Here is a 57671-nt window from a genome sequence, read left to right as displayed (position 1 = left end):
CCAATTGCCCGCCGATCCGGCCGGGTTCGTCGGGCGGGACGAGGAACTGGCCCGGCTCGAAGCCACGATCACCGCGCCGGGCGCGGCGGCGTCGACGGTGGTGATCTCGGCGATCGACGGCATGGGCGGCGTCGGCAAGTCGGCGCTGGCCGTGCGCGCCGCGCATCGGTTGCGCGGGCGTTATCCCGACGGGCAGTTGTTCATCGACCTGCACGGGCATACCGCCGGGCAGGCACCCCGGGACGCGGCGGAGGTGCTGGAGTGGTTCCTGCGTTCGCTCGGTGTCCCGCCACAGTCGATCCCCCGCGAGCTCGACGAGCGCGCCGCGTGCTACCGGGATCGGCTCGCGGACACCCGGACGCTGATCGTGCTGGACAACGCGGTCGGTACCGCGCAGATCCGACCGCTGCTGCCCGGGACGCCCGGCTGCCTGGTCATCGTCACCAGTCGCAAGCGCCTCACCGGCCTCGACGACGCGCACACGGTGGCCCTGGACACGCTCACCCCGGCCGAGGCGACGGAGCTGCTCCATCGGGTGGCGGGCCCCGATCGTATCCCGCGGGGGCATCCGGCGATCGCCGAACTGGTCGAGTTGTGTGGCCGGTTGCCGCTGGCGATCCGGATCGTCGCGGCGCGGCTGCGGCATCGGCGAGCCCTGCGGGTCGAGGATCTCGTCGAGCAACTGCGTGACGAATCCGGCCGGTTGGGCCGGCTCGGCGACGAGGCCCGGGATCTGACCGCCGTCTTCGACGCCTCGTACACCGCACTGCCCGAGGCCGAGCGGCGCCTGTTCCGCCGGCTGGGCCGGGTGCCCGGCCCGGACTTCGACGGGTACGCCGCCGCCAATCTGCTCGACGCCGACGTCCCCACCGCCGAACGCCTCCTGGATTCGCTGCTCGACCACAATCTGCTCATCCAACTCACGCCCGGCCGCTACCGGTTCCACGACCTGATCGGCCTGCACGCCCGCAGTCGCGGCGCCGACGGTCCGCGCGGGGATTGCGAACCCACCGAGGAGGCGGAACGCGCCGCCGCCCGGGGGCGGTTGCTGGACTACTACCTGCATACGGCGCGGCAGGCCGATGGCCGGCTGACGCCGCATCAGCGGCCCGGCCCGCCGCGGACCGGGCCGGTGCCGGTGGCCGTTCCGGATCTGCCCGACCGGGCCGCGGCACTGACCTGGGTGCGGGCCGAGCGGGACAACCTGATGGCCGTGGCGGCCGACCCCCGGTGCGTGATCGCCCTCGCCGCGTCCCTGGCCGCCTTCCTCCTCCAGGAGGGCCCGTGGCCGCAGGCCGCCGCGTTGCAGCGGAGCGCGGCCGACGCCGCGCACGAGTCGGGCGACCGGTACGGCGAGGCGACCGCGCTGGAGAACCTGGGCCGGGTCTGGTACGTCCAGGGGGAGTTCGCCGCCGCGGCCGAGCCGTACGAGCGCGCGCTGGCGGGCTATCGGGACGTCGGCGACCGGCACGGCGAGGCGAGTGCGCTGGAGGAGTTGGGCCGAGTCCGGTACATGCTGGGCGAGTTCGCCGCCGCGGCCGAATTGCACGAGCGGGCGTTGGCCGGTTTTCGGGAACTGGGCGATCGGTACGGCGAGGCGGGCTCGCTGTGGAGCCTGGGCCGGGTACGCCACGCGACGGGGGACTATCCGGCCGCCGCCGACGCGCTGGAACAGGCCCTGGCGCGCTATCTCGACGTCGGGGCGCGGCAGGGCGAGGCCAGTGCGCTGTGGGAGCTCAGCCGGGTGCGACACGCGAGTGGGGACTACCCCGGGGCGGGAAGCCTCCAGGAGCGGGCCCTGGTGATCATGCGCGAGCTGGGCAACCGTCAGGGTGAGGCCAACGCGCTGTGGAGCCTGGGCCGGATCCGGCTCACGACCGGGGATGTACCGGCCGCGGCCGCCGCGTTGGAACGTGCCTTGGCGATCTATCTCGACCTGGGCAAGCGCGACGGCGAGGCGTACGCGCTCAAGGACCTGGGCCGGGTGCGCGCCGCGACCGGGGACGTGTCGGCCGCGATCGAGCTGCTGGAGCGGGCGCTGATCCTGTTCCGGGACCTCGGTCAGCGCTACGGCGAGATCAACACCCTGCACGATCTGGGCCGAGTGCGGCACGCGGCCGGGGACGTCCCGGCCGCCGCCGCCCTGTTCGAGCGGGCCCGGGCCTTCTTCCGGGACGCCGGCGACCACCAGGGCGAGGCCGAAGTCCTCACCAGCATGGGCGCGTTGACCCTCGACACCGCCGGCCCACGCGCGGCCCTCCCCCTGTACCGCGAGGCCCGCGACCTGGCCCGCCGGGTACACAGCCCGTTGGACGAGGCCAGAGCCCTCGAAGGCGCCGCCCGCTGCACGGTACACACCCCCGAACACGAAGCGGCCCTGGCCCACCTCCGCCAGGCGGTGGCCCTGTACGACACCCTGGGCGCCGCCGAGGCCAAAACCACCGCGGCCTACCTGGCCACCTTCGAGTAGACCCGACCCGGCAGACCGGGAGTGTGACTCCCGGGATAGCCGCGTCCTGGTTGCGGCGCCGGCGAAGCGACACCGTGGCACCCATGAACAACAACGACGCACCCCACCCGTTCGTCGGCATGTGGGTCACCGCGGACGGTTTCATCCGCCAGGAACTGCTCGCCACGGGCCGCTACGACGAGGCCCGCGGCAACACGCGGAGTGCATACACCGGGTCCTACACCGTGGTCGGCAACCACATCGACTACCGCGACGACACCGGCTTCACGGCCACCGGCGACATCCACGAACGGCGTCCTGCACCACGAACACCTGATCCTCCACCGCGAGGACCCCACCACCCATCACCCCGACCGGCCGGCTGCCTGACAGTCCGTGGGTCGAGCGTCGTCGGTGCGGATCGTGGTTGAGTCGTCTACGGGTCGACGCCTACCGTGTGGGGCTGTGAGCAGTGCATTGCAGGAGATCGCAGCCGTCAACGAGCGCATCGTTGCCACCGGGGAATACTCGACGCCCTATGGGACCGTCTCGGTGGCGCCCGCGCTTCGAGCCGCGATCAGCCGTACCGTCGGCCATCCTCCGGAGCTGCCGGTCGAGCCGGTCGGTGTCGGTGCCGAGTATCGGACGGTGTTCGAGGTGACCGGGGAGAGCAGTCTTCAGGCCGCCAGGCGTCTCTCCCTGGCGGACACGGGATCGGTTGCGGTGCTGAACTTCGCGTCCGCCCGCAACCCGGGAGGTGGCTACCTGCGCGGTGCTCGGGCTCAGGAGGAGGATCTCTGCCGCAGTAGTCTGCTGCATCCCTGCCTGCTCCGCGTGCCCGACTTCTACGCCGCCCACCGCTCCCGGGCCGACCTCCTGTACACCGATCATGTCATCTGGTCGCCGGGCGTCCCGGTACACCGCGACCAGCAGGGCCTACTCCTCCGGGAACCGTACCCGGTGTCGTTCCTTACCTGCGCCGCCCCCAATGCCGGTGAGACGCTGCGGCGCGAGCCGGGCGCGCATCGGCGTATTCGGGAGGCGCTGCGTCGCCGGGCGGGACGCGTGCTGGCGGTGGCCCGTCATCATGGCGCGCGGCATCTGGTGCTGGGGGCCTGGGGATGTGGCGTTTTCCGGAACGAACCGCGTGACGTCGCTCGGGCGTTTCACGATCATCTGGCCGCGCCCGGCGGAGCGTTCTCCGCTGCGTTCGAGACGGTGGTCTTCGCGGTTTGGGAGCGTTCGGCCGAGTCGGGCAACCGGGCGGCGTTCGGTGATGTGTTCGGTCGCGTCAAGGGCCGCTCATCGGGTGTGGCCCGCGTCTCGGGCGGTCAGGGCGGCTTGGACGCGGTTGGTGACGTTCAAGGTGGTGAGGATTCGGCTTACGTGGGCCTTCACCGTGCTTTCGCGCATTCCGAGGGTGGTGGCGATTTCGGCATTGGTGTCGCCCTGGGCGAGTAGGGCCAGCACGTCTTGCTCTCGTGGGGTGAGGGCGTCGATGCGGGAGCGGGCCGGGCCCGCTCGGGCGCCGGTGGTTCGGTGGTAGCGGTCGATCAGGCGGCGGGCGGCGGTGGGGTGGAGCATCGCGGAGCCGGCCGCGACCAGGTGGACGGCGCGCAGGATCTCGGCCGGATCGGTGTCCTTCAGGAGGAAGCCGTCGGCGCCGGCCGCCAGCGCGTCGTAGACGTATTCGTCGAGGTCGAAGGTGGTCAGCGTGATGACTCTCGGTGGGTGCGGCAGCGCGCGTAGCAGGGATGTGGCGGTGATGCCGTCCATGTGCGGCATCCGGACGTCGACCAGCGCGACGTCGACGCGGTGCGCGCCGGCCTGTTCGACGGCTTGTCGGCCGTCGGCGGCCTGGGCGACGACCTCGATGTCGGGGTCCCCGTCGAGGAGGTCGTGCAGGCCCAGGCGGACGAGCGCGTCGTCGTCGACGATCATGGCGCGGATCACGTGCGGGAGCCGATCTGTTCGACGGTGGGATCGGGATGGGGGATCCGGGCCGCCAGACGCCACGCACCGGCGCCCCCGGGGCCGGCGTTCAGTTGCCCGCCGAGTGCCTCGACCCGCTCCCGCAGGCCGACCAGTCCGAACCCGGACGGCACCGCCGGCTCGGCGCCCCGGACGCCCGGCGGGTTGGTGACCTCGATCAGCGTGGCCGGCGGCCGATAGTCGACCCGGACCCGAACCGGCGCCTCGGGAGCGTGTTTTCGCGCGTTGGTCAGCGCCTCCCGAACCACCCGGACGACGGCGAGCCGATGGGCCGCGGGTGCCTGTTCCGGTGCACCGTCGACGGCGGCGTCGATCCGTTGTCCGGCGGCCCGCGCCTGCTCGATCAGCTCCGCCACGTCGCGCACGGCGGGCCCGAGACCGGCGCCGCCGGGGTGCACATCGGTGTCGCGCAACGCGCCCAGCACATCACGCAGATCGGTCAACGCGTCGGTGGCGGCCGTACGCAACAACCCGAGGCGATCGACCACGGCGGCGGGCACCGTGTCCTTCCTGGTGGCCAGGACGCCCGCGTGCAGCGCGATCAGGCTGAGCCGATGGGCGAGTACGTCGTGCATCTCCGCCGCGATCGCCGACCGCTCGGCGGTGCGCGCGGCCTGCTCGCGCAATTGCCGCTCGACGCCCAGCTGTCGCACCTGCGCGTGCAACGCCTGGACCAGGCGGTGTCGGTTGCCCATCCACAACCCCGCCACCACGGCCAGCAGCAGGAACAGGCCGGAGCCGTACTCCTGCGGCCTGGACAGGGAAACCGTCGGGTGCGCGAGCGCGTTGCCGGCCGATGCGGCGAGCGCGCAGGTCACCGCCGCCGGGGTGTGCCCGTGCGCGGCGAGGTCGAACAGGGCGATCAGGAGCAGCGGCAACATCGGCCAGCCCCACACGCCGGCCGCCACCGTCGTCAGCGCGGGTGCCGGCAGCCAGTGCCCCCGACGCGGCAGCAGGGCCAGGCCGCACACCACCGCGACCGCGGTGCGCGGCTCGAGGTATCGGCCGCCGTCGGTCGCCGCGCCGTTCTGGACGGCCGCCTGGGTGCACAACACCACCAGGACGCCACGGCCGTACCCGGTCCACCGCCGACTCCATTCCCGGTTCACCGGCACATCGTAGGCATCCGGTGTGCGGCCGCTCGTCCGACGTTCCGCCACGGCGACCCCCGACTTTGGTAGGGGGCGACGGCCGTACAACGGCGGATTCCCGGCGCCGGAGTCGTTCCTAGCGTCGACGTCATGACCGACCGGAGCACATCACCCGACATCGACCGAGTCCTCGCCCGGCGCAGCGCCGACGGCTGGACGTTCCTCCGCGAAGCGGCCCGCGACCTGCGCACGGTGGGGGCCGTCGCGCCCAGTGGCCGGGCGCTGGCCCGGCTGCTCACCGATCCGGTGGACGAGCGGGGTGCGCAGCCGCTGCGGGTCCTGGAGGCGGGCGCCGGTACCGGCTCGGTCACCCGGGTCCTCCTGCCGCGTCTGTCGCCCGGCAGCCGGCTGGACCTCGTCGAGGCCAATCCGCGCTTTGCCGCCCGGTTGTGCGGGTTCACGCACGTCCACGGCGGCCGGGTGCGGGTACACCACACGTTCGTCGAGGAGTTCGACACCGATCACCGCTATGACGTGATCGTCTCGGGGCTGCCGTTCACCAACTTCACGCCCGACCGGGTCGAACGGATTCTGGACCGCTATCTGGACCTGCTGGCGCCGGGCGGCGTGCTCACCTACTTCGCCTATCCCGGCACCCGCCACGCCCGCGCCCTGATCGCCTCCCGTACCGAGGCCCGCCGCCACCGCGCCGTCGAGGACGTACTGGCGAACCACCGGCGCCGGCACGCCACAAGTTGCCGAATCGTGTGGCCGAACCTGCCGCCGGCGAAGGTCTGGCGCCTGCACGGCCGCCCCGCCGCCGCCACACCCGCGCCGCCCCCGCCGAACGCCGTTGCCGGCGCGACCCGGTGACCGTTGCAAACCCGCTCCCCCGCGGCGACATAGTTTTCCCCCTGGCCGGGCGTCGAGAGGTCGGAACACCAGCCACGAAGGGGTGAAGATCCTGAATAGGGACGAAGAGGCGGAGTTTTGCGCGTTCGCGCTGACTCGACGTGCCGCGTTGGTGCGCACCGCCATCCTGCTGACCGGGGACGTGGGCGACGCGGAGGATCTGGCGCAGACCGTGTTGGCCAAGGTGTACGTGTCCTGGCATCGCGTGGTCCGAGCCGACAATCCGGACGCCTACCAGCGTCGCATGTTGGTGAATACGTTCGTGTCGCGTCATCGGCGGCGTCGCGTCAAGGAGTTTCTCGCCCACCGCACGCCCGAACCGCCGGTCCCCGACCAGACCGAGCGGGTGGTGACCCGCAGTGTGCTGATCGCCGCATTGACCCGGCTGCCGCCGGGGCGGCGCACGGCGGTGGTCCTGCGCTACTGGGCGGACCTGAGCGAATCGGAGACCGCGGCGGCGATGGGTTGCACGGTGGGCACCGTGCGCAGCCAGGCGTATCGCGGCCTGGCGCAACTGCGCGCCGATCCGGACGCGGCCGGGTTGATGTCGCCGGAGTTGTGGCAGCACGAGGGGACGAGTCGATGACGGAGGAGCACGTGCGACTCAGGGAAGCACTCACGGCCGAACTCGACAGGATCGAGGTACACGAGCCGGCCTGGGAGGCGGTCGTGGAGAGCGGCCGGCGCACCCGCCGGCGGCGTCGGGTCACGGTCGGCGCGCTGGTGGGCCTGTGTCTGATCGCCGGGCCGGCGGTCCGGTGGGCCTGGGCACCGGACGCGGACCGGAGCACGACGATGGTCTCCGCGGGCGTCGCGCCGCCGGGGGCGCCCGGCGACCTGGCCGGCCAGGGCACCATCGACGACCACCTGTGGTCGATCCGGGTCACCCGGCAGCCGAACGGCGAGGAATGCGCACGCGGCGAACTCGACGGCCGACCCGGCGGATTCGCCTGCGGCAGCGCACCCCAGGTCCTGGTCGGCGACCCGGTGCAGGGCATCGGCCACCTCAACTACGGCAGTGGCCCGATCGGCAACCCCTACGGCTCCGTCTTCGGCGTCGCCTCCGATCAGGTCACCGTCGTCGTGCTGCGACTGGCCGACGGCACCGAGTTCAGGGCCACCCCCGTCGAGGTCGGCGCCGCGCACCGTTACTTCGCCTTCGTCTACAAGGGTGATCCTCGGTTCACCCTGATCGCGTACGACGCCCAGGGCCGCCAACTCGCCCGCGGCGCCCGCAAGTAGCGCACCCGACCGCGGCCGACGCGGCCACGCCGACCGGGATTCGCTCACCCGGACCCGGGGCCACCCCCGCCTGGGATGCACCGGTGGGCGCCGGTGGTGTGGCCGCGCTCGGCCGGCCTCGCGGCCCGTCCCGTCCTCGGCCAACCCGGCTCGTACGCACGGGAGTTGCACCTGGGCTCGCTGCGGAATCGAGCCTCGCGCATGTTACCCCGATCCGATCATCGGGGTCGGGCCGCGCACACGTCCGATGCGTGAACAACCTCACAACATCTTTTCGGCGCACCCTCGTTCGGGACCGTCCGGCGGCCGGGTGGACGGCCGCGTGGCGCGGTCCGCACCGCCCGCGACACGCCCGGGCTTCGACCACCGCAATGGTCGCTATGCTCCGATTGACCCATACATTCGAGCCATTTCCCGCCCGGGGACAGCCGGCTTTTCCAATACTCGGCACCGAGGCCCGGCGCATCGAATTCAGTTGCCATCGCTCGATATACCGGACATATAGCTCGATCCCGGGAATGGTCGCGCGCGCGAAGTCGATCGCCGGCAAGAAGTGTCGTCGAGCCCCGAAACGGGGAAGTCGACGCCACTACACTCGCTACGCCCCATCGACGACAGAGCAGCGGAGCGTGACATGTGCAGCGGGCGGGTCGCGCTGTTCGCGATGCGCGGGGCACCGACCGAGTGCGTGCCTCGCGTACCCGGCCGACCCCGAAGTCGACTCGCTGCGCTCGCCGTTGCCCGCCTGATAGCGCGACGAGGACCGTGGGAATGAATTTTGTACAGGACCCCGCACTTTGGTACGGGGTGGCCGGCACCTGTGCCGCGGCCGTCTACGTGGCCCGCAGCCGAATAACCGTCAAGGACCTGAGGGAAAGGAATCGTCTGCTGGCCGAGGATGTGCGCATGCGCGACGACGAGCTGGACAATGTCGTCCGGGTGTTGCTGCCGGCCCTGGTCGAGACCGGGGAACGGCTCAAGGGGTCGCTCCTGCGGCACGAGGAACTGCGCGCGACGCCGTACGCGCAGAACATCGAGACGGTCGTGGGGATGTTCACCACCGCCGTCGAGGACGCCCGCGACCGTGCCGACCACTCCGCCAAGAACGCGCTCAAGGCCGCCATGCGCACGCTCCAGGCGCTGGCCGGCGAGCAGCAGTTGGCGATCTCCGAGATGCAGAACGACTACGTCGACGCGCAACTGCTCCAGGATCTCCTGGCGATCGACCACATGAACTCGCAATTCGGCCGTCGGGCCCAGGTGATCGCCGCGCTGTGCGGCGGTTGGACCGGTCGCCAGCGCGCTGCGGCGCCGCTGTACGACGTGATGCGCGGCGCGAAGGGCCGTATCCGTGACTACCTGCGGGTGGAGATCCGGATGCAGTCCAACGTCGCGGTGATCGGCCGCGCGGTCGAGCCGGTCGCGTTGGCGGTGGCCGAACTCCTGGACAACGCGGCGAGTTACTCCCCGCCGCACACCACCGTCGAGATCAACTTCCAGACCGTGCCCAACGGGGTGTGCGTCATGGTCGACGACGCGGGCGTGGGCATGCACGAGGAGGCCCGACAGAGCGCGGCCCGCTTCCTGAACGCCAAGGAGCCCGTGGGCATCACCCGCCTGGGACACCCGCCCCAGTTCGGCTTCCCGGTGATCGGCATGCTCGCCGCCCAGTACGGCTTCACCGTCTCGGTGGACACCCGATCGCCCTACGGCGGGATGCGCGCGGTGGTGATGTTGCCCTCCGAACTGCTCACCACCGCGGTCGACGCGGAGCCCGCCCCGGCCCCCGTGCGCCGCCGCGTCACCCGCGCCGCGACCGCGGAGGCTCGACCGGCCGCACCCCGGACGGCCGCGCCGGCCGCCGCTCCCGCCGGCGCCGCACGGGCAACCGCGCGAGCCGAGGCGGGCGCCGAGGCGCACACCGACGCGCGCATCGATGCGGAAGCCGCCGCAGGAGCCGCCGGCCCGGACGGCGAACTGCCGCAGCGCCGCCGCCGCGCCCCGTTGCCGCTCGACCGGACACCGCAACCGGTGCCGACGCACGCCCCCGACCGATCGGACGCGGAAACGGCGGGGTTGATGGGCGCGTTCCTGCGCGGAACCCGCTCCGGCCGCGTTCCCGATACAGACGACAAAGGGCAAGAAAACCGATGAACAACGAGCTGGCCTGGATACTCAACGACGCCCTCAAGGTCCCGGAGGCCCGGCACGCCGTCCTGTTGTCCGCGGACGGAATATTGCGCGCGCATTCCGACGGGATATCCCGGGACGAGGCGGATCGGCAGGCGGCGGCGCTGTCCGGACTCCAATCCATCAGCCGGAGCACGGCGGAGTTCATCGGCGATTCCGAGACGCCGTGGCGGCAGACGCTGGTCGAGTTCGGTGACGGATTCATTTTCCTGGTGGCCGCCGGGCCCGGCGCCTACCTGGCCGTATCGGCCACGCAGAACGTGGACATGGAGATCATCACGTTCCGCATGCAACAGCTGGTGCGCCAACTCGGAAAGGAAATGACCAGCCCGCCCCGACGGAATGCGGACCATTCGGTATGACCAACGATCCCACGCCGGAATCCGACGCCCCGGACTTGGTCCGCCCCTACGTCATCACCCGGGGCCGCGGCCACCCGACCCGCGAGGGTCTGGACCTGGTCAGCCTGGTGATCGCGTTGCCCGGCGACGCGTCCCCGCACATCCTCGACCCGGAAAGCACGCGCCTGCTCGCCCTGTGCCGGGGTGGGATCCTCTCGGTCGCCGAGGTCGCCGGACACCTGCAACTGCCCATCGGGGTGGTCAAGGTGCTGCTGTCCGACCTGATGGACACCGGCCTGGTGGCGACCCGCCGGCCCATCCCCGCCGCCGAACTGCCCAAGACCCAACTGCTACAGGAGGTGCTGGATGGACTCGCGCGTCTCTAGCGGCGCCGTCGCCGACCTCTACCTGGCCGACTCCGTCAAGGTCGCGGCGAAGATCCTGGTGGTCGGGCACTTCGCCGTCGGCAAGACCACGTTCGTCGGCACCATGTCCGAGATTCGTCCCCTGAGCACCGAGGAGACGATGACCCAGGCCGGCGCGCCCTACGACGACCTGACCGGCGCGAGCCGCAAGACCACCACCACGGTCGCCCTGGACTTCGGCCGACTCACCCTCAGCGATCGGCTCGTGCTCTACCTCTTCGGCACCCCCGGGCAACAACGCTTCGCCCAGGTGTGGAAGGACATGACCCTCGGCGCGCTCGGCGCGCTGGTCCTGATCGACCCGCAACGTTTCGACCAATCCTTCGACGTCATCGGCCTGTTGGAGGAGTACGACGTGCCCTACGCCGTCGCCATCAACCGGTTCGACGGCGCCGTCGAACTTCCCCTGGAGAAGCTGCGCGCCGCGCTCGACCTGCTGCCCGAGACGCCGCTGGTCACCTGCGACGCCCGCGACCGCGCCTCCTCGACCGAGGCCCTGATGGCCCTCGTCCGCTACCTCCAGCTCCGGGCACACAAGGAACTCGCGTGAACACTGGCCCACATGCCCGTCCGGCTCCCTCCGGCGAGCACCTCACCCCACCGCCGGGCTGCCCCGCCCACCACGGCGGCGGCGCCGTCCCCCTGCACGACAAGGCGTTCTCCGTCGATCCGCGCTCGGTGTACGAGCGACTGCGCCGACAGGGCGTGGCGGCGCCGGTGGAACTGGCGCCCGGGGTGGACGCGATGCTGGTCACCGACCACGCCGCCGCGCTGCGCGTACTGCACTCCCCGGAGTTGTTCGCCAAGGACCCCCGACGCTGGCTCGCGCTGGCGGACGGCACGATCCCGGCGGACAGTCCGGTCGTCCCGATGATGATGTATCGGCCGAACTGCCTGTTCACCGACGGCGCCGAACACCTGCGACTGCGCCAGGCGGTCACCGACAGCCTGGACCGGATCGACACGTACCAGCTGCGCCGCTTCGTCGAACGCAGCTCGGACTACCTGGTCGACCAATGGGCGGGCGCCGGCCGCGTGGATCTGCTGAACTCCTACGCGAAGACCCTGCCGCTGCTGGTGTTCAGCGAACTCTTCGGCAGTCCGCCCGAGTTGGGAGACCGCCTGGTCGCCGGCATCGCCGGCATCTTCGACGCCGTCGGCGACGCGGAGGCGGCCAACGAGCTGCTCACCGGCGCCCTCGTCGAACTCGTCGCGCTCAAACGCGAGCAGCCGGGATCCGACGTCACCTCGTGGCTGATGGCGCACCCCAGCCGGCTCACCGACGAGGAGATGATCCACCAACTCGTCATGCTGATGAGCGCCGGCACCGAACCGCAACGCAACCTGATCGCCAACGGGTTGCGGCTGATCCTGTCCGACGAGCGGTTCTCGGTCAGCCTGTTCGGCGGCGGTGCCTCCGTCGAGGACGCGCTCGACGAGGTGTTGTGGACCGAGCCCCCGATGGCCAACTACGCCGTGCACTACCCGGTGCGCGACGTCGACCTGTCGGGCGTCACGCTGCGTCGGGGCACCCCGGTGGTGATCAGCTTCGCCGCCGGCAACAGCGACCCCGCGCTGTTCGCCAACGGCCGCAGACCGGGCAACCGTTCCCATCTGGCCTGGAGTGCGGGCCCGCACGCGTGCCCGGCCAAGGATTCCGCCTGGCTGATCGCCACCGCCGCGATCGAGAAGCTGCTCAACCGCCTCCCCGACCTCGAACTCGCGGTACCGGTCGAGGAGTTGGTCTGGCGACCCGGTCCGTTCAACCGCGCGCTCAGCGCGCTGCCCGCCCGCTTCACGCCGGTCCCGCCACGCGGCGCACCCCGTGCCGCCAAGGCGGCACCGGTACGCCCCGCACCCGCCGCCACACGCCCCAATCCCGACCCGCGCAAGAGCGGCGGCGTGTGGAGCTCGTTTCTGAATTGGTGGCGAGGCGAGATGTGATGCGCTGACCCCCCGAGCAGGAACGAGCGGCACCGGTCATCGCGAGCCGGGGTCGGAGCGGTCGCAGGCCGCTCCGACCCCGGATGTTCGAGACCCCGCCCGACAACCGCAGAAGCCGTCGAGATCGGCCGCCCGCACCCGGGGACGGTCGATCGATCCACGCTGTGCCGAGCCTTTGCCTGACTACCCGTGCCTGACCACCTGACACCTTGTCGAGTTCGAAGGAGCCGTCGTGCAGTCCTCAGCGTCCACCACCGTCATCGACAGTCGAACCGTCGTCGCCCTGTTGTCCCGCCTGCGCTCGATGGCCGGACAGGCGGATCCACTGCCGCTGTACGCCAGTCTAAGGGAGCTGGGCGACGTGGTGCCCGCGCCCTGGGGTGGCTACCTGGTGACCGGCCACCGATCGTGCGACGAGGTACTGCGCAGCCCCGACTGGCTCGCCCTGGATCAGGCCTGGCGGGCCCAACGGGCGGAAGGTTCCCGCTGGTCGACACCGTCCTCGCGTGAGCTCGAACAGACCCTGGTGACGCTCAACCCGCCGCAACACACCCGGATCCGCAGGTCTGTCAACAACATCTTCGACCGCGGCACCCTCGACACGCTGCGCCCGACCGTCGAACGGGTGGCGAACGAACTGCTGGACACCCTGGTCGAGCACGCGGGCGACGCGGACGCGGACTTCGCCGAACTCGTCGGCGAGCAACTGCCGGTGGTCACCGTCGGGCACTGGCTCGGACTGCCGCCCGAGGACTTCGACCTGCTCCGCGCGTTGACCCACGCGCAGGCGTACGCCCAGGAGTTGCTCCCCACCAAACGCCAACTCCGGGCCGCGGACCACGCGATCCGGGGGTTGCGCGAGTACTTCACCGCCCTGGTCGCGCGCCGCCGCGCGGAACCCGGCGACGATGTGATCTCCGGTTGGTTGCGCGCCTGGGACACGTTGGAGCCGGACCGAGCGGTCGCCGACGAACACGTCTACGCGCTCGCCATGTTCGTGGTCATCGCGTCCCTGGAGACCACCTCGGCGCTGCTGACCACGATGGTCTGGACCTTCGACCGGCATCCGGAGCAGCGGTCGTGGCTGCGCGAGCACCCGGCCGCCGTGCCGGACGCCGTCGAGGAGGTCCTCCGCTACGACCCGCCGCTCCACCTCACCACCCGCTACGCGAGTAGGGATCTGGTCCTGGCCGGTGTCCCCGTGCCCCGGGGCGAGGTCGTGCACACCCTGCTGTGCGCGGCCAACCACGACCCGAGCGAGACCCCCGACGCGCACACCTTCGACGTCACGCGTCGGGCCCGGCACATCTCCTTCGGCAGCGGCATCCACTACTGCGTCGGGGCGAGCCTGGCCCGCCTGGAGGCCGGCGTCCTGTTGGAGACGATGCTGCGTCGGCTGCCCGCACTTCGGGTGGTGGCGCCGCCGACCTGGGAACCCAGACTGGCGTTTCGCCGGATCACCCGGCTGCCGGTGAGCGTGCGCTGAGCAGTCGCCGGCGGGGGCCGGTCGCGTCCGGGAGCCGGCCGACGCGACCGGCCCCCGCCGGGGTCAGCGGGCGGACCCGGCGCCCAGGAAAGCGGAGAGGAAGTGGCCGTCGAGGATGGACAGATCGCCGAACCGGTCGCCTCGGCTGTAGGCGTTCATCAGCGTCTTCGACGCGTGCAGTGCCGCGACGGGCCTGCGCACGACGGGCTTGATCCAACCGCGCACGACGTCGTCGAGTTCACTGGCCGGCGCCACCCGATGCAGGATCGACAGCCGGTGTGCGGTCGACGCGTCGAACGCGTCGCCGGTCAACACGAGTTCGCGGATCCGGGCGGCGCCCACCTCGCCGATCAGTCGGGCCATCGCGCCGCCCCACGCGGTCGGCAGTCCCAGGGCCAGTTCGGGCATCCGAAACCGTGACTCGATATCGCCCACCCGCAGGTCGCAGAAGATCGCCAGGGCCAGCCCCGCGCCGATCACCTGGCCATGGACCCGAGCGATGGTGACCGGATCGGCGGCGGCCAGCCCCTCGCACACCAGCCGCGCCTTGTCGCCGAGCCGACGTACGGCCGGCCCGCCGGGATCCTCGGCCGCCAGGCGCAACAGTTCACCACGATCGCCGCCCACACAAAAGGAATCGCCCTCGCCGGACAGGACGAGTACGCGCACGTCGGTGCGGCAGCGCAGGTGGGCGAGCACCGCCAGGAGGTCGTCCAACATGCGCTCGTCGAGCGTGTTGCCCACCTCCGGTCGGGCCAACCGCACCTGCAACACCGCCCCTTCGAGGCTGGTGCGCACCGTCTTCAGATCCAGCGAGTCCACGTACGTGACCCCTTCCCGGTTACCGGTCGCGCGGGAAATCGCCGCCGCACCAGTGCGGAAGCCCCGTCGATCACCAGATCGTCGCATCGATGATCACGACTTGAGGAGCCGAATCCACGCCATTCGCGGGCTTTGGCAGGGCATTCACGCCACGCGGCGTCTCCGTGGAAGCACCGTCCGTGGCGAAAGCCGGTGCCACAGTCGGTGGCGAGCCGGCTCCGCCCACCCGTCGGGTCGCGGAGGCAGGTCGCGCCACCCGATCGGGCGCCATGGCGACAACTACTCAGAGTGTCTCGAATCTGACAGAGTGTCGTCGATCGAAAACGCCCAAGGGCGTTGTGTTTGGTGATATTTGTGACAAGAGATTCTGGGATATTCATGAACAAGAACGCCGCCGTGTTCTCCGAGGGGCGATTCCTGATCGACGCGGAAGCCATGGCCAAGACCATCGGCGCGCCGTACGACGAGGAGACCACGCGTCGTGTCGTGGAGGTGTTCGGCGCGCACTTCCACACCGGGGCGGTGCTGTGGAAGATCACCGATCGGCCCGGCGACCATCTCGGCTACCGGTTCTTCGCCCGCGAGCGCACCGACACCGTGCAGACCGCGCTCGCCGCCGGGTTCGTCCGGCCGGGCCCGGCGACCGCGCTCGTGGCCGAGTGGGATCGCACCTTCGGCACCGACGCCATCCAGTCCTGCGACTTCGACGGCTTCAACGGCATGGCGAAGACCTGGGTGTATCTGGGCGGGATGCGCCCGGCCGAGCAGGCCCTGGACAACCCGGCGGTACCGCCCGGGCTGCGCGCCCGCCTGCCGAGGCTGCGGCAAGTGGGCCTGGATCACGTCCGGTTCACCGCCGTCGACTACCGCCACGACAGTCTCAACGTCTACTTCCGGGCCCGTGGCCCGCTGACCCCCGCCCGGGCCGCGCAGGTGCTCGGCGCCGTCGACATCGCCGCGCCCGACGACACGTCGGTGGCCCGGATGCGTTCCGTCGTCCCGGAGGACTTCTGCCTGGCCGTCACCTTCACGATGGACACCGGCCGCCCGGTACGAGCGTGCTTCTACGCCCTCGGCATCCCGCAGGACCGGGTCCCCCCGCTGCCCGGGCGCATCGCGACGCTCTTCGAGGACACGCCCCACTACGACCGGGAGGTCATTCGCGGGCTCGGCTGGTCGTTCGGTCCCGGCGAGGGCACCTATCTCAAGGCCGAACACTCCTATTGCGGCGACATGGCCGCTCGGCTGCGCGACTGGGACTGCTACCTCACCGGCAGCGCGGGCCGAGACCCGATCCTGGCCGCCGCGGATCCGTTGCCGGCCGGCGCGGACGGCGCGGCCCCGATGGTCCGGGTGATCAACCCCGAGACGGCGTACGAGGGCAAGCAGCGGATGGGCCTGGTGGCCGGGATCTGTCGGCAGACCGTCGGCTCCCAGGCCCTGTGTATGCATCTGATCGCGATGAAGCCGCGTTCGCGCGGTGCGGTGCACATCCACGACGGCCACGAGTCGTCCCTCTATGTCACGGCCGGTCGCACCCGTACCTACTTCGGGCCCGACCTGGAGCACCACATCGACAGCGGGGTGGGGGAACTCCTGTACATTCCGGCCGGGTTGCCACACATGGCCGCCAATCTGACGGACGAGCCGGCGGCCGGTGTGATCGCCCGGACCGATCCGGACGAGCAGGAGAGCGTGCGTCTGTTGCCGCACCTGGAGGACAAGGCGGCCGCGCTGTTCGCCGGCCACCTGGCCGAGCAACCGGCGACCGCCGAAGTCGAGTAGCGGGCGGGGGTGGGCGGAAGGAGCGTCGTCGCGCCGACGACGCTTCGGGCGCCCGCGCGGCACCCGGCCGGTCCCGCGCCGGCGGCGTCGACAGGGGAGATCGACGCCGCCGCGCGCCGCGTTCGGGACGCGGCGAGCACGCGAGAGGGTCGACACCACGGCCCGCGGGCACGGCCGGCGCGCTCACCGCCACCGACGCACGACAACCCCCACGCGCGCGCCTGCGTCGGCCCGAGCCGTCGGGATGCGACGCTCGGCACATGTCGATGCACACGTTTCCGGTGGATGCGTCCCATTCCTGGGGAGTGGCAAGTGGTGTTCGCGCTCGGGCGACGGCCGGTTAACCGGAACATGGCATGGCGGTTCCTTGGCCGCGATTGGCTGCTCGTGCCTGGTGATCACGACCCGGCCGGGCCAGTTCGCGAGGCCGAGCCGCCGTCCCCCGTCGGTGTGTCCTCGCCTGCGTCGAGGAGTTGAAGTCCCCGTGTCACCACCCCCCGTGGGCGTTCGCGCATCCGGTCGCCGTCCCGCGACCGCCGCGCTCGTCCTGACCACGCTGCTCGTGGCCGGCCTGACCTCGGTCGCGCCCGCGGCCCGGGCCGCCGAGGCCCCGCCGACCGCCGCGACGGCGCCGGCCGACGCTCTCGTGCTCGACCGTCCCGGCGAATCCGTCGTCACCCGGCGCGAGGTCACCCCGATCGCGCCCGGGCTGAGCATGACCGCCTTCGACCGCATGGGCAGGGCCGGTTGGATCCGTGGGAAGGTCCTGGTCGCGGACCTGAACACCAAGGGTCTGAGCGTCGACTACCTGTCCTCCGGCAAGGTGACGACCCGTCAGACCATCTCCGAACAGGCCCGGGGCGCCGGTGCGGTGGCCGCGATCAACGGCGACTACTTCGACATGAACGCCTCCGAGGCCCCGCTCGGCGTCGGCGTCTCCCGCACCCAGGGCCTGATCCACGCCCCGGTCCAGGGTTGGAACCAGGCGGTGACCGTCGGCACCGACGGACTCGCCCGGATGGCCCAGGTGTTCCTCGAAGGCAACGCCACGCTGCCCGGCGGGCGTGAGGTGGCGCTGTCCGGGGTCAACACCTTCGGCCTGCCCGAGGGCGGCGTCGGCGTATTCACCTCGGCGTGGGGCAACGCGTCGCTGGCCCACGTGGCGGGCGGCTCGGGCAACGTCGTCGAGGTGGAGCTCCGCGACGGCCACGTGGTCGCCGTGCGCGACAGGCTCGGCAGCGGGCCGATCGCGGCCGGCACCACGTTGCTGATCGGCCGCGACGGCGGTGCCGACGGGCTGCGCGGGCTCAAGGCGGGCGACCCGGTCGGCGTCGGCTACCGGCCGCGCGCGTCGTTCGGGGAGGTCGCGGTCGCGGTCGGCGGCCGTCAGGTGCTGGTCCGCGACGGGGTCGCCGCCGGGCCCGGCGAGGGCGACGCCAACGACCCGGCCGGCCGTACCGCGGTGGGCTTCTCGGCCGACGGCCGGAAGATGTACCTGGTCACCATCGACGGTCGGCAGGCCGACAGTCCCGGGATCAATCTGGCCGATCTGGCCGTGCTGATGCGGGACATGGGCGTGTACAACGCGCTCAACCTGGACGGCGGCGGGTCCACCGACATGGTCGCGCGGCTGCCCGGACAGGCGCAGGTCGGGGTGGTGAGCAGCCCGTCGGACAACGGCGGCGAGCGTGCGGTGGCGAACGGGCTCGGTCTGTTCACCACTCCGGGGTCGGGGCAGACGCGTGGGTTCCGGCTGCGGCCGGCCGCGACGGTCGACACCGGCACCCGGGTGTTCCCCGGTCTGCGTCGGACCGTGCGGGCCCTGCCCTACGACGAGGCGTTCGGGGCGGTCAAGGGCGCGGTGCCCAGGCCGAACTGGTCGACGGAGACCGGGGCGAAGCTGGCGGTGTCCGGCAACGGCACCGACGCGATCGTCACCGGGCGCGCGTCCGGCCCGGCATCGGTGACGATCAAGGCCAAGGGCGCCGAGGACGCGAAGTTGCCGCTCACGGTGCTCGGCGAGCCGGTACGGGTCGGCGCCGGCGAGGATCCGGTCGGCCTGGCCGCCGTGGGCGCCTCCGCACACCTGGCGGTCACCGGCTACGACGCGACCGGTCACGCGGCGCCCGTCGAGGCCGCCGACGTCAAGGTCACCGGCGGCGAGGGCATCGTCGAGGTCACCCCCGCCTCCGACGGCACGATCAACCTCAAGGCGCTCGCCGACGGCAGGTCGGCCACGCTCAAACTCACCGTCGGCACCCTGGAGACCGCGGTCGCGGTCACCGTCGGCATGACCGAGAAGTCCTTCGCCGACTTCGCCGACGCCGCCGCCTGGAAGTCGGGCAACGACCGCGCCCCCGGCGGCTCGGTCGCCCCCGCGCCCGGCCCGGACGGCAGGCCCGGGCTGAGCCTGAAGTACGACTTCACCCACTCGACCGGCACCCGAGGGCAGTACGCCATCGCACCCGAGGGCATCGTGTTGCCCGGCCAGCCGCGCGCGCTGACGATGTGGATCGAGGGCGACGGCAACGGCGCGTGGCCGCGCATCCAGTACAAGACCGCGGCCGGCGTCGTATCCAACCTCGACGCCCCGATGGTCACCTGGAAGGGTTGGCAAAAGGTCGAGTTCCCGGTCCCGGCCGGGGTCCAGTACCCGCTCACCTTCCAGCGCTTCCGGCTGATGGAGACCAACGCCGCCCGGCAGTACACCGGGCAACTCACCCTGGGCGACCTGCGCGTCCAGGTCCCCCCGGACGTGGTGCTGCCCAAGCAGCCGTACGTCAAGGACCCGGTGATCCTCACCAACGGCACCGTGGACAACAAGCCGCTGCGGGTGGCGGTGATGTCCGACGCGCAGTTCGTGGGACGCGACCCGAACAGCGACCGGGTCCAGGACGCGCGCCGCACGCTGCGCGAAGTGGCGGCGGCCAAGCCCGAGTTGATGATCATCACCGGCGACTTCGTGGACGAGGCCGCACCCGAGGACTTCGCCCTGGCCCGCAAGCTGCTCGACGAGTTCGACCAGTACACCGGGCACGGCATCCCGTGGCACTACGTGCCCGGGAACCACGAGGTGATGGGCCCGGGCAACATCGCGAACTTCAAGGCCGCGTTCGGCGAGACCGCCACGGTGTTCGACCACAAGGGCACCCGCTTCGTGACCGTGGACAGCTCGATGGGCACGCTGCGCGGCGGCGGTTTCGACCAGATCGCGGCGCTGCGCAAGGCGCTGGACGGCGCGGCGAAGGACCCGAACATCAGCGGTCTGCTGCTGTTCGACCACCACCCGACCAACGACCCGCTGCCGGACAAGGGCAGCCAACTCGGCGACCGCAAGGAAGCCCGGATGGTCGAGGACTGGCTCGGCGGCTTCCGCGCCACGGCCGGCAAGTCGGCGGCGATGGTCAGCGGCCATGTCGGGGCGTTCCACGCCGCGAGTGTCGACGGTGTCCCGTACCTGATCAACGGCAACTCAAGCAAGGGCCCGGCCGCCGAGCCCGATCGCGGCGGCTTCACCGGCTGGACGATGCTCGGCATCGACCCCGCCAAGGGCCGCGTCACCGACCCGTACGCGGTACCGGCCGACGACGCCGCGTGGCTGCGTGCCGAGATCAAGCCGCACGCCGAATCGGTCGGCCTCAAGGCCCCGGCCACGCTCGGTGTGCTGAGCAGCCAACCGGTGACCACCACGATGACGCAGGACGGTCGTAGCGTCCCGGTCGCCTGGCCGGTCACCGCGCAGTGGGGCGGCCACGGCGTGCACATCGGCCCGGCGGCCGGCGCGCCGCGCGGGGCCGTGGCGGCGTACGACCCGGCCGCCGGCACCCTGACCGGGCTGCGCCCGGGTACCGTGACGCTCACCGTGACGGTCGGCGGTGTCAAGGCCGAACAGGCGGTCAAGGTCGGCGACTTCGACGCGAGCGCGTGCACCACCACGATCCGCGGCGGCACCACCGGGCGGCTCGCGATCACGTCGGGGATCACCTGCCTGGACCGGGCCACGGTCAAGGGTCCGATCCTGGTCCAGCCGGGCGCCGGGCTCGTCGCGATCGACTCGACCGTCACCGGTCCGGTCTCCGCGCGGGGGGCGAGCGTGCTGATCCTGGCCGACACCACGGTGGGCGGCCCGGTCGCGGTCGGTGGCAGCACGGGCCCGGTCATGGTGTTGTGGTCGAGGATCGGCGGCCCGATGCATCTGGCGCTCAACAAGGGTGGTACGTACGTGGCGGGCAACACCGTCGGCGGCCCGCTGAGTTGCCAGGCCAACACCCCGGCCCCGACGAACGGCGGCATGCCGAACCGGGTGGGCGGCCCGAAATCGGACCAGTGCGGTGCGCTGTGACGACCGGCCGTTGGGTCGAGCAATCGTCGTAGGACCCCGCTGAGGACCATCCCATCGCGACACCCGCGTCCCGTACGACCGCAGCCGACGGTCGTCCGGGACGCGGTCGTTTCCGGCCGAATCGCCGACCCGATCCGCGCCTGGAAACAAGCCGGCGAGAGGGTGTCATGAAACGCGAGGGTCGGCGCGTTACTTGTGTGACGTCAAAAACCGGGGGGTCCCATGTCGGGAAGCAAGGCTGCGGACTTCGAGGAGTTCGCGCACGCGCGCAGCGGGCAACTGCTGCGCACTGCCTGCCTGCTCACCGGCGACTGGCACCTCGCGGAGGACCTGGTCCAGGAGACCTTGGGCAAGTTGTATCCCCGCTGGCAGCGGGTGGGTGCGATGGAGGCGCCCATGGCATACGCACACACGACGCTGGTCCGCACGTTCTTGTCGGCCCGACGGCTCAAACGTTCGTCGGAGTATCCCGCCGAGGAACTCCCGGAGCCGGCCGCGCCCGCCACCGACGACATCGAGTTGCGGCTGACCCTGCTGGAAGGGCTCGCCCGACTGTCCCCGGCCGATCGCGCGGTCCTGGTGCTGCGCTACTGGGAGGACTACTCGGTCAAGGACACCGCGGACATCCTGCGGCTCGCGCCCGGCACCGTCCCGGTCCGCGCCAAACGGGCCCTGGTCCGGCTGCGCGCCCTCCTGGGCACCGAGTTGCTCGCCTCGGCGGCGACATGCTGATCAAAGCCCGACGTCACCCCCGACCCCGTGCGCGCGACCGGAAGGATGTGGAGGCCGTGTGCACCGATGCGGACCTGTTCGGCGACGAGGAGTTCGAGCGCTACGAGCGGGCGTTCCCCGGGGCGTTGCACGCGCTCGGTGACACGTTTCCCGGGCCCAGCCCGGATCTGGTCGCGCGCGGTATCGCCCGCGGCCTGCAGCGCCGACGGGCCCGCAGGCTGCGCCGGGCGGCACTGGCCGCGGTCCTGGTGACGGCGAGCATCGCGAGCTGGGTCCTGGTCGGCGACGCGTTCGACCGGTCGGCGACCAAACCCGCCGACCGGACCGACGGCCTGTGGATGAGCAGCGCGCCGCGCGACCTGATGCCTTACCTGGCGAGAGCCGTGCCCGCCGGCGGGGCGCTCACCGGCGCGGTGACCCACTTCTATGCCGCCGACTCCCCGCGGGTGCTCAGGTCCGCGGCCTCGGTCTCCGCGACGTACACGGACTCGACCGGTTCCTCCCTGATCATGGTGTCGATCTCCCATCCCGCTCCCGGCGGGCCGGAGACGGAGGCGGACTGCACCGGAACGCGTGAGTTGATCGAGTGCACCCGCCTACCGGTCCTGGACGGCGGCTCGCTGACGGTGCGCAAGACCGCGAAGGGGGATGGGAGCGACCTACAGGAGTTGCGAGCGCTGTACATCCGGCCGGACAGTGCGCTTGTCGACGTCCGGGTCAACAACGCGTATACCGTGCCGGGTGTCTCGGTCCTGACCGCCGCGCCGGGTGTCTCGGTCCTGACCATCGACCAGATCACCGCCGTTGCCCGCAGCGCGGTCTGGGAACCGGTGGTCGCGGCCGTGCCGACTGTCGCACAACGGGTCGCGGGTCTGGTGCCGACCCTGCTGCCCTCCGGGGCTCGGGTGGCGTCCACCGAAGGAAATCCCGAACAGGGCGAGTTCATCGTGGAGACCGGTCGCAACAGTCAGCGGTTGAACGTGAGCGTGCAATCCGCCCCCGCCGACGAGCAGCCGGTCTGCCCCGCCGGTCCGGGCGATGGCACCTGCGAGATCGTGCGACTCTCCGACGGAACCTTGGCGAGGATCGACCACGACCGGACCGTGGACCAGCGGGTCGTACCGTGGGCGCTCACCGCGTTCCGTCCGCACGGACTGCGGGTCCGCTTCGAGGTGGGCGTACCTCCCCTCAAGTCCGTGGGCGACAAGCGCGAGCTCTCCCCGCCCGCAGCAACCGTGACCCAGAACCAGGTGAAGGCGATCGCGGCCTCGCCGCGCTGGGACATCCCCTGACCTGCCGGCACCGCTGACCCCGGCCCGGCCGAGCGATCGCCCGGGCCGGCCGGCCCCTTGTCGGGCACCCGATCCCGCAGAGCGAGCACCGAAGTGGCCCCGATGCGAACACACCGCGCCGGGACGGGCTTCGCGCTGCCCGTGAACACTCCCCGAACCCCACCGGGCCGCGCGTATCGGCCCCGACCGGATCCACCCCGACGAGAAGGCTCCCATGTTCCCCGCAGCACCCGAACGCCTGCGCCGGCTGGCGCCGGAGGTATCGAGGTTCGCCCTGGTGGGCGGCTTCGGCTACACGACCGACGTGGTCGTGTTCAACATCCTGCGGGCGTTCCTCGACGTCCCCGCCCTGCCCGCCAAGTTCGTCTCGCTGAGCGCCGCCACGGTGCTCGCCTACCTCGGCAACCGCCGCTGGACGTATCACGATCGCACCCGCTCCGGCGCTGCCACCGGCGACTCGCGGCGGCAGTTCCTGCTGTTTCTCGCCTGGAGTTGCGGCGGCCTGCTCATCCAACTCGGCTGCCTCTTCTTCTCGCACGATGTGCTGGGCTACGAAAGCCTGCTCGCCGACAACATCGCCGGCAACCTGATCGGGATGGCCCTGGCCACGGCGTTTCGCTTCTGGGGCTATCGCACATGGGTCTTCCGCGCCTCCCCCGACGCCGTTCCGGCCACCTCCACCGCACCCACCCGGCCTGCGCGGTGAGCGCCGCCGCACTCGCGATCGCGGTGGTGTGCACGCTGATCGGCGGTTGGCATCTCGCGTGCGCGAGCGGGATGCGTCGATCGGTGGACCTGGTTCTGGTGTGGCTGGTGCTGAGCACGGCCCAACTGTCCGCGCTGACCCTGCTGGTCGGCGGTCTGCTGCGCCGACTCGAGGCGGACGCCCTGTTCGGCGCCGCGCTCGTGGTCGCCGCGGCGGAGGTGGTGCTCACCCGAAGGCCCGGCCCGGACGCGGCCCGCCGGCGCGGGCATGCCCTCGTCGCCGGGCTGTGGCCGCGGGTGCGAGGGGCCTGGCGGCATCCGGTGGTCGTGGTCATGGCGTTGCTCGTGGGCGCGCAATACTGCTGGCGCGGCGCGTTGGCCGCGTTCCTGGGCCCGTTGGATTACGACGGGTTGTGGTACCACCTGCCCGGGCCGATGATCTGGCTGCAGCAGGGGTATGTGGGGCACACCCCTGCGGTGTTGTGGGCCGACGTATACCCCCAGGGACAGGAACTGCTCACCGGCTTCGGCGGCGCGTTCCTGGGCGACACCCGACTCGGCTGGGCGTCCGGGCTGCCCTTCCTCGCCCTGGGCGCGGTGGCCACCGCCGGGCTCGCCCGTACCGCCGGTGCCCGCCGCGCGCATGCCGTGCTCGCCGGCCTCGGGATCCTGGCGATTCCCGCCGTGTTCCTGGAAGCGTCCACCACCTACGTCGACTTCGCCGCCGCCGCGACCACCCTGGCCGCGCTGCACCTGACGCTGGGCATCCATCCCGCCGTGGTGACCACGATCGACCGCGGCGAGGACACGACCCGCGTGCTGCGCGGCCGGGTCCTGCTCGTCGGGATCGCCCTGGGGTTGGCCATCGGGGTCAAGTCCTCGAACCTGTTGACCGCCGCCGTGGTCGGCGTCCTGGTCCTGGCGCAGACCTGGCGGACGGTCGGCGCCGCGCGGCGCGCGTCCACGCCCGGGACGCCGCCGGCACCGCCGGCTCGCGCCGCTCGGCTGCGCGCGCACGCCGTCGCCACCATCCGGATCGCGGCGCCGAACTCGGTCGTGCTGGGCGTGCCGATGCTGGCGCTCGGGGGCTATTGGTACATCCGTACCTGGCTTCGCTACGGCAACCCGTTCCATCCGTTCACCATGCTCGGGTTCCATGGCAAGGGCACCGTCGACGAGGTGATCATCCGGAACACCATCGCGCCGCAGGTCGCCGGCGAGAGCAGGCTCCGGGCCACCTGGGACTCGTGGCTCTTCGACCGGGAGCGGGTGGCGTACACCTACGACCAACAACCCGGCGGATTCGGGCTGCAATGGATCTATGTCCTGCTCCCGGTCGTGCTCGTCGGCATCGCCCTGTTCGTCCTCGGCCGGCGTTTCGAACTGCTGTGGGGACTGTTGTTGCCGGTGGTCGTGTCGGCGCTGGCGTCGCCGGCGCCGTGGTGGGCCCGATACCAGTTGCTCGTGCCCGCGTTCGGCTGTGTGTGTCTGGCGGCCGTGCTCACCGCCGTCGGGCAACGGTCGCGCGGCCCGGGCTCGCGCCTCGGCCGGGTGCCGGCGGTGCCGCCGCCGCTGCGCAGGTGTGTGGCCGGGGCACTCGCGGGCGCCTTCGTCGCGGCTACGGCCACGTCCATGTGGTGGGCCACGCAGCCGACCAACACCTGGGTCGGCGACCGCACTTCGGGACACCGCGCGACCGTCGGCGAGACCCTGGACCTGATCCGCGATCCGGACCGGGACCGACGCATCCTGCCCACGGCCGCCTACGCCGCGATGAACCGGGTGCCGGACGGCCGGACCGTGGCCTTCACCGAGTTCGCCCTCCCGCACTTCGTGCAGCCGATCATGGGCGAGCGCGGCCAACGACGCGTCGCCAGTCTGGGCGAGCCTGGCGACGTCGCGGACTTCGCTCGCCGGTTGCGCGACTCCGGCGCCCGGTACGTGCTCCTGTCGGTCGGCGGCCGGGACCGCGACCTGCTGCTCGCCGTGCTGCGCGACCGGGCCCACTACCGACCGGTGGTGCGCGGCAGCGGCGGGATCGGCTGGTTCGGTGGATCCGGCGCGGAGCTCTTCGAGGTCGGCGACTTCACCGACACGGTGTGTACGAACCGGCAGCCCCGACTGGTGGCCCGCAGGGGCGAGCACGACACGATCGTGGTCTCGCTCCGGGACGCCTGCGGCGGGCCGCTTTTCGAGGTCGAGGTGCAACTGCTCGGCAGCGCGGGCGCGACGCCCGTCCGAGTCTGGACCACCCGAGAGGGTGAAACGCTCCTGCGTATACCGCCCGACCTCACCGGACGGCCGTTGCTCGTGCGGTTCCCGGGCGACGGATACTACGACCCGGCCGAGGTGACGGTGAACTGATCGCCGGCGGCGGGGCCCGCGTCGGCCCGCCCGGCTGTCGTCGGCGCGGATCGCGCGGCGTCGCCGTTCAGGCGCGGGCGTAGGACGCGGTCAGGCTTTCCCGGGTGCCCGCCCAGTCCAGGAGCGCGGCGTCGGCCAGGGTGGGTACCCACATGTCGACCAGTGCCAACTCGCGCTCGTGGGGGTTGGGTCCCACACCCAGGACGCGCAGGCCCGCGCGGGACGCGGCCAGGATGCCGCAGTAGGAGTCCTCCACGGCCAGGGTGACCGCGGGCGGCGCGCCGCAGGCTCGGGCGGCGGCGAGGTAGAGGTCCGGATCGGGCTTCGGGCGCAGCGTGGCGTCCGGAACCACGACGTCGATGAAGTGGGACAACAATCCGGCGGAGGCCAGGCCGGATTCGACGACGTCGCGCGGGCAGTTGCTCGCCACCGCGAGGGGCGCGAACCGCGCGGCGTGCTGCACGAGGGCGCAGGCGCCGGGGATGGTCACCGGGTCTGCGGCAACCAACTTGCGGAAGTGTTCCAGGAGTTGCGCGGTCAACTGTTCGGCGACAGCGGGCGCGAGCCCGGCCGCCTCGGCCATCACGCGTCCGCATTCGGTGTAGTGGAGGCCCTTGGTACGTTCGCCGAAGTCGTCGGGTGTCTCGACGCCGTATCCGCGCAGTACCAGTTCGCGCGCCTCCTCCCAGTGGCATTCGCTGTCCATCAGCGTTCCGTCGCAGTCGAAGACGATGGCCGCGGGGGTCCAGGAGAGAAGGGAGTTGGCTGTCATCGATGAGCCGTCCGATCGAAAGATGCGGGCACGTCGACCCGAAACATAACGATCATTACGTTAGGTCGAATACTCTGTGCTTACAAGCAACCACTCCCTGTCAGCGTGTCGGGAGGGGGTTCCTCAGCCGTAGCGCAGCGCTCCCACCGCCGTATGGCGTGCACCCTGGACGAAGCGGAACGAGGCCTGCCGGCCGCGGTGCAGGACGCACTCGACCCGTGCGGGCGGGTCGAACTCGGTGAACTGCGGGGTCCGCAGCCGAAATGTGGTCGGTCGCAACAACTCGCCGTCGCTGACGATCGCGATCGCCTGCCGGGCGGCCTCGACGAGCACCATTCCGGGCACGTGGTCGCTGGCGTGATCGAAGAAGAACGGATGCAGGTGATCGGCGGGGTCGAGTTCGAGGGTTCCGCCCTCGGCGTGCGCCAACAGCACATCGCGGGGCAACACCGCGTCCACCGCCTCGGGCGTCGGCCGGCCGCAGGCCCGCGACGCTCGCGCCGCCGGCGGCGATCCGGCGCGCAGCGCGGCGTAGGCGCGCGGGTCCACGAACCGCGCGTTGCCGCCCGCGCGGGCGAAGCTCGTCCGCCCGACCGACAGGCGCACGCGCAGCCGCAATCCGCGGAGTCCGCGCCCGTCGCGGGTGCGGCGCAGGTCGTCGACCTCGGCCAAACAGGTGATATCGGTGGCGCCGCCCCGCAAACGTGGCTCCGTGTCGACATCGACCCCGTAGAACAGGTCCTTGATCAGAAAATGTGCCTCCAGCGGCACCGAGAAGAACTGCGACGGGATGAAGATCCCCAGTTGGCGAAGGGTTTCCACGATCATCAGCCGACTGTGTCCACCGTCGCCCGCGGGGTGGAACGTGGGGTGCGAGCGTGGCCACTGGGCCGCGGTCAGGAAGGCCGTGTCCGAGAGTCGGACCACGTCGTTGAGCAACACCTCGGCCACCGCGTCCCGGTGTACCGACTCGCGTGGCACGGTGCGCGACCAACTCAGCGGCCTCGTCGCAAGTGCCGAGGGTGCCGTGCCGTCGCCAAAGGTAGTCATGAGTACAAGCAGAACCCAGCGGCCGGGAAGGTGCATGTCGTCCTCGCACGATCGCACCGACACGCGCCCGGCGCGCCGTCGTCCCGGGGTGCCGGCCGGCCCCGGCACCGGCCGCTCAACATCGGTTTTCCACGCACATATCCGACCTGGAGGCAGCACGTGCAGGCACGGGCAGGGGCCACTCGCCGAGCCCTTTTGGAGACGGCGGCACGCCTGTTCCACGAGCGGGGCTTCGCGGGTACGAGCATCAGCGACATCAGCAACGCGTCGGGACTCACCAGCGGCGCGATCTATTTCCACTTCGCCAACAAGGACGCCCTGGCCCGTGCGGTCGTCGAGGCGCACTTCGCCACCTGGCCGGTGCTCATCGAGCGGCAAACCCGGGCCGGCGGGCCCGCGTTGGCGGGCCTGGTGCGACTGAGCTTCGCGGTGGCCCGGGCCTTTCGGGACGACCCGGTGGTCCGCGGCGGCGCCCGGTTGTGGGGCGAGCGCTACTCCATCGACGCTTGCCTGCCGACCCCCTTCGTGGGCTGGATCGCCGCCGCGCACACGCTGTTGGACCGGGCGCGCGAGGAGGGCGACCTCGCGGACCGGGTCGATCCGACGGCGGCGGCCCGGTCGATCATCCACGCCTTCTTCGGCGTCCACACGGTCTCCGACGCGCTCTCCGGGCGCGCCGACATCGAGAGCGACCTGACCGATCTGTGGCGCCTGTTGCTGCCGGCCCTGCTCGCCGATCCGCTGCGCACCGAGGACACCCTGGCCCGAGCCCTGGCCGACGCGGCGAACGACTACGACGAACGGGCGAGCCCGAGGGTGTGCGTGGGCGCCGAATAGCTTCGCGTCCCGGCGAGCCGAACCGCCCCCCGGGGTCGGTTCGAGGCCAACACGCATGGCCCGTCGGCGGGTTGCCGGCGGGCCTGAACACTTCCTTCCGGAAGCCTGCCACCGGCTTGTTCAACAAACTGTCAAAGATTTGCCATGGTCGAAGGCTGCCCCGGAGGTCGCGCCCCGCGCGCCGCCCGGACAGCGCAACGATCAGCTACCCACAGCGACTTTGCCATCACGCCGGAACGCCGCGTGAGTGGTTGGGCGTGCGTTGTCAACCGATCCTCTCCGGAGTAGCGTCCCGCCCCGGCGGTCGACCAACGACCGGTGGGCCTCGGTGGACCGCCCCTCCCCGCTGCCCTGCCAGGCGCCCCGCATCGGGACGTGGGGGAGGAAGGGTGACCCACCATGACTGCGTTACGTACGTTGTTGCGCGGGATCGCCCAGGTCGATCTCGTCGGCAATCCGTGGACCGGACTGGTGTTCGCCGTCGCGCTGTTCGTCGGCGATTGGCGCGTCGGCACCTACGGCCTGATCGGCACCGTCGCGGCCACCGGCACCGCGCTGCTGCTCGGCGTGGAGCGCGGCGCCGTCGAGCGTGGTCTACAGGGTTACTCCGGTTGCCTGACCGGCATCGCGGTGGTCGTCCTGCTCGGCGCCACGCCGGCGAGCGTCCTGGTGGCCGTGCTCGGCGCGGCAACGAGCACCGTGCTGACCGCCGCCCTGGGGCATGCGCTGCGCGGGCTCGGAGTGCCCGTACTGACCGCACCGTTCTGTATCGTCGCCGAACTGCTGACCCTGGCCTCGGCCGGTTTCCGGCACCTGCGCACGCCCGGCGCCGAGCCCGCCGCGGCGGTGTCCTCGCCCGGCGCGACCGGGCATCTGTCGGTGCTCGACGCGGGCCGCGCGTTCGGCGCGAGCTTCGCCCAGGTCTTCCTGCTCGACCAGTGGTACGTGGGCCTGCTCATGCTGCTCGGCCTGCTGATCGCCGGTCGCACCGTGGCCGGCGCGGCGGCCGGCGCAGGCGCGGTCGCGGTACTGGCGGCCTGGGCCCTGGGCGCGCCGACCGACCAGATCACCGCCGGGCTGTACGGATACAACGCGGTCCTGGTCGGCATCGCGCTCGGCGCGACCTTCCTCGTCCTCGGCCCGGCCGGCGCCGGTTGCACATTGCTCGGCGTACTGCTGAGCGTGGTACTGACGGGCACCCTGAAACAGGCCCTCACCCCCCTCCACGGCAGCGTGTACACCTGGCCGTTCGTACTGACCACCTGGTTGTTCCTGGCCGCGACCCCGGCCCTGCCCCGGCTGCGCCGGCGCGCTCCCGAACCGGCCGAGGAACTCGACGCCCGCCGCACCCCCACCCCCCGGACCCCGTCGCCCGCCCGGTCCGACTCCGTTGCCCCGAAAGGCGATCGACCGTGAACCTCGCCCCACGCGAAATCGACAAACTACACATCTACGTGGTGGCCGAACTGGCCCGCAAACGTCGTGGCCGCGGCCTGAAGCTCAACTACAGCGAGGCCGCCGCACTGATCAGCGAGGCGATCCTGGAAGGGGCCCGGGACGGGCGCACCGTCGCGGAGTGCATGGAGGTCGGCAAGCAGGTGCTCACAAGTGCGGACGTGATGACCGGGGTGCGCGAGATGCTCGGGATGTTGCAGGTGGAGGCGGCGTTCCTGGACGGCACCAAACTGGTGACCTGCCACGACCCGATCGGGGCCTGACCGGTGCTCGTCCTGGTCGGCGGCCACGAGAGCGCCGCCGGCGGCGAACTGGCCGACTACGCCCGGCCGCACCCGGACACCCTGGTGTGCCCGACCGGCCGCCCGCTGCTGCGCGCGCTCACCGCGCTGCTCACGGACTCGGCCGGCGGACCGGGTCCGGTCACCGCGCCGGGGGTGTCCGCGCCGGCGAAGTCCGCGACGGGGGTGCCCGCGCCGATCTGCGTCGTGCCGATGACCCTCGGCCGGGACCTCGAACTGGTCGCGGACACCGCGCGGACCCTGGCCGCGCTGCCGGCCGGCCGGGTGCTGCTCGCCCAACCGTTCGGCACGACCGAGCATCTGATCGGGTGGTTGCGCGCCGCCGCCCGGCGGACCGTGCTCGGCGCCGACGACGCCGTGCTGATCGCCGCGCACGCGGCCGGGCCGGACCCGGACGCCGAACTGAGCCGGGTCGCCCGCCTGGTCCGGCAGTACGGCCGGCACCGCCTGGTGGAGACCGCGTACCTGGCCGGCGATCCCGATCTCGCCGAGGGCCTGGACCGCTGCCGCCGGCTCGGCGCCGCACGAATCACCGTGGTGGGCGCGGGATTCGCCGCCGTCGCACCGCCTCGCCAGGACCCGGCGCAGCCGGCGGGCGCGGCGACGAGCGCCGGTCCGCTGCTGAGCCCGGCCGCGATCTCCGCGGTACTCGCCGCCCGATCCGCCGCCGCGCGACACGCCTTCGAAACCCGCGCCGACGACGGAATCGCCACCGGCCTGGCGGCAGCCGGCCACGGCCACACACACGAACACGACGACCACCACGACCACCCGCACCCGCACCCGCACCCGCACCCGCACCCGCACCAAACGCCGACGCCCACCCAAGCGCACGCACCCGCGCACCCGCACGCCCGAACGCACTGACCGAAGGGAACCCTCGCCATGTCAGGCACGGCGACATACCTCTACGGCGACGACCCCATCAAGATCAACGCCGGCCGACGCACCGCCAAGATCACCGTCCGCAACACCGGCGACCGGGCGATCCAGGTCGGCTCGCACTACCACTTCTTCGAGGTCAACCGGGCCCTGGAGTTCGACCGCGACGACGCCTACGGGATGCACCTGGACATCGCCTCCGGCACCGCCGTGCGCTTCGAACCGGGCGACACCCGGGACATCGTGCTGTGCGAGTTCGGCGGCAACCGTCGGGTGGTGGGCTTCGCGGGTCTCGTCGACGGCGGCCTCGGCGCGCCCGACACCCGCACCCGGGCCCGGCGTCGGGCCGCCGAGCTCGGTTTCCGCACCGACCGCACCGCGGCGGCCGAGACGAACTCCCCCGAGGACGGCGCCCGATGACGATCCTGTCCCGCAAGCAATACACCGACCTGTTCGGCCCCACCGTCGGGGACCGCTTCCACCTGGCCGACACCAATCTCCTGGTCGAGGTCGAGTACGACCACAACGCGGGCAACTACGGCGACGAGGCGGTCTACGGCGGCGGCAAGGCGATCCGCGACGGCATGGCGCAGGACCCGGCCGCCACCTCGGCCCGGGGCGCCCTCGACCTGGTGATCACCAACGTCGTGGTCATGGATCCGATCCTGGGCGTGGTCAAGGGCGACATCGGGATCAAGTCCGGGCTGATCGTCGCGGTCGGCAAGGCCGGCAATCCGAATCTCCAGGACGGCGTGCACCCCAAGCTGCTGATCGGCCCCGGTACCGAGGTGATCTCCGGGGAGCACCTGATCGCCACGCCCGGCGGGATCGACTCGCACATCCACTTCATCTCGCCGCAGCAGGCCCAGGAGGGACTCAGCAACGGGATCACCACCTTCTTCGGCGGCGGCACCGGTCCCACCGACGGGAGCAATGGCACCACCTGCACGCCGGGGCCGTGGAACATCGCCCGGATGCTCCAGGCCGCCGAGGAACTCCCGGTGAACGTCGGCTTCCTGGGCAAGGGCAACGGCAGCCTGCCGCAGGCGCTGCGCGAGCAGGTCGAGGCGGGCGTGGCCGGCCTCAAGGTGCACGAGGACTGGGGCGCGACGCCCGCCGCGCTCGACTGCGCGCTGCGGGTCGCGGACGAGTACGACGTCCAGGTGGCGGTACACACCGACACGCTCAACGAGTCCGGTTTCTTCGAGGACACACTGTCCGCGATCGACGGCCGGACCATCCACACCTTCCACACCGAGGGCGCCGGCGGCGGCCACGCGCCGGACATCATGCGCGTGGCCGGCGAGCCCAACGTGCTGCCCTCCTCGACCAATCCCACGCTCCCCTACAGCGTCAACTCGGTCGACGAGCTCCTGGACATGGTGATGGTGTGCCACCATCTCAGCCGGGACGTGCCCGAGGACGTGTCGTTCGCCGACAGTCGGGTCCGAGCCGAGACGATCGCGGCCGAGACGGTGCTCCACGACCTCGGCGTGATCAGCATCTTCTCGTCCGACTCGCAGGCGATGGGCCGGGTCGGGGAGAGCTTCGCGCGCGCGTTCCAGACCGCCCACCACTGCAAGGCGGTGCGCGGGAAACTTCCCGAGGACAGCGAACGCAACGACAACGCCCGCGTGTTGCGCTACCTCGCCAAGCTCACCATCAATCCGGCGCTCGCGGTGGGCGCCGCCGACACCATCGGCTCGCTCGAACCGGGCAAACTCGCCGACATCGTGTTGTGGCCGATCCATTCCTTCGGCGCCAAGCCCAAACTGATCGTCAAAGGTGGGATGGTCAACTGGGCGCTGATGGGCGACCCCAACGCGTCGCTGCCGACCCCGCAACCCGTCTACTACCGGCCGATGTTCGGCGCCTACGGGCGGGCCGCCCGGGAGACGTCGGTGACCTTCATGTCCGGCGCGGCGATCGACCTCGGCGTACCGAAGGAACTGGACCTGCAACGCCGGATCGCGCCGGTGCGCGGCTGCCGGTCGATCGGCAAGCAGCACATGGTGCGCAATGCGGCCACGCCGCACATCGAGGTGGACCCCGAGACGTACAAGGTCACCGTCGACGGGGAGCCGGCCACCATCGAGCCGGCCCGCGAACTGCCCCTCAACCACCTGTTCTACCTCGCATGAGCACCCCCGCCGGGTCGGCCGCCCATCTGGTCACTCTGCAACTGACCGACTCGGCCTTCCCCAGCGGCCTGTACACCCTCTCGCACGGCCTGGAGGGCTACGCACAGGCGCGGGCGGTCGACCGCGCGACGTTGTCCGAGTTGCTCGCGGATCTGCTGCGGCACACGGTCGGTCCGGCCGACACCACCGCGCTCGTCCTGGCCCACCGGGCCGCGCGCGCCGCCGACTGGGCTGGCGTACGCGCGGTGGACGAGCGGCTGTACGCGAGCAAGCTCGGGCGGGAGCAGCGGGTCGCCGCGACGCGTACCGGACGCCAACTCCTCGACCTCACCCCGGAGGTGTTCGCCGACGCGGCGCCGCGCATCACCCCCTACGCCGACCTGGTCGCGGGCCGCTCCGCGCCGGGCTGCCAGGCGATCGTGGCCGGTGTCGTATACGCGGCCACCGGCGTCCCGGAGCAAGATGCCGCGACCGCCGACCTGTTCGCGTTCTGCGCCAGTTTCACCGGGGCGGCGCTGCGGTTGCGGCTGGCCGATCATCGCAGCGCGCAGGTCGTGCTGCGCGCGGCGGCACCGCTGATCGAGGAGGTGGTCGCCGCGGCCCGGCGGCGCGAACTCCTCGACCTGGGTGGGTGCGTACCGCTGGCGGACGTGATGGCGGGCCGGCATGAACGAGCCGAGGCACGCCTGTTCGCCAGTTGAGGGTTCGCGCCGCGCACGTCCATCGAGCAAGCACAGAGCAAGCACCAAGTAGGCACCGAGCACAGCCACACCGAGAGAGCGAGCAGATGACCGACAACGTATTGCGCGTAGGCGTCGGCGGCCCCGTGGGCTCCGGCAAGACCGCGCTGATCGAGGCGCTGGTGCCGATCCTGATCGAGCAGGGCCGCCGCCCGGCGGTGATCACCAACGACATCTACACCCAGGAGGACGCCCAGCACGTGCGCCGCACCCTCGCCGGCGTACTGGACCCGGAGCGGGTGGTCGGAGTGGAGACCGGGGCGTGTCCGCATACCGCGGTGCGCGACGATCCGACGATGAACCTGGCCGCCGGCGCGGAGATGCTCGAACGTTTCCCCGACGTGGACACCCTGCTGTACGAGAGCGGCGGGGACAATCTCACCCTCACCTTCAGTCCGGCCCTGGTCGACCTGTTCCTGTTCGTCCTGGACACCGGACAGGGCGACAAGATGCCGCGCAAGCGCGGCCCGGGGATCACCGAGTGCGAACTGCTCGTGATCAACAAGGTGGACATCGCCCGCCATGTCCGCACCAATCTGGAGTCGATGGAGCGGGACGCGCTCGACGTGCGCGGCGGGGCGCCGGTGATCCTCACCAACTCGCTGACGGGGGACGGGATCCACGACATCGCCGCGTTCCTGGAGACGCATCGGGTGGGCAGCACGCGGATGCCCGCGTGAGCACCCGGCTCGATCCCGCGCACTACCAGCCCGCCCGGACGCCGGCCGAGGTGGCGACCTACGCGGCCGTACCGGACACCGTGCCGGTCGGCGGCGCGGGCAAGGTCGGCCTGTTGGAACTGGGCTTCGCCGCCCGGGCCGGCCGTACCGAACTCGTCCGGCACTACCAGAAGTCGCCGCTGCAGATCACCCGCCCGCTGCACCTCGATCCGGCCCGGCCCGACCTGGCGGTGACCTACCTGATGTCCACCGGCGGCGGGCTGATCCAGGCGGACCGGCAGCGGCTCGACGTCGAGTGCGGTCCGGACACCGCAGTGCTCCTGACCACCCAGGCGGCGACGAAGGTACACCGGATGGAGTACGACTACGCCGCCCACTCCGCGTACCTCACCGTCGAGGCCGGGGCCTGGTTGGAGTACCTGCCCGATCCGATCGTGTTGTGCGAGGACGCCCGCTTCCATCAGCGCACCCACGTGGTCGTCGACCCCGACGCCACGGTGCTGCTCGGCGAGACGGTCACGATGGGCCGGCTCGCCCGGGGGGAGCACAACCGCTACGCGGCGTACGCCTCCGACCTGGAGATCCGCCGCCCGGACGGCACCCTGCTGGTCGTCGACACGGTACGCCTGGTCCCGGGCCCGACCGGCACCGGCGTCACCGGCCCGGCGGTACTCGCCGGCCACGGCCTGATGGCCTCCCTGTACGTGGTCACCCCCAAGGCCCCGCCCACCCGAATCGCCGACGTCCTGCACGAGGCCCTCGCCCCCACCGGCCTGACCGGGGCGGCAAGCACCCTCCCCCGCGACTGCGGCGCCTGGGTACGCGTACTCGCCGACGACCCACCGGCCCTGCGCCGAGGCATGTACCGGGTATGGGACGCCATCCGCCGCGAGTTGATCGACGCCCCGGCCCCGGACCTGCGCAAGTCGTAGCCGGCCGGCCGCACCCGACCCTGGCCCGGCGGGCCCGGGCCATCCTCGACCACATTGGAAACCGTCGAGGCGGAGCTGCGCGGGTTCGGCGAGGAAGCTGCCCGTCTCCGAGGCGGGTGTGCGCTCACCGAGGAGGGCCCGGCCCCTGTACGACGTCTTCGCGGGCGGCGTCCTGGAACGAATTCCCGCGCCACCGTTCCGGTGACCGGCGCAACACGCTGTGCTTGTGCGCGACCGCCGCCGTGTAGTGCGATGACTCCCATGACAAAGAAGAGAGTTGCCGCTCTGCTCGCCGCCCTGCTGGCCGGATCCGTGCTGACCGGGGCGCCGGGTTCGCCCGCGCAGGCCGCCGGTGTCGAGGATGCGACGTCGGCCGCGGCTTCGGCGCCCGGGTTGGGCATCGATCTCGATACCGTGACCATCCCGCAGTTACAGGCGCGCATGGCACACGGTTCGTTGACCTCGGCCGCGCTGACCGGCGCCTATCTGTGGCGGATCAGGACCGTCGATCCGAGGATCAACGCGGTGTTGCGCGTCGACCCGACGGCCCGGCGGCAGGCCGCGGCCAGCGATGCCCGGCGTCGGCGCGGCGCCGGTCGTGGTCCGCTCGACGGAATTCCCGTCCTGATCAAGGACAATGTGCACACGCGCGGTCTGCTGTCCACGGCCGGTTCGTCGGCGCTGGCCGGGAGCCCGCCGGACACCGATGCCGTCCTGGTGACCCGGTTGCGGGACGCGGGGGCGGTCATCCTCGGCAAGACGAATCTGTCCGAATGGGCCAACTTCCGTGCGGCCAAACCCACCTCGGGGTGGTCGGCGGTCGGCGGGCAGACCCGGAATCCCTACGTGTTGGACCGCAACCCCTGTGGTTCGTCGGCGGGTTCGGGCGCCGCGCTCGCCGCGTCGTTGGCACAGGTGGCGATCGGCACCGAGACGGACGGCTCGATCGTCTGCCCGGCCGGGGCGAACGGGGTGGTCGGCCACAAGCCCAGTCTGGGGCTGGTCAGCGCGGCCGGCGTGGTGCCGATCTCGGCCGAGCAGGACACCGCCGGACCCATGGCGCGCAATGTGACCGATGCCGCGCTCACCCTCGCGGTCATCGGCGGCGGCAACGTCCCGCGCCTCGCCGACTCGTTCTCCGTCGAGGCCGCCTCGACGCGTCCCGGCGGGCTGCACGGCAAGCGCGTCGGCCTGTGGCGGCTGCCCACGCTCGGGCCGGACGTGGACGCCCTGATGACGCGTACGGCGGATCGGCTGCGCAGCGCGGGCGCCGAGGTGGTCGAGGTGACCCTGCCCTACCAGGATCGCCTGGCCGAACTCGAATTCCCGGCGCTGCTCAGCGAGTTCCATCGGGACATCGACGCCTACCTGGCCACTCGGCAGGGGCCGGGCAACCTTGCCGAGTTGATCGAGTTCAACCGTACCCACCCGGCCGAGCAGAGTTGCTTCGCCGGTCAGGAGTTGTTCGAGCAGGCGTTGGCCGCGCCGCCCACGACCGACCCGAAGTACCGGGCGATGCGCGCCGAGTTGACCGACCTCTCCCGGCGGTCGATCGACGAGACCCTGGCGGGCCTGCGCCTGGACGCCATCGCGTCGCCGACGAACCCGCCTGCCTGGACCACCGATTGCGCGCGGGGGGACAATGACGTGATCCCGTCCTCGACCCCGGCGGCGGTGGCCGGCTACCCGTCGTTGTCGGTGCCCGCCGGTTTCGTGGGCGAATTGCCCGTCGGCCTGCTGCTGATGGCCGGCGACCGCCGCGACGCCGAACTTCTGTCGCTGGGCGCCGCGGTCGAGCATCGGTTGGCGGCCCGGCGCGCGCCGCGCTACCTGCCGACCGTGGGGCCGGTCGCCGGTCGCTGAACCGACGGGGACGGGCCGGCCGGAGGTGTTCCGGCCGGCCCGTCCCCGTTGTCGGGGTGAATCAGGCCGCCTTGCGGCAGAGGATCTCGCCGTGCAGGACGGAGAACCACGCGTCCTCGTGTTGTCCGAACTCCCGCCATGCGGCCGATACCGCGTGCAGTTGCTCGGTCGTCGCATGGCCGCCTTCGACGGCGCGGTCCGCGTACGCCGAGGCGAGCGTACGGTCCGCCCACAGTCCGCTCCACCAGGCGCGTTCCTCCGCCGTGGCGAAGCACCAGGTGCCCGACGAGGCCGTGGTGTCGGTGCAACCGGCTTGCCGGGCCCAGGACTTCAGCCGTCGACCGGCGTCCGGCGCACCGCCGTTGGCGCGGGCCACCCGCAGGTAGAGGTCCAGCCACTCGTCCATGCCGGGGGTGGGCGGATACCAGGCCATCGCCGGGTAGTCCGCGTCGCGGACGGCGACGAACCCACCCGGCTTGGTGACCCGGAGCATCTCGCGCAGTGCCCGCACCGGGTCGCCCACGTGTTGCAGCACCTGGTGGGCGTGGACGACGCAGAACGTGTCGTCGGGGTAGTCCAGTGCGTGCACGTCGGCGACCGCGAACTCTACGTTGTCCAGGCCCCGTTCGGCGGCCGTGGCGCGGGCCTGGACCAGTATGTCCGGCGCGTGGTCGACGCCGGTGACGTGGCCGTCGGGAACCAGCGCGGCCAGGTCGGCGGTGATCGTGCCCGGTCCGCAGCCGATGTCCAGGATCTTCATGTGCGGCTTGAGCGAGTCGAGGAGATAGGCCGCCGAGTTGGCGGCGGTCCGCCAGGTGTGCGAGCGCAGCACGGACTCGTGGTGCCCGTGGGTGTAGACAGCGGTTTCCTTCGACATGACGTCGTCCCCTTCTCGTCGGTACGCGGTTCCGGCACCTACGACGTCCCCGCCGCGAGCCGATGCCGGTCACCATACGCCGCCACGCCGAATGATGAGACGCGTATCTCAATATCCGGACACGTCGTCGAACCCACCTCCCGCGCCGGCGCCGTGTCTTCGGCCACGCGAAGTCCCTACCCCCGGGCCGGGCACGCCCCGACCGCCGGTGACCTCCCGGGGCGCCGAACCCGCGACCACGGGTGTTCGGGATCAGGTGCGGCGGGCGGCCCAGACGGTGCGTTCGGTGCGTAGCGCCAGGTCGTCGCGGCGCAGGATGTTGTGCGGGCCGGCGGTGTCGAGGAGTTGGTCGAGTGCGGCGAGGTCCTCGGGGGAGAGCGTTTCGGCGGCGGCGCCGCGGATGCGTTGCAGGCTGCCGAGGGCGTAGCGGCCGATCGTTTCGTTGCCGGAGCCCTCGATGTCGACGGTGATGGTGCGTTCGCCCTCGACCGTGAATCCGGCGGCGGTCAGCATCGGGCCCCAGTCGGCGCCGCGGTGGGGCACGTGTTCGGCGTGGAAGTGGTCGGTCGCGGCGTGGCAGCGCTCTTCCAGGCCGGGTCGGTCCCCGGGGGCGTCTTCGGGCAGGAAGCGGGGGAAGCCGGCCAGTTCGACGACGGCGAACAGGCCGCCGGGGGCGAGCGCGTCGTGGACCGTGCGCAGGGCCCGATCGGGGTGGGCCATGTGGTGCATCGAGGCCGAGGCCCACACCAGGTCCGGTGTGCCGAGGTCGGGCCAGGCGGGGTCGTCGAGGTCGGCCTGCACGGTGCGCACGCGCTCCTCCACGCCGCGGGCGCATGCCTTTTCGCGCAGGCGCCGGAGGTGTTCGGTGGCTGCGTCGACGGCGGTGACGTGCGCGTCGGGGAACCGGTCGAGGAGGGCGAAGGTGCCCGCGCCCGTGCCGCAACCCAGATCCACGATCCGGCGCGGGTCGGTCTTCAGCGGCAGCCATGCGGTGATGGCGGCTGTGTGCTCGGCGAGGACCTCGGCGTCCAGGTCGAGGATCTCGGCCTGGTCATTGGTTCCGTGCTCCTGGTGGCGTCCGTGTGGAGCGCCGTGGTGGGGGGTGTGCGGGTGCGCTTGGGTCATGCCTTCACGCTAGGCCGAGTATGCGTCTGCGGCACGATCTCTTCCCGTTTACGCAAGGCGATGGTCGGGCGTGCTGCCCGGCGCGCAAGATCTCACCGTCGCGGAGGCCGTCGCCCGGCCCGGGCCGTCATTCGCCGGTGCCCTGGGCGTCACCGTCACCGTCACCGTCGCCGTCGCCGTCGCCGTCGTCGCGCCGGTGGCCGCGGCGGGCATCGCGGTCGAAGATGCCGAGGATCTCGCAGGGCCCGCCCTCGGCGCCGATCGCGTGCGGCATCATCGTGGGGAACTCGGCGGCCTGGTTGGTCTCGACCCGGAAGCGGCGGTGGCCGAGCATGAGGATCGCGGTGCCGGACAGGACGACGAGCCATTCGCGCCCCGGATGGGCACGCATCCGCGCCGGGTTCTCCGGCGGTGGTTCGGTCATCCGCCGGCGCACCACGCTCATCCCGGGGTCACCCTTTACCGGCCAGCGCATCGAGCCGTGCGCGCCGTCGATCATCGGGCTGGTGACCACGTCGTCGTCGGCGGTCTCCACGAGCCGATCCAACGTGGTGTCCAAGGCGCGGGCCAGAATGACCAGTTGATCCAGTGCGAGGCGGCGCTGCCCGTTCTCGATGCGGCTCAGTGAGGACTGGCTGAGGTGGGCGCGGGTGGCCAGTTCTTCCAGGGACCAGCCCTGCGCCACCCGCAGAGCGCGGATGCGTTGGCGTACGAGGCTGTCCAGCTCTCCACTTTCTTGCGTCATGGGCAACATCGTATGCCTCATATGCAATGCACGGTTAGCGTCGTGTGCAGACGGGCCCCGACGTCCGGGACCACCCCTTCACTCGGCGACCGGCCCCGCTCCCCCTGCTCCGGCGCCGACTCGGCATGCCCATTTCGAGAGGAATCCAGAGGAATCCATGAGTACGAACCAGCCCGTACGGGCCGCGAAAGCCGGCGGCGAGGGTGTACCCGATGCGCGTCGATTGCGCACGATCCTGATCGCCGTCTCCATCGCGCTGATGGCCGTCATCGCGTCGGTGTCGGGCCTGAACGTCGCGCAGACCCACATGGCCGTGGAGTTCGGCGCGTCGCAGCGCACGATCCTGTGGATCATCAACATCTACACCCTCACCCTGGCGGCGCTGTTGCTGCCGCTCGGCGCCGTCGGCGACCGCCTGGGCCGCAAGCCCATGCTCATCGCCGGGCTGGGTGTCTTCGGCGCGGCGAGCGTTGTCGCCGGCCTGGCCCAGTCGGCCGAGGTCATGCTCGCCGCGCGCGTGGCCGCCGGTATCGGCGCCGCGATGATCATGCCCATCACCCTCGCCGTCATCACCTCCACCTTCCCCGAGGAGCAACGCGGCAAGGCGATCGGCGTGTGGACCGGCGTCGCCGGGGGCGGCGGCGTCCTGGGCATGTTCCTCTCCGCGCTCCTCGTCGATGTCGCGGACTGGCGCTGGTTGTTCGTCCTGCCGGTGGTCCTGGTCCCGGTCGCGCTGGCGATGACGGTGAAGTCGGTTCCCGACTCGCGCGAGACCTCGGCCCATCGCTTCGACACCGTCGGCGCGCTGGTCTCCACCGTTGCCGTGATCGGCCTCATCTTCGTCCTGCAGGAAGGCCCCGAACGCGGCTGGACCACCCCCGTCGTCCTGATCGGCCTCGCCGTCGGTCTCATCGCCACCGTCGGCTTCGTGGCCTGGGAACTGCACCGCCGCGACGCCGCGTTGCTGGATGTGCGGCTGTTCCGGGAGCGCGACCTGGCCGGCGGCTCGGTCACGCTGCTGGTGGTCTTCGGCGTGCAGGCGGGTATCGCGGTGGTCCTCTTCCCGTTCTTCCAGGCCGTACTCGGCTGGTCGGGCCTGCTGTCCACGGTGGCGCTGATGCCGATGGCCGTGATGATGATGACGGCCTCCGGCCTGGCCCCCAAGTTGGCCGCACATGTCGGTTCCCGCGCGACCATGGCCGTGGGAATCGCGCTGGCCGGCGTCGGTCTGGCGCTGATGGCGCTGTTCGTCTCCGTCGACGGCGGCTACCCGACCGTGCTGCCCGGCATGCTCGCCATGGGCATCGGCATGGGCCTGTCGATGACCCCGTCCACCGAGGCCATCACCGGTTCGCTGCCGCGCGAGAAGCAGGGCGTCGCCTCCGCGCTCAACGACGTCACCCGCGAATTCGGCACCGCACTGGGCGTCGCCCTGCTCGGCGCGTTGTTGTCCGCCGGTTACCGCAGCGCCATCGACGACAGGCTGCACGGCATCCCCCAGGGGGCCGCGGACACCGCCCGGGAAGGCATCGCCAACGCCGTCGAGGTGGCGGGCAACTCCGGCCCGCACGCGCCGGACCTGATCCACGCCGCCCGGCAGTCCTTCGTCGACGGCTGGCAGCAGGCGATGTGGGCGGGCGTCGCCGTGATGGGCGCTCTCTTCCTCTACGTCACCCTCCTCGGCCCGAGGAGCAGGAGAAGGAACGGGAACACGGCCCCCGCCGTCGCGGACGAGACGGAAGCCGAAGCCACCGAGACCGTCGCCGCCCGCTGACCGCCCGGGAGCCGGGCGCACGGCAAGCAGACCGCTCGTGCCTCGCCGGTGTCCGGCCCGGCGACGTCGCCGGGCCGGCCGACCCGCGTGCCGTTACACCTGGCGTACCAGCGGTGACCCGCGGCCGGCGGCGGCGCGGCGGGCGAGGCCGGCGGTGGGGCCGGTGCCGACCACCTCGCCGGCTTCGATCGCGATCCAGTGGCCCTCGGGGACATCCTCCGGAACGGGGACGTCGAGGGCTTGGCCGACGAGTGGGTCCGGGGTGATCCGGGCCTCGGCGGCGGTACGAACGGGGTCGCCGGACCGCCAGCGGGCGACGGAACGTTCCCCGCCGGTGGCGCGCCGCCAGTAGACATACTGCGCGACGATCAGCGGGCCGAGGGCCGTCAACAGCGGGAATCCTGCGGTGAGTACGTCGCGCGCGAACAGCACACTCACCACGCCGGTGACCGCCAGGCCGACCCCGGCCGCGACCAGCGCCGCCGCCCGACCGAACGCCTTGGCCGACACGAGCGGGTAGAGCACGAGCATGAGCACGTCGCCGAGCCCGAGCGAGACCGGATGTTCGCCCCGGGTGAGCGCCAGCGCCGGTGCGAACGGCAGATCCTGGACCTGCGTCGCGAACCGCGACATCACCGAGGTGAGCGTCGTGGCGATCACGTCGTAGCAGGCCAGGCCGCCGGCGAAGAACGCGACATGGGCGGCCCGCATCCCGCTCTGCACCCACACGTTGGCCACCCCGACGACGGCCACTACCAACAGCACATCCGTCGCGATCATCACCGGCAACGGCCGCCCGGCGGTCGCCCCGGTCGCCGCCGCTCCGGCGAGCGCCACCAGCCACGCCGTCCGGCCACCCACCACCGGTGCCAGGGTGAACTGGACGGCGGTACACAGCACCAGGCCGAAGACCACGACCACCACCCACGACGGGAGCGCGAGGTAGACCAGCGGCACCACGACCACCGCGACGCACATGAACGCCGTGTCCCCCCACGTGTAGACGCCGACCGGCGGGCGGGTCATCCGCACCCGGGTCAGATAGCCGACCGCGGCCGCGATCAGCAGCGCCACCCCGCCGGTCATCGCCACCAGCGCGACCGCGTTCACCGCGAACTCCCGCTCACGACCGGGGACTTCGCCGTCGACTCGAAGGTGTGCTCGCGCAGGTCGGCCCGCACCGGCCCGGTCGGCGGGAGGTCGTCGGGATCCTCGTGGACCACGATCGCGGCCACCGACATCCCGGCCGCGGTTGCCCGGTCCTCCAGTCGTCCGAGCAATCGACGCCGGTCGGCCGAGGGGCGGGCCAGTACGTGCAGCCGCGGGCCGGCCGTCTCCTCGATCAGCGCGTATCTGGCCGGCAGCGGGATCTCCCGTTCCGCCTCCAGGAGTTCGAGCACGGAGCGGGTGGTGATCCGGGTGCTGAGCGGGCCGGTCCAACGCCCGAGGATCGGGGACGTCGCGGGCAGGTGGACGAGTTCGCAGTCCGGATCGGTGGCGGGGCGGCGGACCAGGTCGCCGGTGGCGTAGCGCAGCAGCAGGGTGCAGTCGCGATACGGCGTGTAGGGGGTCTGCACGATCATGCCGATCTCGCCGGGCGGGGTGGGCTCGTGGGTCCGGGGGTCCAGGAGTTCCAGGTGGCTGAACTCGGTGGTGAAGTGGAGATGGCCGGACCGGCAGTGCGTGGCGCCGGCGGGGGCGGTCTCGGTCATCAGGTACGAGCTGGTCACCGTCCCGCCCAGGGCCGCCTCGGCGCGCTCGCGCAGGGGGTCGGACAGTACCTCGCCGCCCACCACGATGGTTTCGAGACCGAAGTCCGCCGTACGCCACCCGCCCTGTTCGGCCTCCTCGACGAGTGCGGCCAGGTAGGAGGCGGAGGCGATCAGGTGGGTGACCCGGTCGGCCTTGCCGGGCAGTCCCAGCGGAGCGGCCAGCCGATCCAGTGCCACGGTCGGGTCGATGGTGCCGAACTGGAGGAACGACGCGCCGACCCGGGTCACCGATTCCTCGGTGTTGAGCAGGGACAGTGTGGCCCGGGAGCAGCCCGCGTAGGCGAGCACGTGCCGGCGCCGCAGGCCCAGGCCCAACGTGGCCGAGATGGTGCTCATCGCGACACAGACGTCGAGGTCGGCGCGGGAGAACCAGACCGCCGTGGGGGTGCCGCTGGTGCCGGTGGTCGAGGCCATCAGCACGGGGTTGGCCGCGGCGGAGACGAACGCGGCGGGCAGGCCGCGCAGATCCTTCTTGGGCGTGACCGGCACCCGCGCCCACGTGTCGAGGGTGATGTCCTCGGGACGCGTACCGAGTCGGTCGAACACCCGGCGGTAGTAGGCGGTGTGCCGCGCGGCGGCGCAGGCGGTGGCGCGCAGACTGCGGCCGGTCACCGAGGTGCGTACGGCGGGGTCGACCTGCGCGGCCTGGCCGGGCAACAGCGCGGAATCGGCGCCGGGTTCGCCGAATTCGTCGAGGGTGCGCACCAGATCGCGGGCGATCCGGTCGAGGTCGACGGTGTGGATCGGGCGGTTGAGCAAAATCGAGGCCCCGTAACGGAGTTGGCTCAAGGCGGTGCCGAACACGGTGGCCTCCTGAAGGACCCGGACCGGGCTGTCGTACGCCCGGCCCAGGCCGGGACTTCGCTGGGTGAGCGGCTACACCATGGCCTGGAACATGGCCGCGGTGAGCGTGCTCAGCGCGTACTTCACATAGTGCTTGATCATCATGGTGCCCTCCCCGGATCGGCGGCCGAACTACGACCGATGCCTGATGAATCGCCCGCCACCGTTCCGGTCGCGGGTGGCGTCAGCATAGGGAAGGCACACGTACGAAATCATCACCCGCGCCCTCTTGACTTCCACCCCGAAGCCCGCTCTTCGCCGGCCTTACGGAATAGCCAATTCCCTTTGTTCTTCGGCTCGTTCGAGCTGGCGTCGGCGATTCGACGCGCGCTCGGGGTGCCGGGGTGGTGGTACCTCGGCCGGACCGCTATTTTCCGCCACGGCCGGGCCGCGCGGCCCGGCGTTCGGCGGCGTCGAAGTCGGCGAGGGCACGGGCGCCCGGCCCGAGTACCCGGGTCAGCTCGCGCAGTTGCCCATCCGGCAGCCCGCCCACCGCGTCGGCGATCTCCTCCGCCACATCCCGGGTGAGCTCCTCGGCCACGGCGTCGACCGGGGCACGCGGCCCGAGCTTGCTCACCGCTGCCGCCGCCCGGGCCGGGGTGAGCAGTGCCGCGGCCTGGACCAACAGCCACGCGGGTACGCCGGCCGCGCCCTGCGGCGGCGCCAGGTAGGGCCGGGAGCCGGCGAAGCGCTCGTCCTCGGCGAAGCCGTCCTGCTTCACCTTGGCCACCGGCCGGGCGGCGTCGCGCTCCCGCCATTCCCCGGCGGGCTTGAGCACGTACCCCTCGGCAAGGTTGTCCACGATCGCAGGCAACCCGAGCAAGCCGGGCACCAGGCTGGGAAAGACGACGGGCAACTGCTGCAGTGCGTGCAACGACCCGTGCCCGAGCACCGGTACGCAGCACAACCCGGCGTCCGCCGCGGCTTCGCGCAACGCCCGGTCGGCGAGCCAGCAACGCCCGTCCGCGCCCTCCACCACCGCGTCGAACAACAACCAGTGCAGATCCGGCGCGTACCAGACGCCGGTCTGCACGGGCTCGAACCCGGGATCCGCGGCGACATCCGGATGCGGGTAACACCCGCCGGCCAGCTCCCCGTAGATGGTCACCGCGGCCCCGTCGCCGCACACCGCACGCACCGATGCGGCGAATCGCGCGGCGGCCACGGACAGTCTCGGCCAGATCCGGCTGACCCCGAAGAACTCGTCCAACAACTCGTCGGCCAACAACTCCCGCCGCTTCGCCGGCCGCACCCCGAAGTCGTCGCACACCACCGCGAAATGCGCCCCGTGTACCTTCTCCAGCGCCACCCACTCCCGCCCCCCGACCATCCCGAGCCGCACCTTCGCGGCGATCTTGGGGTAGGGCAACAAACCGGAACCACCGGACACAGCCTCGACCATACGGAAATCCTCCGGCGTACGCCTCAACGCGGGCAACCGAGTTTCCGCGTGTCCCCGCGCGGGCGCACCGCGATGGTGGAGACTGGTCCCGGCAGGCGATGTGTGACAGGAGGAATCGTGGCCGAGGACGAGGGCGAGGGCCGCATGCTTCGGGCGATCGTCGACGGCGAGACGGTGCTCCGGCCGGGTACGATCGACGGCGTCCGGGCCACGCTGACCGACGACGAACGCGAGGCGTTCGAGCGGGCTGTCGGCCAAGCCCCCGCATACCGGCTGCCGTTCGTGGTCAAGGACTGGGCGTTTCGGGATACGCGTCTGGCCGAGGAGACGAACGAGGCGGCGGCCGAGGCCGTGGCGCAGGCTCGGGCGGACGAGGTCCGGCTGATCAACGGCGAGATCACGATCGAGGAACTGCACGCGGAGCACGCGGCGACCTCGCGGGCACGGCGCGACAAGAGCGCAGCGGAGGAACGTCCCGGCTAGGAGGATCCATGTCGTACAGCGTCAGGTACAGCCCGCGCGCGCAGCGGGAACGTGACGCGCTCGCCCCCGGGGACCGCAACGCCCTGGACGCGGGAATCGAATCGGTCGCGCGCGACCCCTACGGGTGCGGCTCGACACCCACCTACGACAAGGACCGGCGGGAGGTCACCGTCGGTCGCTTCTTCGTCGGATACCAGGTCTCGCCCGGTGTCATGTACATCACCGTCGTCCAGATCGTGGGACCGATGTAGGACCTGCCCGCCGGCGGACCGATCGACCGCCCGGCGCGCCCTCGCGCGTTACCCTTCCCCCGTCCCGCCCCCGGCGCGCTCGACCGCTTCGCGGATCGCGTCGTCGTAGCGGCCGAAGATGGTCGGCTGCGCCTCGCCCGTCATCCGGGGCAACAACGCCCAGCAGCGGGCCACCAGTTCGCGGGCCCGGGTGCCGGGCCACGGCTGCGGGAGCAGTTCCGGCGGGAGCAGCGGGTCGGGTTCGATGGCGCGGGAGAACTCGGCGGCGAGTTCGACCGCGATGGTGAGCGCCTCCTGCGTGGAGACTCCGGCGTCGTCGCGGATCCGGTCCAGGCGTACCCGGGCGACCTCGATCAGCCGCTCGTAGCGGGCCGCGATCGCCGCCAGCGGCCAGAGCGCGGCGACCAGGGCGACGGGGTCACGTTCCTCGCCGCGACGCAGCGTGCTCGTGGTCAGGAAGGTGACGCCGTCCAGGATGTCGAGGCGGCGGGCCTCGTCCTCGACGTATGTCTCCCACGCGTTCGCGCTCACGTACAGGCCGCCCTGGATCGGGGCGCCGCCCAGGTGGGCGAGCGTCTCGCGCAGGGCGTCCCGGGCCACCCGTTTGGCCTCGGGCACGGCGAACGCGACCAGGTGCCAACTGCCGTCCCAGGGAGCACGTCCGGCGTCCTGCTCGAAGGCGTACCAGAGGAATTCGGTGTCCGGTGTGATCGCCCGCTCGGTGTCCGCGGTGATCCGCAGCAGTGCCTTGCGGCCACGACCCTCGTGGGTGAAGCGGCCCTCCGCGACGAGTCGTTTCAGGCACAGGCGTACCTGCTGGTCGGTCATCCCGAGGGTGGCGGCGACCGCGTACAGCTCGCCGGCGTCCACCGTCCCGTCCGCGCGGATCAGCGCGTGGACGAGCATGCGGGTGGGGACCTCGACTCGGGGTGTGGCGTGTGGCCGGCCGGTCACGGTGATCTGAGCCTCCCGGTAGTGGTGACGAGTCGGCGCGCATCGTGGGCACCGCGCGAGCCTCCTCGAGGGTACGGAGGTGGGTCGGCACCCGAGTCGGGCACCGGCTCACCCCACCAATGGTCGTGTGGCAGAACACGTTCGACATGGACGAGGAGAAGGTCACCATCCGCCAGAGCGGCTGGGTGCTGCCGAAGGTCGCGGCCCGAACCCCGATCGGTTTTGTCATCGCGGTCTCGCCGGCGATCAACTGGCTGCGCCAGGGCCGCTGCAACCTGCCGGCCGAACTGCGCGAGAGCGGCGCCGCACCGGCCGAGGTCGATCGGGAGGAGGTGGCGGCCAAGAGCGACACCATCCGCCGACTGCCGGCCGAACACGCCGGTTTCGACCATTACCTCAGGGCCGTCGGCACCAAGGACACGATGAACGCCCGCCGTTGGGGCTTCGTCTCGCGAAACCACACCGCGGACGTGACGACCGACCTGCGCGCGCTGCGCGGCGTGCCGGTGCTGCTCGTCCTGGCGGACCACGACATCAACGTGGACGTCGCCGACACGGAGACCGGCTACCGCCGCGAACTCGACGCGTCCGGCGCGTTGACGGTGAAGCACAACTCCAACGCCACGCACGCCCTGGTCAAGATGAACCTGGAGGACTCCGAGTTCAAAATCACCCTCGTGGCCCTCTTCGCCCCTCGCTCCCTGTTCGCCGACGGCTACCTCGCCGACCAGCGTCACTTCCTGCGCGACGTCGGGCCGCAGGCCGCCACCCGCTGACCGGCCGCAACCCCGCACCGGGGCGGCCGGGTTCAGACCCGCCAGGACCGCAGGTGTTCGGCAACGGTGTACACGTCGACCGTGCCGGTGTCGACGGCCCGGGCCAGGTCGACGAGCGCACCGAACGGCGGGTCGAGGGCGTCGTCGCAGGCGGCCATGTAGGCAATGGCGATTCCGCAGGCGAACAGCGCGTTGCGGGCCGGCAGCGGACGAAGCCGGACGAGGGCATGCAGGAGGGCGGCAGCCCGCCAGGCATTGTCGGCGTCCTCGCCCAGACGCGGCGTGTTGACCCGATGGCGGGCCACGGCCGCGACCAGACCGGAGTAGTCGTGGACCTCGATCCCGTCGGGCAGGACGTCGGCCTGGCGTTCCAGGAGCCAGCGCAAATCGATGTGCAGGACCATCGGAGGTCAGGCCGCCCCACGCCGGGCGGCACCGGCCGCAGGAGCGTCGTCGGGGAACGCCTCGTCGAACGCGGCCGTGTGCTCGGCCGCGAAGGCACGCACCGTGTCGGTCATGCCGGCCAGGGCTCGGCGACGGACCAGGTCCTCGGTGACGGCCTCGCGCACCAGGGCTTTGAGGGTGACACCGCGTTCCCGGGCGATCTCCCGCAGCGCGGCGAGTTCGTCTTCGCTGAAGTCCACGTTCAATGCAGGCATGCCGCCAGGCTAGCCCAGCCGGTACCAAAATGGCCAGATGTGCAGGTCAGAGCCTGTCATGCGGGGTACCGAGGAGTCGGGCGCGCCGGTGTCGGCGGTTCGGCTCCCCGATCAGCCGGCGGCCAGGTTCTTGGCGAAGAACTCCGCCAGCCGTTCGATCGCGGGACCCACGTACTGCGGGCGGTCGTAGAGGTCGTTGTGGCTCGCGCCCTCGATCCAGGCGAACTCCTTGGGGCCGACCGTGCGTTGGAATGCCTCGACGGCCATCCACTTGGTGACGGCCCGGGTGCCGGCGATCATCAGCACCGGGCGCGGCCCGATCAGCGGGATCGGTGCGAACGCGTCGAACGTGGCCGGCTTGTCGACGCTGGTCCAGGTGAGGGACGTCGCCGCGCGCGGGTGGTGGGCGCGTGGGGTGCGGTAGTACTCGAAGCCCTCGGCGCCGTACTCGCCGCCCAGGGCGCGCGCCTGCTCGATCGTGTCCGGGAACACCGGCCACGACGACGGCTTCTCGCCGCGGGCCTCGGCGGTACGGGCCCGGGCGGCCCGGTCCAGCATGCCCTGGAACACCGCCGGGTCCTGCGTACCGTCGGGCCCGAGGCGAAAGTGCCGGGCGAGGTCGACGCAGCTCACGGTCCCGACGGCCCGGATCCGATGATCGCCGGCCGTCGCGACGAGTGCGTAGCCCCCGAGGCGCAGATCCCGAGCGCGCCGATCCGGTCGGGGTCGACCTCGTCGCGGGTGGACAGGAAGGACACCGCGGCCTTGATGTCCTCGACCCGGTGCGCCGGGTCCTCCGGGCCGCGCGGCTCGCCGCCGCTCTCGCCCTGGTAGGCGGCGTCGAAGGCGAGCGTGACGAAGCCCTGCTCGGCCGGCCGCCGCGCGTAGAGGCCGGCCGTCTGCTCCTTCACCCCGCTGCCCGGGTGGCCGACCACGATCGCCGCGCGTGGGCCGGGCGTCGCCGGGGCGTCGGGCACGTCTTCGGGCAGGTACAGATGACCGGCGATGCGGATGCCGGCGCTGTCGTAGGTGACGTCGATCGGGGTCATCGGGGTTCTCCCTTTCGTGGTGGGCGAGGCGAGGCCGTACCGGTTCGGCGGCCCCGGGCCCGGCCCGGCACGCCGCCGGGCACACCTTCACGATCGGCGCGTTCGTGGGCCGGCAACAGCGCCGGGTTCCCGGCCGGCCAGGAATCCGCCCCCGCACACCGGCCACCGCCGACAGCACAATGAAGCCATGACTGCCTCAGCCGGCCCCGACGAGGTCGGTGCCTTCCTCACGGCCTGCCGCGCCCAATTGGCACCCCGGGACGTCGGCCTGCCGGAGACGGGTTCGCCGCGCCGGGTCGCCGGGCTGCGCCGCCAGGAGGTGGCCCAGCTCGCGGCGATCAGCGTGGACTACTACACGCGGCTCGAGCAGGGCCGGGTCCGGGCCTCCGCCGGCGTCCTCGCCACACTGTCCCGGGCGTTGCGCCTCGACGAGGATCAGCAGCGCCACCTGTACGAGGTGGCCGGCCGCACCGACGCCCGCCCGCGCCGGAAGCGGCCCGCCGAGCAGTTGCGGCCCGCGATGCGCCGGCTGCTCGACCAACTCACCGCCACGCCCGCCCTCGTGCTGGGCAGCCGGCTCGACGTGTTGGCCTGGAACGCCGGCGCCGCCGCGCTCTACACCGATTTCGGGCAACTCCCGCCGAATCGCCGCAACTATGTACGCCTGTTGTTCACCGACCCGCTGGTCCGGGGCCTGCACCGGCGGTGGGAGCACGACGCCCGCGATGCCGTCGCGGCGCTGCGGATGGACGCGGCGGCCGACCCCGACGATCCCGCGCCGGCCCGACTGGTGGGCGAACTGTCGGTCCAGGATCGCGACTTCCGCACCTGGTGGGCGGAACACCGGGTCACCGGCGCGGGCTACGGCAGCAAGCTCTACCACCACCCGCTGGTGGGCGACCTGTCGCTCGACTGCGACACCTGGAACAGCCCCGACGGCTCCGGGCAGCGCCTGGTGGTACTCACCGCCGAACCCGGCACCCCGTCCCACGACGCCCTGCGCATCCTCATGTCCCGGACCGCCACTTCGCGACCGGAGGGCCGGACGTCGTGACCGCCTCGGTCCAAGCGACCATCGATTGATCACGGAATGGTAACGGGTTCGGACCAGAAGTTCTCTCGCTATTCAACCGGCCGACGGGCGTTCGTGGGTGGGCGATCCCCGAGGCGTTGCATGGTGGTGGCGCACGCTCTCGCGGAGCGGCCCGGCCGGACCGGCAACTCGGGCCGTACCTCGCGCAGATCGGCACGCGACACCTGTTCACCAGGAGCAGGAAAACCGTTCCACCCGTAACAGAAAACGGCCGGGCCGACCGCGCGAACGCGATCGGCCCGGCGGGCCGGTGGCGGATTGCCCCCGCCACGGCCCGACCCCACTCCGGTTCATCCACCGAGGGAGTTATCGAAGTGTACGGATCCACCCGAGCCAAACGCGGTCTCGCGGCCGCCGCGGTCGTCGCGGTCACCGTTCCGCTCGCTCTGGCCGGCGCCGCGCTCGCCGCCGGTCCGGCCTCGGCCGACGGGCTGCCGCCGCTGCCCGGCGGTACCAAGAAGACCAAGACGCTGGTCATCGGCATCGACGGGCTGCGCTTCGACAAGCTGCAGAGCGGCGACGCGCCCAACCTCAAGGCCCTGATGGCCGGCGGGGTGACCGCGCCCAGCAACCTGTACGCGCAGCCGTTCGCGCCCACCGTCTCCGGCCCCGGCTGGTCCAGCATCGCCACCGGCGTCTGGCCGGACAAGCACGGCGTGCACGACAACTCGTTCGCCGGGTCGCAGTACGACAAGTACCCCGACTTCGCGACGCGCCTGGAGACCGCCCAGCCGGCCGCCTCCACGCTCGTGGTCGGCGCGTGGGAGCCGATCTCGACGAAGATCTTCTCGCCGAAGGTCGACGTCCGCATACCCACCGGCGAGAACGACGACGTCGCCGCCGACGACACCGCGCAGTACCTGTCCACCGGCAACCCCGACGTCGCGTTCCTGCACCTGGACGCGGTCGACGACGCGGGCCACGGCAAGGGCGGCGCGAGCCCGGAGTACGCCAAGGCCGTGCAGGAGGCCGACACCCGGGTGGGCAAGGTGCTCTCCGCGCTGCGCGCCCGGCCGACCTACGCCCAGGAGGACTGGCTGATCATGGTCACCGCCGACCACGGCCACACCGACTCCGGCGGCCACGGCGGCGACTCCCCGCAGGAGCGGCAGACCTTCGTGATCGCGAACGGCGCGGGCCTGCCCGCCGGTTCGGTCCGCTACGACGTGCGCCTCGTGGACATCGCGCCCACCGTGCTCAAGCACGAGGGGGTGCGGATCGACCCGGCGTGGGGTCTGGACGGTCAGCCGATCGACGAGATCAAGCCGGACGCGTTCGACTCGCTGCGGCCCATCCTGTCCGAGCGCGTCGACGAGACCGGCATCCCGGCCGGCATCAAGGGCTTCACCCACACCACCCCCCAGGGCTGGTCGATCGACAACTCGGCGATGCCCGCCGGCGGCGTGACCGAGTGGCGCGGCTGGTCGTTCGCGACCGACGAGTTCTTCACCCACACCGAGAGCGGCCAGGCCCGTGAGGGCAACGTGCGCAGCCGCAACGTGTTCGCCGTCGCCGACTCCGACGAGTGGGACGACAAGGCGCACGCCGCCGGGCAGTTCGACTCGACGCTGGTGTCCCCGGCCTACCCGGTCGAGGGCAAGACGAAGGCCGAGCTGAGCTACGTCAGCGACTACCAGGTCGACGGCCCGCAGACCGGCGACGTGTACGTGTCCTGGGACGGCGGCGCAGCCAAGCTGGTGAAGTCGTACCGGACGAACACCAACCAGGTCGAGCGGCTGACGCTGGACGTTCCGGCGGGCGCGAAGACCGCGCAGATCCGCTTCCGCTACACCGGTACCAACAGTCGCTTCTGGGCGGTCGACCAGGTCTCGCTCACCGCGAGCGGCGCCGGCAACCCCGGCGGCGACCCGCTGTCCGGCACCGAGGTGATCACCACCACGGTCAAGAACAGCGGCGCGCTGACGATGACGGTCAACGGCGGCACGGTCACCCTTCCCTCGCCCGAACTCACCGCCTCGGGCGACCGGTTGGTAACCTCCGGCGCGCTGAACACGGTGCAGGTCACCGACCTGCGCGCGGCCGACCCGGGCTGGAACGTCAGCGGTCAGGTCACCGACTTCGCCGCCGACGGCGGCGCGGGCTTCGACGGCTCGGCGCTCGGCTGGACCCCGAAGGTGGTCAAGGCCGGCGACGGCCAGCAGGTGACCGCCGGTCAGCCGGTCGCGCCGGCAACGGACGGCGGTGTCAAGACCGCGCGCACGCTCGGCCAGGCGGTGGCCGGCCACGGTCGCGGCACCGCCGTGCTCGGCGCCGACCTCGGCCTGAACCTGCCGACGACGACCGCGCCCGGTACGTACAGCGCAACCCTCACGGTCACCGCGATCTGACGATCCGCTGAGCCGCTGAACCGCTGAACCGCTGAACCGCTGAACCGCAGCATCGCTGAACCGCAGCATCGCTGAACCGACGCCGTCCCTCGCGCCGTTGCGAGGGGCGGCGCCGACACCGGTGGCTGCGAGGTACGGGTCACCTCCGTACCTCGCACCCACACCCGACCCCATGTCACCCGCCCCGCCCCATCCCGCCCGGTCCGGGCCGCGAACGGAATCCCTCATGCCCCACCCCCGTCATCGCCTCCGCCGGGCGCTCGCCGCCCTCGCCGCCCTCGCCGCGGCCGGCGCGTGCCTCGTACTCTCGTGCGCCACGCCCGCCGGCGCGGCCGATTCCGCGCCCGCGACCGCGCCCACCACGTGGTCCGTCCAGCCGTCGACCGAACACGGCCCGGACGACCGGCCGTTCTTCCGCTACGCACTCGCACCGGGCGTCCGGCAGCTCGACTACGTCGCCGTGACGAACGCCGGCGACACGCCGCTGACCGTCGACCTCTACGCCCAGGACGCCTTCACCACCGCCGCCGGTGGCTTCGACCTGCTCGCGGCCGGCCGGCCGCCGGCCGACGTCGGCTCGTGGATCCGGCTCAAGCAGACCCGGGTGACCGTGCCGCCGCGCTCGCGCAGCGACGTACCGTTCGAACTGGCCGTCCCGGACAACGCCTCCCCCGGCGACCACTCCGGCGGCGTCGTCGCGTCGGTCGCCACCCCCGGGCGGGACGCGGCCGGCAATCAGGTGCTGGTCGACCGACGGGTGGGCACCCGCGTCTACCTGCGCGTGGACGGCCCGCTGCGCCCGGCGCTGGGCACCGGCGGGCTGGCCGCGGAGGTACACACCGCGCTCGACCCCTTCGACGGCGGCCTGACCGTCACCTACACGGTGCGCAACACCGGCAACATCCGCCTGGGCGCCCGCCCCGAACTGACCGTCCGCGGCCCGTGGGGCCTGACCACGAAGCACCAACGGCTCGACGTGCTACCGGAGTTGCTCCCCGGCGCCGCGCTGACCCGAACCGTCCGCATCGACGGCGTGACCCAGGCCTTCCGCCTGAACGTCGACCTGGCGGTACACCCCGTCCCGGTCCCCGGCGGCCCGACGGAAACCGGCCCCACCGCCCACGCGCGCAGCACCGTACCGGCCATCCCGTGGACGGCAGTCGGCGCAGCCGCACTGTTGCTCACGTTGGTCGCGGCGATCGCCGTACGCCGTCGTCGCCGTCGCCGGGGCCGCCCCGCCGACGAGGCCACGACCACCCCCGAAACCGATCGAATCGAGGAGCCCGCCGGAGCCCGGGGCACCGGCTCGTAGTCTCCCCTCGTCTGTCGAAAGCGTGAACGCCCCGGCGTCGAAGGCTCGTTGGGGATTCCCGGCCCGCCGTGGTGGTAGCGCGGGGGGCGAGGTCAACCCACTGCGGTACCCCGGGTTCCCCCATTCGCGGTATGGCGATCATCGTGCCCCGGCCGGCAGCGTTTGCCTCGAGGACGCGAACGGCGGGCGCTCGCCCGGAGTGTGCGCGTCACATCGATCAGGGAGGACCAGACGTGAGGTTCACACGAAGGGCGCTCTCCGCCGGCGTGACCGCCGGCGCCGTGGCCGCGGTACTGGCCATCGCCACTCCCGCGCAGGCCAATCCCGGTGTGCCCAACCTGAGTTACGGCGACAGCGGCGTCGGCGTGCACTGCGTGCAGCGGATCCTCGCCCACGTCGGCTACCACCCGGGAGCCCTCGACGGCATCTGGGGCGACAAGACCGAGACCGCCGTCGAGCGGTTCCAGGCCAACCATCACCTGGGGGTGGACGGCATCGTCGGACCCAACACCGGTGACGCGTTGTTCAATGCCTGGGACCCCAACGACGACGCATGCTGGAGCACCGTCCCCACCCACTGACGGAACACCCGCCTCGATCGGGCGCAGGCCGAACACATCCCCACCCGGCCGGGGCAGGCCACCTGTCCGAGACCCAGTGCCGAACAGGTGAGCGTCACGCTCCGGAGGGCCCACCGGCCTCCGGAGCCGCGGCGATCCCTCCGCCGGTGCCCGTCAGTCAGTCGGCGTCGCGGTGCCGTGTGCCGGCGCGGGTGAGCACGACGATATTGACGGTGAGCAGCGACAGCAGCCCCAGGTAGGCGGCGATCTGTACGGGGGTGCCCTGGAAGCCGGAGTCGATCCCGTTGTAGACGATCCACAGAATGAACAGCGCACTGCCGCCGATGGCGGCCCGCCGCAACCAACCCATGATGCCTTCCTTCACGACGAAGCAGGCGGCCCCCCAGAGCCACCCGGCACGGTCTCGCATCGACTCGGCCGCAGCCGCCTCGGCCAGCAACGCCCGGTACAACTCCCGCCGGGCGACCGGCAGACACCACACGGCCGGCGCCAGGATCCGCACGAGACGGGAAGTACTCATACCGACCCCTCCGCCAACCGCGGACGCACGCGAGAACGAGGACGGGCCGCCGATCGGGCACCGGCGCCGGCCGGTTCGGCGGCCAACTCCCGCGCCCGTTCCACCCCGGCGGCACTGAGCCGATACAGGTGGCGGCGGGGTCTGCCCTCCGGCGGGTCCTCCTCCCAGCGGCTCTCCAGCAACCCCCGATCGCTCAGCCGACCCAGGATCGGATACAGCGTGCCGGGAGCGACGCCGGTGTCCTTGACGATGTCGTAGCCGTAGCGCCACACCTCGCCGGAGTTTCGCAACGCCTCGAACACCAGCCGGGTCTGCGGGGAACCGTCAACTCTCGCTGCCATGACCAAACTCTATATAGCTCGACCATCGCCGACAAGACAGCCGTGCGACTCCCCGACCAAAGGTCCGAATCAGATGTCGAATCAGATGTCGAACCAGACGACGAGCCGGACGTTGTCGTCGCCGTGCAGCGCGGCCAGCGTCTCCATGACCGTCCAGACCGGCGCCCACTCGCCGTCTTCCCGCACCGCGTCGCGGCGGCGGATCCGCTCGGCGCGGTAGAGGGTGTCGCCGACGAGCCATTCGCTGCCCTCCGGCCACTCCGTCGGCTGTCCCACCACTCCTGCGGCGGGACCGACGGCCTGGGCGAATGTTTCGTCCCAGGCGGCCTTGCCCACGAACCGGAGCCCCTCCGGGGTCTGCCGGTATTGGTGGAGGCGACTGTCGGCCCGCTCGGCCGGCTCGTCCCAGTCGACCACCTTCAGCTCGGCCCAGGTGATCCAGGTGGTCCCGTGGACCTCATCCCCCCACTCGGCGACCCGGACGAGTTCGGCTCGAACCGTCTCGGACACGTCGACGGGCAGTCCGCGTTCGGCGGCCAGAGGGCTGAAGTTGGCGTAGTTGCGCATCCCGAACAGACATCCGAACGCGTCGTAGTTCCTGGTGGTGTTGAGGCAGAAGAGATCGATGGCGGCCCGCCAGGCAACCCCTTCTCCTTCCCCTCCCCCTTCCACGTTCGTCTCGCCCTTCGCCTCCCGCGGAGGCCACGCCCGACACTCGACGAATCCGCTGATGTCCATGCCCATGCCATGGATTGTGCAACCGACGTCAAACGCTTCGACAGCGGAGCGGGACGTCGTCGGGGCTGATCGCCCGGGCCGTATCGGCGGTGTGATTGGGTACGGCGTATGGGTCACAGGCGAGTGTGCCTCGGGGGCACGTGTGCGCGGGCGGGCCGTTGCGGCGCGGGCAGCGGGCGGTATCCCGCCTGCCGATCGGGCGGAGGTGGGTCGTGAGCGACCGCCACGCGCTGTCGGAGTCGGGCCGTGTCCCGGTGCCT

The 57671-nt window shown here is 71.7% G+C and carries 52 protein-coding genes and 3 pseudogenes (2 of these 55 only partly in view); 37 read left to right on the top strand and 18 right to left on the bottom strand.

Features of this window, described 5'->3' with window-relative positions; translation table 11 throughout:
* The 3 genes and pseudogenes from ABIA38_RS18240 to ABIA38_RS18230 all read left to right on the top strand — a co-directional run.
* Window positions 1-2470: the 3' portion of an ATP-binding protein gene (locus ABIA38_RS18240; protein ID WP_424639721.1), read on the top strand. The gene continues 350 nt to the left of window position 1, outside the view; the window shows 2470 of its 2820 coding nt (coding positions 351-2820); its start codon lies off the left edge, out of view; its stop codon occupies window positions 2468-2470.
* A gap of 83 nt (window positions 2471-2553) precedes the next feature.
* A pseudogene (locus ABIA38_RS18235) lies at window positions 2554-2839 on the top strand (Atu4866 domain-containing protein).
* Window positions 2840-2845: 6 nt separating this feature from the next.
* A pseudogene (locus ABIA38_RS18230) lies at window positions 2846-3709 on the top strand (TIGR02452 family protein); the annotation flags it as partial.
* A gap of 42 nt (window positions 3710-3751) precedes the next feature.
* Here the strand turns inward: ABIA38_RS18230 and ABIA38_RS18225 are convergent.
* Window positions 3752-4402, bottom strand: a complete 651-nt coding sequence (locus tag ABIA38_RS18225; RefSeq protein WP_424639720.1) for a response regulator — start codon at window positions 4400-4402, stop codon at window positions 3752-3754.
* A complete protein-coding gene (locus ABIA38_RS18220) occupies window positions 4399-5550 on the bottom strand; it encodes a sensor histidine kinase (protein WP_424639719.1) in 1152 nt (383 codons plus the stop codon). Before ABIA38_RS18220 ends, ABIA38_RS18225 begins: the two co-directional genes overlap by 4 nt.
* Window positions 5551-5682: 132 nt before the next feature.
* Between ABIA38_RS18220 and ABIA38_RS18215 the strand changes: the two genes are divergently transcribed.
* The 9 genes from ABIA38_RS18215 (at window position 5683) to ABIA38_RS18175 (ending at window position 14072) form a co-directional block, all read left to right on the top strand.
* On the top strand, window positions 5683-6405 hold the full coding sequence (locus ABIA38_RS18215; RefSeq protein WP_424639718.1) for a class I SAM-dependent methyltransferase: 723 nt from the start codon (window positions 5683-5685) through the stop codon (window positions 6403-6405).
* An 82-nt stretch (window positions 6406-6487) separates the two neighbouring features.
* Complete coding sequence (locus tag ABIA38_RS18210; protein WP_424639717.1) at window positions 6488-7030, top strand: SigE family RNA polymerase sigma factor; 543 nt, start codon at window positions 6488-6490, stop codon at window positions 7028-7030.
* Window positions 7027-7686 (top strand): hypothetical protein, encoded by a 660-nt coding sequence (locus ABIA38_RS18205; protein WP_424639716.1) that lies wholly within the window; start codon window positions 7027-7029, stop codon window positions 7684-7686. The genes ABIA38_RS18210 and ABIA38_RS18205 overlap by 4 nt, the downstream gene beginning before the upstream one ends.
* 771 nt (window positions 7687-8457) lie before the next feature.
* Entirely contained in the window at window positions 8458-9840 is a 1383-nt protein-coding gene (locus tag ABIA38_RS18200; RefSeq protein ID WP_424639715.1) for an ATP-binding protein, read from the top strand.
* Window positions 9837-10238: a roadblock/LC7 domain-containing protein gene (locus tag ABIA38_RS18195; protein WP_424639714.1), complete on the top strand. Its 402-nt coding sequence runs from the start codon at window positions 9837-9839 to the stop codon at window positions 10236-10238. Before ABIA38_RS18200 ends, ABIA38_RS18195 begins: the two co-directional genes overlap by 4 nt.
* On the top strand, window positions 10235-10603 hold the full coding sequence (locus ABIA38_RS18190) for a DUF742 domain-containing protein (RefSeq protein ID WP_424639713.1): 369 nt from the start codon (window positions 10235-10237) through the stop codon (window positions 10601-10603). Before ABIA38_RS18195 ends, ABIA38_RS18190 begins: the two co-directional genes overlap by 4 nt.
* A complete protein-coding gene (locus tag ABIA38_RS18185; protein ID WP_424639712.1) occupies window positions 10584-11192 on the top strand; it encodes a GTP-binding protein in 609 nt (202 codons plus the stop codon). The genes ABIA38_RS18190 and ABIA38_RS18185 overlap by 20 nt, the downstream gene beginning before the upstream one ends.
* 194 nt (window positions 11193-11386) lie before the next feature.
* The gene (locus ABIA38_RS18180) at window positions 11387-12586 is read left to right on the top strand and encodes a cytochrome P450 (RefSeq protein ID WP_424639757.1); all 1200 of its coding nucleotides are present in this window, start codon (window positions 11387-11389) and stop codon (window positions 12584-12586) included.
* Between the two features lie 232 nt (window positions 12587-12818).
* Complete coding sequence (locus ABIA38_RS18175) at window positions 12819-14072, top strand: cytochrome P450 (RefSeq protein ID WP_424639711.1); 1254 nt, start codon at window positions 12819-12821, stop codon at window positions 14070-14072.
* Between the two features lie 63 nt (window positions 14073-14135).
* Here ABIA38_RS18175 and ABIA38_RS18170 read toward each other — a convergent pair whose 3' ends face one another.
* Window positions 14136-14894: an enoyl-CoA hydratase/isomerase family protein gene (locus ABIA38_RS18170; protein ID WP_424639710.1), complete on the bottom strand. Its 759-nt coding sequence runs from the start codon at window positions 14892-14894 to the stop codon at window positions 14136-14138.
* Between the two features lie 378 nt (window positions 14895-15272).
* On the opposite strand from ABIA38_RS18170, the gene ABIA38_RS18165 reads away from it, so the two are divergent.
* From ABIA38_RS18165 to ABIA38_RS18140, 6 genes are all read left to right on the top strand, one after another.
* Window positions 15273-16679 carry an aromatic prenyltransferase gene (locus ABIA38_RS18165; RefSeq protein ID WP_424639709.1) on the top strand — a complete coding sequence of 469 codons (1407 nt, stop codon included), beginning with the start codon at window positions 15273-15275 and terminating at the stop codon, window positions 16677-16679.
* Between the two features lie 484 nt (window positions 16680-17163).
* Entirely contained in the window at window positions 17164-21021 is a 3858-nt protein-coding gene (locus tag ABIA38_RS18160; RefSeq protein WP_424639708.1) for a phosphodiester glycosidase family protein, read from the top strand.
* A gap of 222 nt (window positions 21022-21243) precedes the next feature.
* Window positions 21244-21753: a SigE family RNA polymerase sigma factor gene (locus tag ABIA38_RS18155; RefSeq protein ID WP_424639707.1), complete on the top strand. Its 510-nt coding sequence runs from the start codon at window positions 21244-21246 to the stop codon at window positions 21751-21753.
* 56 nt (window positions 21754-21809) lie between these two features.
* Window positions 21810-23045 (top strand): hypothetical protein, encoded by a 1236-nt coding sequence (locus ABIA38_RS18150; RefSeq protein ID WP_424639706.1) that lies wholly within the window; start codon window positions 21810-21812, stop codon window positions 23043-23045.
* A gap of 214 nt (window positions 23046-23259) precedes the next feature.
* Window positions 23260-23751, top strand: coding sequence for a GtrA family protein (locus tag ABIA38_RS18145; RefSeq protein ID WP_424639705.1), 492 nt, complete (start codon window positions 23260-23262; stop codon window positions 23749-23751).
* Window positions 23748-26114 carry a phospholipid carrier-dependent glycosyltransferase gene (locus ABIA38_RS18140; protein WP_424639704.1) on the top strand — a complete coding sequence of 789 codons (2367 nt, stop codon included), beginning with the start codon at window positions 23748-23750 and terminating at the stop codon, window positions 26112-26114. The genes ABIA38_RS18145 and ABIA38_RS18140 overlap by 4 nt, the downstream gene beginning before the upstream one ends.
* Window positions 26115-26181: 67 nt before the next feature.
* On the opposite strand, the gene ABIA38_RS18135 is transcribed toward ABIA38_RS18140, so the two are convergent.
* Window positions 26182-26886, bottom strand: a complete 705-nt coding sequence (locus ABIA38_RS18135; RefSeq protein WP_424639703.1) for an HAD family hydrolase — start codon at window positions 26884-26886, stop codon at window positions 26182-26184.
* A 123-nt stretch (window positions 26887-27009) separates the two neighbouring features.
* Entirely contained in the window at window positions 27010-27936 is a 927-nt protein-coding gene (locus ABIA38_RS18130) for a ScbA/BarX family gamma-butyrolactone biosynthesis protein (protein ID WP_424639702.1), read from the bottom strand.
* A gap of 159 nt (window positions 27937-28095) precedes the next feature.
* Between ABIA38_RS18130 and ABIA38_RS18125 the strand changes: the two genes are divergently transcribed.
* The 10 genes from ABIA38_RS18125 (at window position 28096) to ABIA38_RS18080 (ending at window position 37768) form a co-directional block, all read left to right on the top strand.
* Window positions 28096-28773 carry a ScbR family autoregulator-binding transcription factor gene (locus ABIA38_RS18125; protein ID WP_424639701.1) on the top strand — a complete coding sequence of 226 codons (678 nt, stop codon included), beginning with the start codon at window positions 28096-28098 and terminating at the stop codon, window positions 28771-28773.
* 399 nt (window positions 28774-29172) lie between these two features.
* A complete protein-coding gene (locus tag ABIA38_RS18120; RefSeq protein WP_424639700.1) occupies window positions 29173-30189 on the top strand; it encodes an urea transporter in 1017 nt (338 codons plus the stop codon).
* Complete coding sequence (locus ABIA38_RS18115) at window positions 30186-30491, top strand: urease subunit gamma (protein ID WP_424639699.1); 306 nt, start codon at window positions 30186-30188, stop codon at window positions 30489-30491. Before ABIA38_RS18120 ends, ABIA38_RS18115 begins: the two co-directional genes overlap by 4 nt.
* 3 nt (window positions 30492-30494) lie before the next feature.
* Window positions 30495-31397: a sirohydrochlorin chelatase gene (locus ABIA38_RS18110; RefSeq protein ID WP_424639698.1), complete on the top strand. Its 903-nt coding sequence runs from the start codon at window positions 30495-30497 to the stop codon at window positions 31395-31397.
* Between the two features lie 18 nt (window positions 31398-31415).
* Window positions 31416-31832: an urease subunit beta gene (locus ABIA38_RS18105; protein WP_424639697.1), complete on the top strand. Its 417-nt coding sequence runs from the start codon at window positions 31416-31418 to the stop codon at window positions 31830-31832.
* Window positions 31829-33553, top strand: a complete 1725-nt coding sequence (gene ureC / locus ABIA38_RS18100) for an urease subunit alpha (RefSeq protein WP_424639696.1) — start codon at window positions 31829-31831, stop codon at window positions 33551-33553. The genes ABIA38_RS18105 and ureC overlap by 4 nt, the downstream gene beginning before the upstream one ends.
* Window positions 33550-34254 (top strand): urease accessory protein UreF, encoded by a 705-nt coding sequence (locus ABIA38_RS18095; RefSeq protein ID WP_424639695.1) that lies wholly within the window; start codon window positions 33550-33552, stop codon window positions 34252-34254. The genes ureC and ABIA38_RS18095 overlap by 4 nt, the downstream gene beginning before the upstream one ends.
* Window positions 34255-34340: 86 nt before the next feature.
* Window positions 34341-34973: an urease accessory protein UreG gene (gene ureG / locus ABIA38_RS18090; RefSeq protein ID WP_424639694.1), complete on the top strand. Its 633-nt coding sequence runs from the start codon at window positions 34341-34343 to the stop codon at window positions 34971-34973.
* Window positions 34970-35905: an urease accessory protein UreD gene (locus ABIA38_RS18085; protein WP_424639693.1), complete on the top strand. Its 936-nt coding sequence runs from the start codon at window positions 34970-34972 to the stop codon at window positions 35903-35905. Before ureG ends, ABIA38_RS18085 begins: the two co-directional genes overlap by 4 nt.
* A 261-nt stretch (window positions 35906-36166) precedes the next feature.
* Entirely contained in the window at window positions 36167-37768 is a 1602-nt protein-coding gene (locus ABIA38_RS18080) for an amidase family protein (RefSeq protein WP_424639692.1), read from the top strand.
* 61 nt (window positions 37769-37829) lie between these two features.
* On the opposite strand, the gene ABIA38_RS18075 is transcribed toward ABIA38_RS18080, so the two are convergent.
* From ABIA38_RS18075 to ABIA38_RS18065, 3 genes are all read right to left on the bottom strand, one after another.
* Window positions 37830-38645: a class I SAM-dependent methyltransferase gene (locus ABIA38_RS18075; protein ID WP_424639691.1), complete on the bottom strand. Its 816-nt coding sequence runs from the start codon at window positions 38643-38645 to the stop codon at window positions 37830-37832.
* A gap of 252 nt (window positions 38646-38897) precedes the next feature.
* Window positions 38898-39770 (bottom strand): class I SAM-dependent methyltransferase, encoded by an 873-nt coding sequence (locus ABIA38_RS18070; RefSeq protein ID WP_424639690.1) that lies wholly within the window; start codon window positions 39768-39770, stop codon window positions 38898-38900.
* 127 nt (window positions 39771-39897) lie between these two features.
* On the bottom strand, window positions 39898-40515 hold the full coding sequence (locus ABIA38_RS18065; protein ID WP_424639689.1) for a helix-turn-helix domain-containing protein: 618 nt from the start codon (window positions 40513-40515) through the stop codon (window positions 39898-39900).
* A gap of 157 nt (window positions 40516-40672) precedes the next feature.
* On the opposite strand from ABIA38_RS18065, the gene ABIA38_RS18060 reads away from it, so the two are divergent.
* Window positions 40673-42289, top strand: a complete 1617-nt coding sequence (locus tag ABIA38_RS18060; RefSeq protein WP_424639688.1) for an MFS transporter — start codon at window positions 40673-40675, stop codon at window positions 42287-42289.
* Window positions 42290-42382: 93 nt separating this feature from the next.
* On the opposite strand, the gene ABIA38_RS18055 is transcribed toward ABIA38_RS18060, so the two are convergent.
* The 3 genes from ABIA38_RS18055 to ABIA38_RS18045 form a co-directional block, all read right to left on the bottom strand.
* On the bottom strand, window positions 42383-43399 hold the full coding sequence (locus ABIA38_RS18055) for a hypothetical protein (protein ID WP_424639687.1): 1017 nt from the start codon (window positions 43397-43399) through the stop codon (window positions 42383-42385).
* Window positions 43396-44865, bottom strand: a complete 1470-nt coding sequence (locus ABIA38_RS18050) for a phenylacetate--CoA ligase family protein (RefSeq protein WP_424639686.1) — start codon at window positions 44863-44865, stop codon at window positions 43396-43398. The genes ABIA38_RS18055 and ABIA38_RS18050 overlap by 4 nt, the downstream gene beginning before the upstream one ends.
* Before the next feature lie 406 nt (window positions 44866-45271).
* Window positions 45272-46306: an RNA ligase family protein gene (locus tag ABIA38_RS18045; RefSeq protein WP_424639685.1), complete on the bottom strand. Its 1035-nt coding sequence runs from the start codon at window positions 46304-46306 to the stop codon at window positions 45272-45274.
* A gap of 117 nt (window positions 46307-46423) precedes the next feature.
* On the opposite strand from ABIA38_RS18045, the gene ABIA38_RS18040 reads away from it, so the two are divergent.
* Window positions 46424-46789: a hypothetical protein gene (locus ABIA38_RS18040; RefSeq protein WP_424639684.1), complete on the top strand. Its 366-nt coding sequence runs from the start codon at window positions 46424-46426 to the stop codon at window positions 46787-46789.
* 8 nt (window positions 46790-46797) lie between these two features.
* Entirely contained in the window at window positions 46798-47040 is a 243-nt protein-coding gene (locus ABIA38_RS18035) for a type II toxin-antitoxin system RelE family toxin (RefSeq protein ID WP_424639683.1), read from the top strand.
* A 48-nt stretch (window positions 47041-47088) separates the two neighbouring features.
* Here the strand turns inward: ABIA38_RS18035 and ABIA38_RS18030 are convergent, their stop codons facing one another.
* On the bottom strand, window positions 47089-47946 hold the full coding sequence (locus tag ABIA38_RS18030; RefSeq protein ID WP_424639682.1) for a PaaX family transcriptional regulator C-terminal domain-containing protein: 858 nt from the start codon (window positions 47944-47946) through the stop codon (window positions 47089-47091).
* Window positions 47947-48113: 167 nt separating this feature from the next.
* Here ABIA38_RS18030 and ABIA38_RS18025 point away from each other — a divergent pair, with 167 nt between their 5' ends.
* Window positions 48114-48770, top strand: a complete 657-nt coding sequence (locus ABIA38_RS18025) for a hypothetical protein (protein WP_424639681.1) — start codon at window positions 48114-48116, stop codon at window positions 48768-48770.
* Between the two features lie 32 nt (window positions 48771-48802).
* Here the strand turns inward: ABIA38_RS18025 and ABIA38_RS18020 are convergent, their stop codons facing one another.
* From ABIA38_RS18020 to ABIA38_RS18010, 3 genes and pseudogenes are all read right to left on the bottom strand, one after another.
* Entirely contained in the window at window positions 48803-49174 is a 372-nt protein-coding gene (locus ABIA38_RS18020) for a toxin Doc (protein ID WP_424639680.1), read from the bottom strand.
* 6 nt (window positions 49175-49180) lie between these two features.
* The gene (locus tag ABIA38_RS18015; RefSeq protein ID WP_424639679.1) at window positions 49181-49429 is read right to left on the bottom strand and encodes a hypothetical protein; all 249 of its coding nucleotides are present in this window, start codon (window positions 49427-49429) and stop codon (window positions 49181-49183) included.
* A 111-nt stretch (window positions 49430-49540) separates the two neighbouring features.
* Window positions 49541-50478, bottom strand: a pseudogene (locus tag ABIA38_RS18010) (alpha/beta hydrolase).
* Between the two features lie 187 nt (window positions 50479-50665).
* Between ABIA38_RS18010 and ABIA38_RS18005 the strand changes: the two are divergent.
* From ABIA38_RS18005 to ABIA38_RS17990, 4 genes are all read left to right on the top strand, one after another.
* Window positions 50666-51532, top strand: coding sequence for a helix-turn-helix domain-containing protein (locus ABIA38_RS18005; protein ID WP_424639678.1), 867 nt, complete (start codon window positions 50666-50668; stop codon window positions 51530-51532).
* 353 nt (window positions 51533-51885) lie between these two features.
* Window positions 51886-53919, top strand: a complete 2034-nt coding sequence (locus tag ABIA38_RS18000) for an alkaline phosphatase family protein (protein ID WP_424639677.1) — start codon at window positions 51886-51888, stop codon at window positions 53917-53919.
* Between the two features lie 226 nt (window positions 53920-54145).
* The gene (locus ABIA38_RS17995) at window positions 54146-55231 is read left to right on the top strand and encodes a WxL protein peptidoglycan domain-containing protein (protein WP_424639676.1); all 1086 of its coding nucleotides are present in this window, start codon (window positions 54146-54148) and stop codon (window positions 55229-55231) included.
* Window positions 55232-55464: 233 nt separating this feature from the next.
* The gene (locus ABIA38_RS17990) at window positions 55465-55812 is read left to right on the top strand and encodes a peptidoglycan-binding domain-containing protein (RefSeq protein ID WP_424639675.1); all 348 of its coding nucleotides are present in this window, start codon (window positions 55465-55467) and stop codon (window positions 55810-55812) included.
* Window positions 55813-55969: 157 nt separating this feature from the next.
* On the opposite strand, the gene ABIA38_RS17985 is transcribed toward ABIA38_RS17990, so the two are convergent.
* The 3 genes from ABIA38_RS17985 to ABIA38_RS17975 form a co-directional block, all read right to left on the bottom strand.
* Entirely contained in the window at window positions 55970-56332 is a 363-nt protein-coding gene (locus ABIA38_RS17985) for a hypothetical protein (RefSeq protein WP_424639674.1), read from the bottom strand.
* Window positions 56329-56673: a PadR family transcriptional regulator gene (locus ABIA38_RS17980; protein ID WP_424639673.1), complete on the bottom strand. Its 345-nt coding sequence runs from the start codon at window positions 56671-56673 to the stop codon at window positions 56329-56331. Before ABIA38_RS17980 ends, ABIA38_RS17985 begins: the two co-directional genes overlap by 4 nt.
* A gap of 81 nt (window positions 56674-56754) precedes the next feature.
* Window positions 56755-57417 (bottom strand): hypothetical protein, encoded by a 663-nt coding sequence (locus ABIA38_RS17975; RefSeq protein WP_424639672.1) that lies wholly within the window; start codon window positions 57415-57417, stop codon window positions 56755-56757.
* A gap of 206 nt (window positions 57418-57623) precedes the next feature.
* On the opposite strand from ABIA38_RS17975, the gene ABIA38_RS17970 reads away from it, so the two are divergent.
* On the top strand, window positions 57624-57671 hold the beginning of the coding sequence (locus ABIA38_RS17970) for an alpha/beta hydrolase (RefSeq protein WP_424639671.1). The gene runs 987 nt beyond the window's last position; 48 of the gene's 1035 nt are visible here — the first part of the coding sequence; its start codon is at window positions 57624-57626; its stop codon lies off the right edge, out of view.

This window comes from Embleya sp. AB8, from assembly GCF_049739465.1.
In the GTDB taxonomy this organism is placed as follows: domain Bacteria; phylum Actinomycetota; class Actinomycetes; order Streptomycetales; family Streptomycetaceae; genus Embleya.
The sequence above is the reverse complement of the archived record's forward strand: the minus strand, read 5'-3'. Positions and strand labels throughout refer to the sequence as shown.

Bases quoted from the DNA above. Each gene is read 5' to 3' on its own strand.
- ABIA38_RS18215 (WP_424639718.1), top strand. From the start codon at position 5,683: ATGACCGACCGGAGCACATCACCCGACATCGACCGAGTCCTCGCCCGG.
- ABIA38_RS18205 (WP_424639716.1), top strand. From the start codon at position 7,027: ATGACGGAGGAGCACGTGCGACTCAGGGAAGCACTCACGGCCGAACTC.
- ABIA38_RS18200 (WP_424639715.1), top strand. From the start codon at position 8,458: ATGAATTTTGTACAGGACCCCGCACTTTGGTACGGGGTGGCCGGCACC.
- ABIA38_RS18195 (WP_424639714.1), top strand. From the start codon at position 9,837: ATGAACAACGAGCTGGCCTGGATACTCAACGACGCCCTCAAGGTCCCG.
- ABIA38_RS18190 (WP_424639713.1), top strand. From the start codon at position 10,235: ATGACCAACGATCCCACGCCGGAATCCGACGCCCCGGACTTGGTCCGC.
- ABIA38_RS18185 (WP_424639712.1), top strand. From the start codon at position 10,584: ATGGACTCGCGCGTCTCTAGCGGCGCCGTCGCCGACCTCTACCTGGCC.
- ABIA38_RS18180 (WP_424639757.1), top strand. From the start codon at position 11,387: ATGCTGGTCACCGACCACGCCGCCGCGCTGCGCGTACTGCACTCCCCG.
- ABIA38_RS18165 (WP_424639709.1), top strand. From the start codon at position 15,273: ATGAACAAGAACGCCGCCGTGTTCTCCGAGGGGCGATTCCTGATCGAC.
- ABIA38_RS18155 (WP_424639707.1), top strand. From the start codon at position 21,244: ATGTCGGGAAGCAAGGCTGCGGACTTCGAGGAGTTCGCGCACGCGCGC.
- ABIA38_RS18145 (WP_424639705.1), top strand. From the start codon at position 23,260: ATGTTCCCCGCAGCACCCGAACGCCTGCGCCGGCTGGCGCCGGAGGTA.
- ABIA38_RS18135 (WP_424639703.1), bottom strand. From the start codon at position 26,886: ATGACAGCCAACTCCCTTCTCTCCTGGACCCCCGCGGCCATCGTCTTC.
- ABIA38_RS18130 (WP_424639702.1), bottom strand. From the start codon at position 27,936: ATGACTACCTTTGGCGACGGCACGGCACCCTCGGCACTTGCGACGAGG.
- ABIA38_RS18120 (WP_424639700.1), top strand. From the start codon at position 29,173: ATGACTGCGTTACGTACGTTGTTGCGCGGGATCGCCCAGGTCGATCTC.
- ABIA38_RS18105 (WP_424639697.1), top strand. From the start codon at position 31,416: ATGTCAGGCACGGCGACATACCTCTACGGCGACGACCCCATCAAGATC.
- ureC (WP_424639696.1), top strand. From the start codon at position 31,829: ATGACGATCCTGTCCCGCAAGCAATACACCGACCTGTTCGGCCCCACC.
- ABIA38_RS18095 (WP_424639695.1), top strand. From the start codon at position 33,550: ATGAGCACCCCCGCCGGGTCGGCCGCCCATCTGGTCACTCTGCAACTG.
- ureG (WP_424639694.1), top strand. From the start codon at position 34,341: ATGACCGACAACGTATTGCGCGTAGGCGTCGGCGGCCCCGTGGGCTCC.
- ABIA38_RS18080 (WP_424639692.1), top strand. From the start codon at position 36,167: ATGACAAAGAAGAGAGTTGCCGCTCTGCTCGCCGCCCTGCTGGCCGGA.
- ABIA38_RS18075 (WP_424639691.1), bottom strand. From the start codon at position 38,645: ATGTCGAAGGAAACCGCTGTCTACACCCACGGGCACCACGAGTCCGTG.
- ABIA38_RS18070 (WP_424639690.1), bottom strand. From the start codon at position 39,770: ATGACCCAAGCGCACCCGCACACCCCCCACCACGGCGCTCCACACGGA.
- ABIA38_RS18065 (WP_424639689.1), bottom strand. From the start codon at position 40,515: ATGACGCAAGAAAGTGGAGAGCTGGACAGCCTCGTACGCCAACGCATC.
- ABIA38_RS18060 (WP_424639688.1), top strand. From the start codon at position 40,673: ATGAGTACGAACCAGCCCGTACGGGCCGCGAAAGCCGGCGGCGAGGGT.
- ABIA38_RS18045 (WP_424639685.1), bottom strand. From the start codon at position 46,306: ATGGTCGAGGCTGTGTCCGGTGGTTCCGGTTTGTTGCCCTACCCCAAG.
- ABIA38_RS18035 (WP_424639683.1), top strand. From the start codon at position 46,798: ATGTCGTACAGCGTCAGGTACAGCCCGCGCGCGCAGCGGGAACGTGAC.
- ABIA38_RS18030 (WP_424639682.1), bottom strand. From the start codon at position 47,946: ATGCTCGTCCACGCGCTGATCCGCGCGGACGGGACGGTGGACGCCGGC.
- ABIA38_RS18025 (WP_424639681.1), top strand. From the start codon at position 48,114: ATGGTCGTGTGGCAGAACACGTTCGACATGGACGAGGAGAAGGTCACC.
- ABIA38_RS18020 (WP_424639680.1), bottom strand. From the start codon at position 49,174: ATGGTCCTGCACATCGATTTGCGCTGGCTCCTGGAACGCCAGGCCGAC.
- ABIA38_RS18015 (WP_424639679.1), bottom strand. From the start codon at position 49,429: ATGCCTGCATTGAACGTGGACTTCAGCGAAGACGAACTCGCCGCGCTG.
- ABIA38_RS18005 (WP_424639678.1), top strand. From the start codon at position 50,666: ATGACTGCCTCAGCCGGCCCCGACGAGGTCGGTGCCTTCCTCACGGCC.
- ABIA38_RS17995 (WP_424639676.1), top strand. From the start codon at position 54,146: ATGCCCCACCCCCGTCATCGCCTCCGCCGGGCGCTCGCCGCCCTCGCC.
- ABIA38_RS17985 (WP_424639674.1), bottom strand. From the start codon at position 56,332: ATGAGTACTTCCCGTCTCGTGCGGATCCTGGCGCCGGCCGTGTGGTGT.
- ABIA38_RS17980 (WP_424639673.1), bottom strand. From the start codon at position 56,673: ATGGCAGCGAGAGTTGACGGTTCCCCGCAGACCCGGCTGGTGTTCGAG.
- ABIA38_RS17975 (WP_424639672.1), bottom strand. From the start codon at position 57,417: ATGGGCATGGACATCAGCGGATTCGTCGAGTGTCGGGCGTGGCCTCCG.